The sequence below is a fragment of the Campylobacter sp. TJR-1 genome (assembly GCF_032840035.1).
Lineage (GTDB): Bacteria > Campylobacterota > Campylobacteria > Campylobacterales > Campylobacteraceae > Campylobacter > Campylobacter fetus.
The window spans coordinates 1-57671 of sequence record NZ_JAWIZX010000004.1; the positions used below are offsets into that span (position 1 = coordinate 1).

A 57671-nucleotide genomic window follows, 5' to 3' on the forward strand; every position below is an offset into this window, starting at 1 on the left:
GTATATAGATAACTATATATATGGTTGGTTGCTTTTGCTGGTGATTTTATTTTATTTTATTAAGGAGTCCTTAAATGTTAAACAAAACAGATGTTTCAATGCTTTATATCACTATTATGGGTATGGCAAGTGAGGGTGATGGTAATAAGTATTGGTTAGATTATGCCAATAATAATAGTTTAGGAGTTTCAAGTTTAGCTAATATTATGCTTGATAGTCCAGGGGCGGCTAAATTCTTTGGTGATTCTCTTTTAGCAGGTAATGAAAAAGATTTTGTTACTAAGATATATAGTATAGCTTTAGGTAATACTAGTGATGTTGATGGCATTAATTATTGGACTAAGGCAATAACTGGCGGTGGAGAATTTACTGATAGTAAGGGTAATGTTATTAGTGTTGCTAGTTTAAGCAAGGGTGATTTAATAGGTGCTATGATTAACTCTATGGTTAATGGCGGTAGTGCTGAGTCTAAGGCTATATTTGAGGCTAAGGCAGCTGCTAGTGATTACTTTGCTGATGCTACTTTGGGTAAGGATATTAGTGGATTAGATGAGGGTACTACTTCTAAGTTAATTAGCGAGATTAATAGTGCTAGTGATCTTGATAAGGTTAAGAGTGAGATTGATGGGTTAAAAGAGAGTATAGATGAGGCTGGTTTAAATAAGATAGCTCTTACTACTGAGAATGATACTATTACTGGTACTGAGGGTGGAGATCTTATTAGTGGGGTGGTAAGCTCACTTGCTAGTGAAAATACTCTTAATGCAGGAGATGTTATTGATGGTGGAGCAGGAAGTGATATATTAAAAGTGGATCTTAAGAGTAACTTTACTGGTTTAGATAGTAGTGGGGTTATTAAGGGTGTGGAGAAGATATCATTACTTAATAGCGGACTTATATCAAGAACATTCGACGCTAAAGGTATCAAAGACGTACAAACTTTAGCTTTAAATAGCGAAAAAGGTATAGAAGTTAAAAACCTTGCAAACATCGCGGATATTGAATTGACAAATCTTCAAGCTGCTAATTTCAATGTAGATTCTATATATGCGGATAAAGTGCTTGATGGTTCAGCTGATGTGCAAAATTTAAAAGTAAATGGTGTTGGTGCTAAAGGTGCTAGCGTAGCAATAACTGCCGATAAGATAGAAAATTTAAGTTTAAACGCTACAGGAAAAGATAGTTTCTTAAAAGATATTACTTCAAAAGACGTATCTGTAAAAGGAAACGCAAACATTACATTAGAAGTTAAAGCAGGAGTCAATAGTTTAGATGCTAGCGCTTCTAGCGGCAAAGTTAGCGCCGATCTAAAAGCTGCTGATGTAAAAACCGTTAAAGGCGGTAGCGGAGATGATAAATTTGTTGTAGGCACAAAAGTAGCTAATGTTAATGTAGATGGCGGAGCGGGGAATGATGAACTTGAGATAAATGGCGCTGGCACTTTAAAACCTACAGTAGCAAACGTAGAAAAAGTTACGTTAGACGCAACTGGAGCTCTAACTCTAGCTATGAACAACGCAAAAGACGTAAGTGAGCTAAATATCAAAGGAGATACGGGTGGAGTAATTGTATTAAATAGTAACATATCTTCACTTAACTTCTTATCAACTGCTGAAGGTACAAATGCAGTAACTATAGATAGCGAAAACTTAGCTACTATAAATTATAAAGCAGGTACCGATGCAAAAGCTGCAGCTGAAGCAAGCGGTAAAGTAAATGCTAGCGAAGCTACAAATCTTACTATAAATTTAGAAGCCAACACAAAAACAACAAATACGAATGCAGAAGTTATCGCAGAAAAAGCCACAAGTATAACATTAAACGTGGCTGAAGTAAAAGAGGCTCACGATATTAAATTATCAACACCTAAAGCTACTTCTTTAAATGTAGAAAGCAAATCAGTAGGCGGAACTAAAATCACAGCCGTAAACGCTACAGATCTCGATAAGCTTCAAAACTTAAACGTAGTGACGGACGGTAAATTTGATATAGCTACCGCCGCGACTTTAAAAGGTATTTCAACTATAAATCTAAGCGGAGAAAATGCCAAGTCACAAGTGGATTTATCTGCTGTAGCTTTAGGAGACGCCGCAGCCGCTCAAGGTATAGTGCTAAATGCTAGCGGACTAAAAGGCGGATTGTCAACCAAATCTATATCTACTACAGGCGATATCGTAGCTAATCTAAACAACACCACCGGTACTGTTAGCTTAGGTAGTGCTACTACAAAGACCGGTAACGTAACTATAGCAGTAAATGGTGCAACAAATAGTGTTAATACAGGGGATTTACAAGCAACAGCAGGATCAGTTGTGGTAAATGCTGAAGGCTCAAATGGAGCTATAACCGTAGGCAATGTTACGGCTGCATCGGCTTCTATAACTAGCGGTAGCGGAAGTACCACTATAGGTACAGTTGCGGCAGGAAGTGTAGCCATAGATCTATCTAGTACTCTAGGCGATGTAACCGTAGGCAAGATAACATCTGATAATGTACTTTTCAACGGTGCTAAGCTTAAAGATAATGGAACAGCCGGAACTATCACTATAGATGCAAGCACAGGCGCAAACTTTGTAGCTACCGTAAATGGCGGATTAGGTAAAGATGCTCTAACGGTAAAAGGATCGGCTACTACCAAAACTATAAAAATAGCCGGTGATTTAGGTTTGGGCGGCACTACTCCGGCTGATCAAAAACTTACTCTTGATTTAGATGCTTCTACTAAACTAAGTAGCTTAGATATAAGTGGGCTTAAAGGTTTAGGAGCCGCTACTGCAATTGATCTAAAAAATGTAGTTGTAGATAATAAACTAATTGTAGATATCAAAGGTAACGACGCGGCTGAGACTATCACTGTAGCTACTCCAACAGCTACTTTAACAGAGATAAAACTAAGCGGTGACTTAGACGGAGGTGAAAACACATACGATATAACTCCGGTGGACTCTGCAATTGCATTAAAAAATATAGATTTAAGCGGATTAAGTGCTACAGGAGGAACTTTGGAAGGTACAATTACTCTTGATTCAACGCATACAAAAGTTTCTAGTATAAAAGGTAGTGCGGGTAAAGATACAGTAGATATGAGCGCATTGCTAGCAGCTACAGGCAAAGTCGCTATAGATCTTGGCGCGGGCGATGATGAAATTTTAATAGGCAAGCTACAAGAAGGAAACGCTAAACAAATCACTATAACAGGCGGTGAAGGAAACGATACGTTTAACTTAACCGCCGCTGTAGTATCTGCAGCAGCTAAAGCAGATTTTACGACTATAACCGACTTTAGCGCCGGAGATACTATTAAATTAGCAGCAGCTACTACTAAATATGTAAATACAGCTATTACACAACCAAATGGTACGTTACAAGAAGTTATTGTTGCTATGCTAAGTGCTGCTAATGGAGGTAATGGCGGTGAAGTTAAAACAGTGTATGGATTTACATGGAACACTGATAATTACTTATTCTATAATACTACTGCGAATGGTAAAGCAATAGCATCTACCGACGTACTAGTCAAGCTAGCTGGTACAACCGTTGATTTAGATAGCCTTACTGTAATAAATAACGATATAGTATTTACTTCTTAATCGTATTTAGACTAAACCTTAATAAAAATAGTAGATAGTTTTTTGCTAGAGGAGCCTTTAAATAGGCTCCTTGAATTGTTTTTTATAAATTTAATATTTTTAAATTTACTAATCCCCTCTTCTTTTTTCTCTCTTTCTTTTTTCCATCTTACTCACGGTTTAAATTTAATCTTTTATTTTGATTTTTCAATTTTATACTATTAAATTTGTCAGCAATGTGTCAATAAATTGTATTTTTAAATCTGACAAAAGTTCTATATAATTTTAAAATAAAAATTTAATTTACAAACGGAGTTAAAATGAAAAAAATAGTTTATGCGTTAGCCTGTGCTTGTATGATGAGTGGCACGGCTATTGGAGCTGAGCTAAATACACAGATGAAAGCGTACATAGAGAGTTTAAAAGCTGAAATTTTGAAAAATGATAGGAATTTTAAGGATTTTGACGCTGATCGCGGAGAAGCGATATTTAAAACAAAAAGTATAGGGAAAAACGGTCAAAATATATCTTGTGAAAGCTGTCACGGAAGCGATCTTACAAAAAGTGCAAACAACGTATTTACGAATAAAATATTGGAGCCGCTATCGCCTAATGCAAATAGCTCAAGACTTACGGACGTAAAAGACGTGCAAAAATGGCTTAAAAGAAATTTTAAAGACGTATATCAAAGAGAAGGAACTCCGCTAGAAAAAGGTGATGTTCTTTACTATATCTTATCAAAGTAAGGGTTTAAAATGAGAATTTTAATAGTCGTATGTTTGGCTTTTATAATGTTGTATGCGAAAGGTCCTAAGGGTCCCGAGGTAAGACCCGTGGATAATGATCTGTATAAAAAAGAGTGTGCTAGCTGTCATTTTGGCTATCAACCAGGATTAATGTCTAGCAAGTCATGGATATGGATAATGCAAAACTTGGAAAATCACTACGGAAGCGATGCTAGTATAGATGAGCAAAGTAGTAAAGATATACTAGCATATCTTTTATCAAATGCAAGCGAAAAAGCACTTATGTATAAAAGAAGCGTTAAGCTAACAAAATCAATGCAAAACGGAGTTTTATACAAATCTATCACGGAAATTCCATATCACATAAAAAAACATAAAAAGCTGGAAAAATGGATGATAAATCAAAAAGAGGTAAAAACTCTATCAAACTGTAGTGCATATCATAAATACGCCGATAAAGGTATGTATGGAAAAAAAGGGATAGATATACCAAATTACGGACAATGGCGTGAATAAAAGTTATATATGGGGTTTTGGCTCGAGATTTTGTCATATAACACTTATAATAAGTTTTATTTTATCATACCTGTTTATAGAGACGGAAACTTCTTTATACTATCACGCGGTGTTTGGCATTGTGTTTGGCGTGGCAATAGCTTTTCGCGTGATTTGGGGATTTATCGGTACTAAATACTCAAAATTTAGTGATTTTAAATTTAAAGGAATAATGGAATATCTACTACCTACGTATTCACAAAAAAAGCATTATACGGGGCATAATCCGGCATCAAGTATAGCTGCTGTCGTCATTATGGTTTTGGGAACTATCGTTTTGGTATCTGGACTAATGATGTACGGTTTGAGCGAAAATAGCGGAATATTTGCGTTTTTATACACTCATTATAGTAAATTTCGGTTTGTACAAAACATACACTTCATCTCTTCAAATTTACTTTTATGGGTAGTTATAATACATATATGCGGTGCAACTATAGATAAATTTATAGATAAAAACGACGCCGTGGATTCGATGATAAGCGGATATAAAAAAACTTCAATAAACGTAAGTATAAGCATGAACAATACACAAAAAGCATTTTGTGCATTTTGGGTAGCGGCTATAGTTTGCACAGGTGCGTACTTGGCGCTTTACAAATCAAACATAGTTTTACAAAGCAGAGCTTCAAAGATAGACTACACAAATTTAAACAAAAATTTTGCTAAAGAGTGCGGAAGCTGCCATATCATATATCCTCCGTTTTTGCTGCCTCAAAAGCCGTGGGAAATAATGATGTCAAATTTAGAAAATCATTTTGGCGATGACGCGTCTATAGATGATGAAACAAATAGAAATATACTCGAGTTCTTAGTGAAAAATGCGGCTCAAAATACAGACAATAAAATAGCTTTTAATATCTTACAAAATACTCAAGACAATGAAATATCCATAACAAAATATAAATACTGGATAGATAGTCATAAAAATATAAATGAAAAAGTATTTAAATACGTAGATATAAAATCAAAATCAAACTGCGGCGCATGTCATAAAAACATAGAAAATGGTATAATTCAAAAGAGCTTGATAAATTATAAAAAATTATAGCTAAGAAGGTAAAATGAGCAACATAATGCTAATTGAAGACGACCTTGAGATGCAAGAACTCTTAAAAGATTACTTAGAAAATTACGAATTTAAAGTGCATGCTTTTGCAGATCCTAAAATCGCACTTGAAGAGCTGAAAAAAGGCGAATTCGTACTAGTTATACTTGATCTTATGTTACCAAAAATAGATGGATTTGAAGTATGCAAAATGATAAGAGTATTTAGCACCATAGCTATAATAATCTCAAGCGCGAGAGGAAATTTAGGAGATAAGGTTTTAGCTTTTGAGTATGGAGCTGATGACTACTTAGCAAAACCGTATGAGCCAAAAGAGCTAATAATAAGAATAAACGCGGTATTAAGACGAATAGTAAAGAGTGAAGAAGATGCTAAAAAGAGATTTATAGGCGAGTTTTGTATAGATGAAGAAAAGCTTGAAATTCAGATCGACAATCATATTTTAGAACTTACTAAAATAGAGTATGAAATCTTACTTTTAATGCTAAATAGCAAAGGAAAAGTAGTATCAAGAGGCGAGATAGCCACACATATAAAAGCGGATCTAAAAGATAGAAGTATAGATATGCATATAAGCAATCTACGAAATAAAATTTTTGATGATCCAAAATACCCAAAATATATCAAATCCGTTTGGGGAATCGGTTATAAGTTTATAGGTTAAAAATATGTCAATATTTAAAAAACTAGTTATACTTCTTGTCATCAGCTTTGTGTTAATGAGTCTTTTATCATATAAAACAAATGATATAAATGATGAAAAAACCATACTTTTGTACAAAGAACGATATAAAAAAAATGCAAATGACATACTTAGCTTTTTAATGTTAGATGATACAAAAAGCCTCCTAGAAAGACTCAAAATAATGGGATTTTCGATAGTAGATAAACCAAAAGATATAAGCAAATACAAAAATATATATGAACAAAATATTGACTTAGGAGAGATGAAAATATACAAAAAAGGTGGTATTTTGTATTTAGCTTTGGAGTATATGGGTAATGAGATATTTATATGCGACGAAACGCAAATATCGCAAAATAGGGAAAAAAATATATTAAATTTTATGATATATGCCGATATATTTTTACTGTTTGTGATATTTGCAGTATTTATAAAAATACTAATACCTATAAAAAATCTAGCTAAAGGTATAGAAAAATTCGGTATGGGCGACTTTTCATATAGGCTCAAAGAGGGTAAAAACGGAGATGAAATAGCACTAGTCATAAGCAAATTTAATGAAATGGCAAACTCTTTAGAAATGGTAAATAGAGCCAGAATGCAATTTTTAACAGATATAAGTCATGAGCTAAGAACACCTATATCAAAATCTAAAATCGCACTTAGTTTTTTAGAAGACGGAAAATATAAAAATATACTAAAAAACTCTGTAACTGCGATGGATAAACTAACAGATGAGCTACTACATATAGAAAGACTAAACTCGAACAATGTTCAGTTCGAGATAAAAGAGTGGAGCATAGAGAGTATACTCTTAGAAAGCTTATCAAAAATGATAATTTTAGATGAAATTTTAGATGTAGAAATGAAAAGTATATTTAACATAAATGCCGATCTAAACTATATCTCTATTGCTATAAAAAATCTTATAGATAATGCTATAAAATATAACGACTATCAAAAAGACAGTAGAATTTATATAAAATCTACTCCAAATAAACTATGCATAATAAGCAGCGGAGAAAAACTAGATAAGCCGCTTGAATTTTATACTAGCGTATTTACTAGAGATGAAAATGCAAGAAGCGGTTATGGATATGGTTTAAATCTAGTAAAAAGAGTACTTGATAAACATGGTTTTGAGCTTGCTTATGAGCATATCAATGACAAAAATATATTTTGTATAATATTTAGCATATAAAACACGCAATAATCGCAATGAAAATAAGCTAAATTCAAAAAGATAGCCGCCCTATAATACACGAGCAGCTATAAATTTTTATATAAAAATTTAGCTTTTTATATAAAAGTCAATGCTCACACCAAGCGGTTTGTCACCGCTTAAAACTTCTAGTCTATACTCCATGCGAGAGATTACACATAGACTTATAACTATATTTGCAGTGTATGAGCTGCCTTGTTTTGTAAGAGGAGCGCTTATGACTCCCATTTCCATATTTAACCCATAAATGCGAACATTTGGATCTTTTATGTTTTGCGGCAATCCCGAAATCTTTAAAGTAGTAGGAGCCATACCCACAAGAGGGCGCGGATAAAACGAGAATGTAACATTACCCAATTTAGTATCCACATCGCACTCTTCTATGTTTAAATCACACGCTATAGATGCCTCTTTTACCTGCGATTTAGGAACGGAATAATCTTTTCCCATATAATAAAGAAATGCCGCTAGCGTTCCAACTAAAATACCACCAATGAGTAAAAAAAATAAATTTTTCATACTTACTCCTTAGTTTAGATAATCGATTAGCTTTTTAGTTACATCTTTGAATTCTAAAATCTTATGACCGTGGTTGGCACTCATAAATTCTTTAGCATCATCTAAATTCGCAAATGGTATAAGATCATCGCCGCTATTGCTCATTATACCGCTGCCAAATACGTAATATGCGGTTGCGGCGTCTATCAAAGCGTGAGTTTTAAAATCAGTTACAAGCATAGTTTTTAATGGTGAGATATGCTTGCCGGGATTCATATGAAAGTAATGAAACATAGGTTTTACCGAACTAAAAAGTATCTTTTCACCATTAGCATAAACTAAAACAGCTATAAAATCAGGATGGTTAAATACGTCTATAAATTTAATAGGACAAGTAGTATTAACGTCTTTGAAAAATGGATCGGTTTTTAAATTTTCACCGAACAAAAATGTACAAAATAGAGCTAAAAATAGAATTTTTCTCATACTAGATCCTTTTTGGTAAAGAGAATATAGCCTAAAGCTAGGCTTATAATGCCTAAAATTATAGGATAAATTATTGAATATATTATAAAGTTACCTACTCCAAAACTATCTAAAATAAAGTAAGCCGCTGCGCCTATGACAGCTAAGTTTCTATCAAATAAACTTATAGAAGCCACGCGAAATACCTCTATAGGATTTAAAAGAGCTATGGTATAAATTATGTTTTCATTTACTGCATTTTGCATCATAAGCCCGATTAAAGCTAAGTCTATAAATGCTAGTAAAAATAGCCAAAATAAAAATGAAAAGCCAAGAGCAAGCTCGCTACTTTTTATCACGCTTGATATCAAAAATCCAAATGATAAAAACACAAAGCTGAGTGCTAAAAGTAGCAAAGTATAGTAAAAAAATACCACCCATGGTATCTCTACGCCTTTTAAAACAGCTATCACTAAAGAAAATATAAGAGCCAAAACTATAGGCATAAATATAGTAAATGCTCTACCTAAAGCTTTACCGAAGTAATACTCTTTAAGCGAAATAGGAAAGCTCAAAAGATATTCCAAAGCTCCGGCTTCGCGGTCTGTGCTTATGCTTCTAACTGTAGTTATTAGTATAAAAATAGGCAAAATCACAACACAAATTTGAATAAATAAAAGAAGCATTCTAGTAAGTCCGCTAAATCCCGCAACTCTTGAATCCAACACCCCAGTAACAAAAAAAGTTGCTATAAGACCCGCGAAAATAAGCAGATAAAGCAAGAACCATTTGGAACGGAACGACTCTCTCATGTCGATTTTGGCAATTAAAAGTAGGTTCTTCATCTATCTTCCTTTGATAAATCTTTTATAGAGGTTATGCGTCCTAAATCCATCTCTACGACGCATTCTACGATACCTCTTACTTCGCTTAAACGGTGCGATATAAATATTATAGTTTTTTCTTTAAATTTATCACTTAGTAAATTTAAAAAACACTCTCTAGCTTCTGGATCAAGATTTGCAGTAGGTTCATCAAACATCAGTATATCACCATTTCTAGCTAAAGCTATGGCTATTAAGATTTTTTGTTTCATACCTCCTGAGAGTTTATGAAATGGCTTTTTATCCTCTTTATCGAAATCTAAATTTAAAGCTTTTAAATAAGTTTTTATATCATCTAAATTTGATCCGCTTGAGCTTATACTATAGTCGCAAAGCTCACCTACGCTTAGCTTCAAAGGAGGCGGATTTTGCGGTACAAAACTTATATATGACAGAGCTTTTTTACGATTTTTAGCAGGATTTACACCATTTATTAGTACTTCGCCGCTATTTAGCAAAATTTCACCTAAAATAGTCTTCATAAGAGTTGTTTTTCCTGCTCCGTTTTGACCTATAATGAGAACTTTTTTAGCGTCATCTATATCTAAATTTACGCAATCCAAGACACTAACTGCTCCAAATTTTTTAGTAACATTTTTTAAATTTATCAAATTTAGCCCTTTTTATAGTAGTTTTTTAAGCCTATTTTCATATGATAAAGCATCTCCATGACACACATCTATACAGCGTCCGCAAAGTGTACAATCTCCACTAACGACACTAAAGCTTCCGCCGTTTGCATCTGCATTTTTGGCTTTTGTAATCTCAAGCACCTTTGGAACTATACAAACATCCATACATACTCCGCAGTGATCGCATTTATCTTTATTCCAGCTTATTTTTATAGCTCGCATTCTAGATACTAAAGAGTAAAGAGTTCCTATCGGGCAGACGTATCTACACCAAAATCTTCTTGAGAAAAATACTTCAACTAAAAATACCAAAACAGCCCACCATATAGCAGCACTATAACCGTATATAATAAATCTTGAAACTATGCCTACTGGACTAAATATCTCAAATATAAGATATCCGCTAAGAAAACTAAGCAGCCAAAACGCTAGTAAAAACAGATATCGCATATTTGGATCAAAATGTCTAGGTTTGATAATTTTAGCTTTTACTAATTTTGCGTTTAATCTTTCGGCAAATTCTCCAAAAAAGTTGTACGGACATACAAAACTGCAAAACGCTCTACCTGCAAATATAACATAAAATGCTAGTATAGTAAGCGAACCTATCATCAAATTTATCGGAAAACTATCATGTGCTAATACTATCTGAGTAGTGATAAAAGGATCGGCTAAGTGAAATCCCATTATCCGTGATCCGGTGATATCACCTTCTAGTATTTGGATATCGGCTACATATGAAAGTACAAATAAAAGATGGGTAAATATCATTATAAAATAGCGGTAAAAGCGCATGCTTGGGCGCTTTTTACCGTTTTTATCGGTACTTATAAATGTACTTAGAAAACCAGCGTTCGCAACGGTTTGGCGTGATTCGTACTTATTCATAATCTTACTTAAATAAAGAAATTTCTTCTGCTAAAGCGGTTAAATTCTCATCGCTAACATTATCCAAAACGCCCTTCATAAGGGTATTTGGTACAAGGTTGGCTTTATAATCATGCAATCTAGCCAAAATTTCTTCTTTATTTTTTCCTGCTATACTTGGAGCTATAACTCCTTTTCCGTCTTTTGCGTGGCACGGCGCGCAGCTAGTTAAATAGAGTTTGCTTACACCATCATTTGTATTTTCTAAACTCTGTTTTAACTCTAATATCTTATTCAACTCTGCAGCGTCTGTAGCTAAGTCATTATTATTTACCGCTTTTTTCTCAGGCTGATTTTGAGTTTTCTGCGCCGCTACTTTAGCTTCTGGCTGCGCATCGCCGCTCATCAACAAATATCCCATTAAAAAAACAATAACTACACCAAAGCCTAAAGCTATACCCTTGCCTATATTCATTTCTTACTCCTAAATTGCTCATTAAATGTACTTATCTCAATCGCTAAATCCATAATCTCTTTATCGTCCATACGTTTTACAAGTTCTACCATTAAAACATTTACTTTAGTTTTTGTTTTATAAGCTTCTATCATTTTAAATATCTCATCTTGACTCTTTGTAAGAAGAGACGGTCCTATAATGCCGTTTGCATAATCATCATGACAAGCCGAACATTTAGTGATGAAGTTTTTACTTAAAGTTCCTCTTACTAAAGCTTTATTTATGCTTTGAAGAGGAGTTCTAGTCATAGCTAAAGCACCTATTGATTTTGTAGTTTCATTGTTATCATCACCGAGCCCAAATTTGACGCTCTTTTTTCCGTCTATATCATAGGTTATCCAGTTATTTTTCTCATTTACTTGATTTTCACTTTTTTTAACCACTATAGACGCGTTTTGTTCCACTACTTCATTTTTAGTCTCATTTTTATCAAATTTGTTATCTTGCTGGCTACAGCCGACTAATAGTAAAAATGCACTAGCAAATATAAGTGTTTTGTTCATTGTTATTCCTTGTAAATTTCTTCGTAAGTTCTGCCCGGTGCTATATCTATAACTTTAGCAAAGCACACCTCGCTGCATACTCCACACCCAACACAGCTTTTATCTATTTTGGGGGCTGATTTGCCCTCTATATCTATGATGCTTATCGCTCCGCTTACAGGGCATGATGAAACGCATAGATCGCACTTTTTACCAATGCTATTTTGTATAATATTTTTAGCAGCTTCTTCTCTTTCGTTATAAGCTTTTCTATCAAGCAAATGAGCGACATCGCTTTGTTCTACTGTTTTACCGAGATTCGCATAGCAGTTTTTTAAATTTACTACTACGGCTACGCCCATTTTAACGTCTTTTATACTAGTAGTATTGTGATCTAATGCACCGCTTGGACAAGATAATACGCAAGGAAACAAATCACATAGATAACAGCCTCTTTTAGCAGGATCTATGTAAGCTGAAGCTAAATTTATTCCATCATCAATACCCAAAAGCTCTATACTATGATATGGGCAAACCTGCACACACTGTCCGCACTTTATACATAGAGACTCAAAGTGTTTTACGCTTCCGGGAGGTCTTAGGTGATTTCTTGCTTCATATCCTCTTAACAGATATCCAGCTGCAGCACTACAGGCTAAAGTAGCTAAACTAAATATAGTAAAGTTTCGTCTATTCATGATATGCTCTTTTTATTCTTGGATTTTCATCTGTTATGAGAAGCTCCGGACTTGAAAACGGTGCTAAACGAGCTATAAAATTTAAAATACTTATAACAGAACTACCGTAAAAAAATCTTAAATTAGGATGATACTGCCATAGCGAGTCTAAATACGTATAGTTTTGATATGGTAAATCTCCTATACCGTCTTTATTTCTATCAAAACCTTCATAATCGTCAAAATAGTTTTTATTCCACTCGTTTTTGGCTATTTTAGATCCCGGAGTATCATTTATAGCGACTTCCATATTGCCTATAAAGTCATTTTCGAAAAATATACTTTTATGTTGAGTAGCATGAAACTGCACTCCAACCGTGTTGTATAAAATTTTATTATTTTCAAATTTATTTATCGTTCCTGGTTGAAACGGCGACTGATCAAGATATAATCCTCTTGCGTTATAAGATAAAATATTATTTTGTATTACAAAATCGCTCGTATCTTTCATACCAATACCAACTCCAAATGCTCCAGTTGAGTTTAGAACCTGATTATTTCTTACAAGAGATCCAGATGAGAACATAAAAAATATTCCGACTGAATTTAGTTTAAAAATGTTATCTTCAACTAAATTTTTTCCTGCATACATAAAATGAAGAGAATATCTACCCTCTTCTCCTATATTTTTTCTAATTTCGTTGTTGCTTGAGTACCAAATAACCATATCTCTACTTTTTAATATATGGTTGTTCTCTACTATATTGTCATGACTATACCAAAGTCTTATAGCATCGCCTCTAAGTCCTAAATCAACGTTTTTTGAAGTTATAAAATTATCTTTTATCACAGAAGCGTTACACTGCTTAAAGTTTATGCCAAACAAAGAGTCGCTTATGTGATTGCCGATAATGTTTATCTCATTTGCTTGATCACAGCTAATAGCCGAATCTAAAGTCGTATGAGAATCGCCGCTACCTTGGATATTTAAATTTAAAAGAGAGACGTTAGAACTCATAATCTTTATAACATCTCCTTTTTCGTCTCCTTGAATAACTGCTTTATTTTTACCGTCTATCGTTATGGCTTTATTTATTATGATATTTCCGGTGTATTTGGCATCTCCAAGCTCGATTATATCCCCCGGATTTGCGCTATCGATAGCATCTTGTAGAGGATTTGCCAAACTTGCTTGGATAATCAATAAAAATAAGCAGAGTTTTTTCACGAATCAGCCTTAGATTTCAGATATTTTTTCTTTGAAAATATAGCCAATATACAAAATATACTCATAGCCATCATGACCCAAAAACCGATAGTAGGATATGAATGGGTAGTGAATTGAGCTACTTTACCGTCTCCTAAGGCTGTTGGCATAAACGGTTTTATCTTAAATGCGCCCCACTCTTGCATATTGTGCCCATACCAGTAAAGCCAACCTACAAATGCGCTCATAAATAGAACCGGAGCTATGATAGTCGGTATAAGTAAAAGAGAGTTTCCTTTGCCATCGTAATATAAATATAAAAGCATAAATATAGTCGCAACCAACAGATAATACGGAGCTATAGCTCTTTCTGTATTTCCGCCGTGTTCCATAGGATACATTCCGATATAGTGATTTATGGTATTCATCTCATGAACGTCACCGCTATATCCATCTACGTGAAAATACACGGGAATTCCATCCGGAAAAGCCTCTTTTGGATAGTTTGGAGCTTCTAGCGAAACATACCAGATAGGAAGACTTGGAACACCTATTTCTGATCTATTTTCTATCATTTTTCTTAAATCTTTTTTTATATCATCAGGCATAAGATGATTTTTATACTGAAAACTTGAGTAAAAATTATATATAGGATATACATACGAAGGAAGTGCTTTTTCTTCTTTTATCTTAGCCCCCATTCCATGATATGCAATAACTGGAATAGTAAATCCGACAGTCATTAAAATAAGCGCCAGTATAGTATAAATTTGATACCTTTTCATCTCATTTCCTTTAGTTTGTTTTTAAATTTGCTTTTAAATTTAATAATCTATCCTATTAAATTTAAAAGCAAAGACGAGCAAAGCTCGCCTTTGCAAAAATCCGATTTTGGATTACATCAACTAGACTAATTAAGTCCTGCATTCTCATCGATCCATTTTAGGTACTCGATGATATCTTTGATCTCTTGATCGGTCATATGTTGATTTGGCATTCTTAGATTAAAGTAATTAATCATAGCTTTTACGTAGTCTTCTTCGTATTTGCTAGCTGGATTTTTGATGAAATCAAATACCCATTGCTCAGCATTATCATGTCTTAGTAAAACGCCTGTTAGATCCGGGCCTGAACTTACTTGACCGATAACGTGACAACCGTTACATCCGCCTTTTAAGTATGCTTCTTCACCGCGAGCTTGAACTTTACTCATAGGAGTTGCAAGAGCTTTTGTAAGGTTATTTTTAGCCCTTAAACCAACATCGGCTGTTTTTACCATGTATTGCCATACTTGGTATTCCCAAAGGATAGCGCCATTTACATCACCTGCTTTATAAGCAGCATCAGCTTTGGCTTTAACTTCAGGTATTTTTCCGTATTGATCAAGTGCATCTTCAACAAGTTGTTTAACTTTTGGATATTTCTCGAAGTGTTTTTCTTTTAAGAATGTAACAACACTTTGGATAACATCGTCAGTTGCTTTATTTGTTGCTATAACTTTTTTATATTCAGCTTCTAATTGCTCTTTTGTAAGCTCTTTAAGTTTTGCTTTTTTAACTGATTCATACTTCTTGTTTGGATCTTTTACATACATATAACCCATCATCTCAAGGTGAAGAGCTGAACAGAACTCGGTACAATAGTAAGGGAAAACACCTTCCATATCGGCTACAAAGCTAACGCTTGCAGTTTTACCTGGTTCTATAGAAGCATGTACGTTATAAAGATCTATAGCAAATCCGTGAGTCTCATCTTGAGCACGCTCTAAGTTTGTTAGATAGATAGTAACGTTATCGCCTTTATTTAATTCTATATGCTCTGGGTTGATATGGCTTCTTATCATTGTAGCATATACGGTTACGTTTTTACCGTTTCTTTCTATTCTCTCTTGTCCAGCTAGAGTCATACCGACTGATTGCTCACCGGTTCTTGAGTTTGTACCCATTTTGTATGTCATAGCAGGTTTTAGTTTGCTAGCTGCTATAGATACAACATCGTGAGGTTCACCTAGTGGAATCGGCATATCGTATATTAGCTCCATTTTAGGACCTGTTATATCGATAAGTTGGTGATTTTGTGGATGAAGAGGACCAACCGGATTAAATCTGTCTATTGAAAGTTTATCAAGCGCTAAAGCATATTTGCCTATAGGTTTTGCTGATTTACCTTCCATAGTGTCAAGGTGACCTATGTTATAGTGTACATTTACTCTGTCTAGAACTTTTAAATTTTTATAATCCCATTTTACGATTTGACTATCAACATACAATGATGTATAGATGATACCGTCTTTTTCTTCAAATGTATTATGAAGTGGTCCAAGACCAAGTTCTACTTGTCCGTGAAGAGCCTTTTTCATATCAAGAATAGGAATACCAAAAGGATCTTTGCCTGCAAAGTCTTTTTTGTCAATCAAATTTTTGATTTTTCTGAAGTCATAAACACTAGCGTGAGTATCTAGCTTACCGCCGACTACTATATATCTACCATCAGGAGTTACATCTACACCGTGTGGAGATTTTGGCTCAGGAATTAAAAATAGAGCATTGTTTGCAACTGCAACACTAATAGGAATAACTTTATGATCATTTATAATTGTATAATTTTTTGGATCTTGTACAAGTTTTTCTAATGCTTGCCAGTTATAAACGTGCATATAGTCAGTATCATTTCTACTCATACCAGCCTCAAACGGAGGAAGACCTTTTTCGATACCGCCTGTATACATCTCTGAGTTAAAGCTGTTTGTGAAGCCCCAGCCCATAGACTCGCCTTTACCTGCATCGCTTAAGTCTTGCATGTATGGAGGAAGTTCAAGTGAGAATGATTTTTTCTCATCTATTTTACCTTTTGGATAATCAAATTTCCAAAATGTAACAGCACCTCTATAAACCGCCTCATATTCCTCTATCGGGTGATAGTTATTATCAAGCGGAGCTGCATATTGGCTAGCTTCGATAACATACTCGGTATTTGGAGTAACAAAGCTACCGCCGTGCTCACTTTTCATGATAGGATTTACTACGATTTGAGTTGTCTCAAAGTCGTGCAAGCTGATAACAGCCATTCTAGGGTTGGCTTTATCATTTATAAATAGATAATCGCCCACGTATTCGCCGTTTTTCTCAGTGAAATTCGGGTGGTGAGTATCTCCCCAGCTTATCTCTTTGCCTCTGATAGCTCCGCTTTTTAGTATAGCTTTGCTTTCATTGTCATATCCGTATCCTTGCCAAGGCTCTGGAGTAAATACGCCGATATATTTGTAAATCCTCATAGATGGGACACCATAAACTATAACCTGTCCGCTTTGTCCGCCAGATGAAAAAACGATGAACTCATCTTTACGACCACTTGGCTGATAAGTTTTAGCTGCCGCTAGAACATCTTTTTCGCTCAAGTTTCGCTCTTTCATGATAGTTTCAAGCTCACTTGCACCAAAAACAGATGACAAGCTAAGACAGATGCCAGCTGTAAGTACAAACGGAGTTTTCAAAAAACTACTCATAAGGCTCTCCTTTTTAAAAAATTTTGTATCAAATTTGGATACCTAGTTAATTTTGCAGCTATAAACCCTAGAATCCCATAGAAGAACTACTAGACCTAGATTTTTATCTATAAACATATCCCGAATTGTATCGCTGCTGGTTTTCATTTTATTTTTAAACTTAAAGTTTAAATCATAAATATATATATCGCCTTTATCATCACCAAATATCATAGAATCACCACTTACTAATATCTTTGTAAGTGCGCCTTTTGATATCTCGTAAGTCTTGCCTTCAAAATAAGCATTTCCGTTTATCAAACCGACTACTGGTTTGTTATTTATCAGATCAAAAGATGTTATAAGGCTTGGAGTCTTAAAAAGCTTTTTTAATTTTAAATTTAATGTATCTAGCTCGTAAAAGCTCCTATCGTAACAGGCAAAATAAAAAATATCATTCATAAATTTAGAAAACATAACTTTGGAACTATTGTCAATATTAGTTTTTTTATATATTTTATTTATCTTATCATATATAACTACGCTTTCATTGCCGATAACAAACGCCAATTTATCTTTAAATTTAGCGATGGAAGAAACCGGCTTATACAAAGAAGTTTTATTAGGATTTATAATCGCCTCTTCATATCCATTTAAATATATACTATAAGCAAAACCGTTTTTAAACCCTACTATAATCTCATTTTCACTCAAAATAACAGATGTTAAAGAGCGCGGATCGTACTCTTTATCAAGAGTAGTTTTTAAACTCGGCAAACTTTTTAATAGTAGTTTTTTTCCATCGTAATAAACTATTTTATCCTCACTACTAGAAGTAAAGACTATATCATTACTAGTATTTTGAACAATTTTGCACTCGGCAAAAGAAAAAGAAAAAAAGAAACAAATAATAAAAATTATTTTAATCATAATGCAATCTTTATTTAACATAATTTTTATATTATATCATTTTTTGCCTGTTTTGTGGTTGATTTTAGTCATTTAAACTTATAATTTTTAAATTTATTGTAAAAAAATAAGTTAAGTTTATAGTTTAATAAAAAAGTGCCTAAAAGAATACGCACATTAACTAAAAAGCGTATTTAAAAATAAAATTTAATTTCTAACTCTTTTAAATTTAAAGCATAACGCTCTTTTAGAGCAGAAATATATTTCAAATTTTCATCTTTTATGTCTTTAAAATTACCAATTAGTTCATTTATAAATTTAGATATAAAAGTGCTGCTTCCTATAAAGTCATTCTCAAACTCATAATAACTAAGATTTGTAAGCAGACGCTCATTTATCTCACTTAATTGCGGATAATAAAGGCTAAAAGCAATAGGATCGCTCTCATAGTCATCGCTTGCTTTTTGGCACTTTTGCTCTATAAAAGATACGCTTAGCTTAACTGCATTTTGATAATTTTGAGTAACTTTTATAAAAACTCTTTCAAAAAATAGTCCAAGCTTTGCATACTTATCAAAAAGCGACTTCTCAAACTCATTCAAAAACAGCGCATAAACTTCACTGCTAAACTTTCTAATATCTGCAAATAATACATCAGAATGCAAAGAATCACTTTTTCTTAAGCTCTCATATTTTGCTTTATAGACTAAAACCTCATCTTTCAATTCATCAAAAACAGCGGACAAATCGGCAATAATTTTGCTTTGAAATTCACCCAGATCGCGCTTAAATTTTTTAAAAACCTTATTTAGTTTATCATCGTTATAAATGAGTTTAGAAAGAACTTCATCGCCTTGTAACATAACTCTTTCGTATTGTATTTTTTCATAACTATCTTTGTGAAAGATACCGTTTTTAGGTCTAAAATATGACTTTTTTTCACTTTTCAAACAGCCATTTATCTCGCTTGCTATAAGAGCCGCATTTTGTTTAATAGTTTCAAAAAATAGTCCGAATTTATCTAAATACTCTTTTTCAAGGCATCTAAGCTTAGAGTCGCAGCTTATACAAAAATCGTCAAAAATATCTCCCAACTCATCTAAAATAGCTATAAATTTCTCATTTTGCGCCCTGTTTGAATCAAGTATTTTAGAGCATTCAGATATTATAAACTGTTCTTTATTTTCATTTAATCTATCTATAAATTTAAAAACCTGCTCAAAACCGCTATCTTTAGAACCCTCTTTTTGCATCTTCGCAGATACCGGAAGTATATCGCTAAAATAATTTTCATATGTAGTTTTAGAATGGCTAAGTACATTTTGTATCTCGCTTGAGCTAAGTTTATCTTTTTGATTTAGAAGACAAATCGCATTTTGTCTTAGCGAATTTGGTATAAGATTTAGCTCGTCTAACTCACTTTTTCTTGCTGCATTATCTATAAGACTTATCCATATGAGCGCTACTGCTTCTTTTAAAATTTGCTTTGTTTCATACGTATCGGCGTCGCTTCTTGAGTTAAGACCAGGAGTATCTATGAAACTAACTTTTTTTAAAATCTCGTTTGGAGCGTAGATATTAAGACATTTAACATCTTTTAAGCTAACTCTTTGATCCACAAAAGCTCCAAGCTCATCGATACTATGATACTCCTGTCTTCCATCAAAGAAAAGAGCTTTTAGCATAAGATTCGGCGCGTACTTTATATATGTAGGTTTTGCTGTAACAGGAACAACTCCAGTAGGTAGTATATCGCTTCCTAAAAGAGCATTTAAAAAGCTGGATTTTCCACTGCTAAACTGCCCTACTACGGCCACTATAGGCGGTTCATAATTTAATGAGTTTAAAAAATTCAATCTATCAAATAAAAATCCGCTAGGATGAAACTTAGGCTCAGTTAAAAGTTTATAGAATTTTTCAAATTCCCCTTTAAAACCGGGATTAAAACTAGTATCGTATAGTCTTTTATACTCTTTTATAAATTCTTTTAACACGCAATTATCCTATTATGAATTTCTTCTAAATTTAATAACTTTTCTTCTATATCTTTTCTAAGCAACTCTTTAGCGTTACTTTCTTGCATAGTTTCTCCTATAAAACTTTGTAGTTCACTTTTTTTTAACTCTAAAGCCATTTTAATCTGCGTCGTCTGTTTTTCTATGCTATTTATAAACTCATTTGTACAAAGAGATGCTAGCCTATTTAGCTCGTTTTTCAAATTTAACCCGGCTATAAAATCATCAAAAAGTTTAATTAAAGTCGAACTTAGAGTTTCGATATTTTGGCTATTTTTAATGCTATCTTTTACTTGAGTTTTCAGTTTTTCATAAGATATTTTCGGCATATTTGCGTCTAAATACTCTTTGATATTTGGTAAATTTATAATTTCATCTTTGGTATTTAATTTTAGCTTTAAAATCTCGTAAAACGACTCTATATCTTTACTTATTTTATGTTTAAAATCCCTAAAAAAGTCTATAAACATATCTCTAAATCCACTTTCTAATATAACATTCGTTCTATCAAAATTAACTTTTTGCTTTTTGGAGTTTGCATACTTAACATCGCTTACTATTCTATCTTTTAGCCTAGAAGATATACTTTTTAAGGTACTAAACTCGTTTAAGTTACTATAATCAAGATTTTTATTTAAATTATCAAGTTCGCTATTTATCTCGCTTAAATTGAAATTTAATTTTTCTAGCTCATTTTCAAGTAAAGCGAGTTTTTGGCCGAACTCTTTAGCATCGCCGTTTATCACGCTATTACGATATTTTAGATCTTTTGTTATAAAATTAATTATATGAGTTAGCTCTTTTTTATAATTATCTATTATAAGGGTCGCTTTTTTTGAATTTGGGCCAAAGAAGCTCTCATAAAGATAGTTTTTTAATTCGTCTATACCTTCATTTTGCACCGCTGATACCATAAAATACTGTGTATCTCTAGCAAGCTCTTCACTAAATCCATAATCGTTAAGCTCTGTTTTTATGCTATTTTTTGTGTAGTTTAAAACCTCTTTTAAATCATTTTTACTAAGTTTATCAATATGAGTTAGCACTATAATAAGTCCGCCGCTTTTACCGTTTTTAAGAGTATTTATTATAAAACTTATATCTTTTTTTGTAGCGCTTTGAGACGCGTTCATAAGATGCAAAGTAAAATCGCTCTCTTGCATATATGCTTTTGTAAGTTCCTCTCTAAGCACAACGGCATCATCAAGTCCTGGAGTATCTACTATATTTATTCCGTCTTTTAAAATATCTAAATCAATACCTAAAATGACCTCTTTTACATATCTGCTTATCTCGTTTGCTGCGGTAGTATAGTTTTTTAGCTCACCTATATCTACTTTTTTTGAAATAAGTTTTTTTGGCTCCAGTCCCATTTTAATCAGCTCATCTTCGCTCCAAAATACAACCTTTGCAAACTCATCTTTACTGTATGTAATGATGCTTAAATTTGCGGTTTCTGGAATATTCGAAGCGCCAAGCAGCTGTTTTTTCATAAGAGCGTTAAGAGTACTTGACTTTCCTGCATTTATAACTCCGGTAACAGCTAGGTAAAATTTCGAATTATTTGCACTATCGTAAGCCAAATTTATGCGTTTTTCAAGCTCTTTGTAGCCGTATTTTTTCAAATCTAAACAAATTTCGTTTAATGTTTCTAAGTTCTTGTGAAAAGCTGAGCCTTGTTTATCTAAAGATCGCTTTTTAGCTAATCTCAAAGAGTCTAGAAACTGGGTTATGCGTTTAAAATCACTAAAAGATATAATATCGTTTTTAGCCAACTCTTCTAAAGATTTTTTTGTACTATCAAAATCTATCTCAAGGCTAGAAATACCGTTTAAAACCGCAATTTGCATAAGCTGAACGCTATACTCGTTAAGATCTAGCTCAAGTCTTTTAAATATCTCTTTAAAACTAACAAGAGTTAAGTATCTATCATAATTTTTCGGCGAAACACAGAGCAAAATAGCAGCTTCATCGCTAGAAACTACTCTTTTATAATCGTTCTTTATATAGAGTTTAGATATACCCCAAATTTGACTTAAAAAATCATTCACAAAACGACCTTTTGATTTAATTTATACTAATTTTATCATATTTAAATTTAAAAAATGTAGAAAATATGTTTTTAAGGTATAAATTTAAAAAATAGATTAAACATCTTAGATGAACAAGCTCTTCTAAGATGTTTTTTGTAAGTAAATAGCTATTTGCTAAAAGCTTCTTTCGTACTGATAGGAAGCGCTCTATAGCCTATGGTTAAGCCCATATTCGTAAATTTCATCTCTACACCGACTTTTTGCGTACCGTAATCTATCTCATTTATGATAGGCTCTGTTTTTCCTATTTTTTGTAGCATTTTTCCAAGTCCTGCAGTAGCAGAATACACAAACATAGAATCTTTATCTTTTTGATACTCTACAACTGAAGTTATCGGGCTGTACCAGTCAAATCACGGTCTTTACCGTATTCCCATACTTGTTTGACGGTCATTTTTTTCTCATCTATAGCGTACTCGACTGCGCGGCTATACTTCATAGTAGGAATGGCTGGTTGTTCGTTATGTCTTGCATCGCCGTTATCAAACACACTTAGAGCATACTTGCTTTTATCACTTTTTTCGTTTATTTTATAAGCGGTATGTTGAGTCCAAGTAAAGTCAAAATCGCTGTTTTCGCAAACTCCGTTGTCGTCACAATCTAACTTTTTACCGCTCTTATCTACAGGAGTTAAAAGCTTAGTAGCAAGCTCTTTGTTCCAGCCTGCTTTTGGAGCTAGTATCCATTTTACTTTTTTATCGCGAGTGATTTTTACAACCGCACTTTGGTGACGTACTGAAACTACTATGCTATCATCGTTTGGATCGTAATTTACACTATTTACGTGAGCCCAGTTTCTACCTGCGCCGACTCCTGCTATATCGCCAAAAGCCGCATTTGGATCTTCAAGAGCTTCTTTATCGGTTGTAGTTCCTGCTTTGCTCGCATCTACGTTTAAGCAAACCGCGCCTTGATCAAGAGCTAAGATATTGACGTCTCTATAAGGATCAAGTATTTTATAAAGTTTCCACTCATCTATTACGTTGCCACTCTCATCTACTTCTATGATCACGTCTCTTACTGTTCTTACGTTTTTACCGTCGCTTCTTTTTTGATCGCTACTTGCAACGCGCATAAGTATATGACCGTTTGGCATCTCTTCTATATGGTGAGAAAAATCTATATAACCAGCAGGAAGTTTTCTATCATAAATTTGTCTTCCTAAAAGATCATACTTCATATATCTTTGACCCATTCCCCAAAGAAGCGAGCCGTCTTTGGTTTGGCTAAAGCCCATCATATTACCTTTTTTATAGATATTATCAGGATCTCTTATCTCGTCTGCTTTCATATACCATCTCACATCACCATTTGCATCCACTATCCAGTTGTACGGCTCATTATCCCATTCCATAGCGCCGCCTACCGGATGATTCCAAACTGCTTGTCCGCTATCAGGAGTGCTGGCTCTGACGATATGATTTATAAAATAAAGCCTATCTTTAAATTTAGGATCCATCTTTACTACTTCTGCTTTAGGAAGTACGCTTGTTTGATTTGTTCCTGTTACGTTCATAAAAACAGGAGGCGCGTATATGCTATAAGTCTCGCTCATAGCCTCACCGTTTCTTTTATATGAAACCTCTACTTTATTTACATAATCTGCGTAAAGTCCAAATACCGGAATTCCACCGTGAGTTAGAAGCTGTGAATTTGAAACGTCGTAGCTTATATCTATACCTTTTTCGCCTTTTGCTTTTACCGTAACTTTAGCGTCGCTCAAGTCATATCCGCCATTTAAAATTACCGCAGTAAGAGGAGCCATTTTATACGGATTCATTTTTACCGCGCCTATCTTTCCTACTGATTTATAAGTGACCGGACCGCTAGCTCCGCCAACGCCTAAAGCATTCGTAGCGCCAACGCCTAAAAGTAGTCCGGCTACTAAAATCGAACTTAATATTTTTGTTTTCATCTCTTCTCCTTTAAAGATTTTAAAGTATTTTATCTACGTGTTGTCACATATCTCTTACATCAAAATTAAAATAAATTAAATTTAAAAACTAGCGTTAAAACTCATAAAAACAGTTCTACCTGGTGCTTTTATAGCAAAACTCGGAGTTATGACGTCTAAATGATTTGGATTTATAAACTCACTGTAGTCTTCATCGAAAATATTTGCTATGCCAAATCTCACGCCGAATCTGTTTTTTATGTTGATTCCGCTATACAGATCAACGGTCGCAAAAGCTTTTGCGCTATCTTTTAGATCGCTTCCAAGTCCTATGCTTTTATCCCAATCGCCTCTGCTTTGAGCTCCGACCCATCTTAAAGCCGAACCTACGCTCCACTGCCCAAAATGCGTATTTTGCTTATAATCCAAATTTGTATTAAACTCTATAGGGCGAATTTGATAAAGCGGTCTATCGTCTGATCTATTTTGACCATAGTGATAAGTCAGGCTTGATTTTATACTAAGATTATCGATGACGTCAAACTTTACCCAACCTTTTGCATTTAGATAATCAGCATTAACATTTCTTCTAATGATCGTTCCATCAAGAGTTGCATCACTTGAGCGTAGCCTATCGTAGATCACGAGATCTTCTATGCTATCATAAGTAAAGCTAAAGCCTGCGTTATCATTATAACTGCTACTGATCTGAGCTAGGTTGTGCCTTGATGATTTTAAATTTGGCGCTCCTATATTGTATAAATAAGGAGATGAGTTTGGAATATAGTTATAAACATTTAGCGAATTATACAAGTACGGAGCAACGTATAAGCTTGCAAGTTGCAAATAAGACTTATATCCGTTATTTTTGTAATCATACCTTAACTTTGCGCTAAGTCCACTATAGTCGTTATCTCTCATTCTTTCACCGTAAATTCTCTCATACTCGTCATTTAGACTTTTACCGTTTGATACTTTGGAGTTTAGCTTACTCGCGTCACTGTAAAACCAGTCGTAATTTAATCCCAAACTAAGTGCGTGAGACTCGCTAAGCTCATAGATAAACGTGTTATAAACTCTATAATTATCTATATCAAGCCCCGGAAATCCCCAGCCCGTTATAGTTCCGTTTGCAAGGCGTCTGTATCCATCTTCGGTTTTAGATTTGTAGCTCACGCCTACAAAGTTTTGCATATCGTTAAGTTTATAAGCGTACTCGCCTAAAAACGAGTAAGTGGCTGTTTTGCTATCGAATTTGACCATATTTGGTAAACGTTTGTATTCGTTACTTCTATAACGCTTGATCTCGCCGTAACTAAAACCTAAATTTAGAGTATTTGAGTTGTCTTGTTCGCCTATTTTTACTTTTAGATTATTTAAATATCTCGTGTTTCTAATCGTTTCTAAAGCGTTTGACGGAAGCAAATCGTCTATGATCTCATCTCTTATAAAAGTGTAGTTTAAACTAAAATTATCTTTTGGTCTAAGTTTTATACCGAAATCTTGAGCATTTCTTTCATATCCTACGCCTTGATATTTGCCGTTTCCGCCTTTATAATCTCCAAGATTATGATAATACGTCCCGATATGTGCGTCCGCGTTGTCTGTTTTTATATCGTAAGTAGCTGCCCCCGAGTAGCTTTTACCTATAAAACCGCCGCTTATATGCAGAGTATCTCTGTTTTTATCGATCACATCATTAGCGTAATAATAGCTTTAGCGCTGAGTAAAATCGAAGTTATTTTCTATCGCCGGATTTAAAATAGACCGGTTTGTAAGCGGCTTTGGAAGTCCAAACGGCTTTATCCTCCAAGCGACGTCCGGATCTGCTAAATTTTTCGCACAAGCTAAGCTAAATCCACAAACAACCGCTATGGCAATGATTTTTTTCATTATTTCTCCTTTTGAATAAATTTATCATATTATAAAGAGAAAGTCTTTCTAAAACATCACTTAGAACTTAAAAAATTATAAAGTAGTATATTTTAAATTTAAAAGGAGAAAAGCCCGAATTTACGGGCTTATAAAATGTAGTAAATGAATTTAGACAGATAAATTTATTATGCTCTTTTTAATTTTAAAATCCAGCAAATAAACATAGCAAAAAGAAGTATGAAAGCAACAGCGTAAGCTATAAAGCAAGCTTGTGCCATGTTCATAAACTTAAGCGAAGGGATAAGATACCAACCCTCGCTATAAAAATCCACAAACCATTGTTGAAGCCATGAAAGGCTCACGTCATCAGGAACTATAGGATTATCATATCCGCAATCCCCGGTCGGTTTAAACCAATCAGGCGCCCACATATCAAGCGGAAGTCCAAAAGGAAAACTAGGCTCGGCTGAGCAGCCTTGTACGCCAAAAGGATCTTCGCTATGAACTGCGTGATGTATAGAGTTTAGCTTTATACAATACATCATTCCTATAATGGCTCCATAAAATCCCAAAACATATCCGATAATTTTTAGGATAATATTTTTAGGATTTATAGCGGCAATCACGCCGCCAAGAGCCATAACAAGCATAGAAAACCTTATATAAACGCACTGTTCGCAAGGCGCCATATAGACATAGTTTTGAAACAAACTATGAGCGACTATAACTAGTCCGCTCATAGCCACGACCATAATTATCCAAATAGCCCTTTCATCTTGCAAAGAGGCTACTTTGCCTATCGGATCACTTTTTAAGTCCTTGAAAAACTCCATTTTAACGACCTTATTTTAATGTATGTAGGTATTTTATAAGTTCAGCCATAGCGTCTATACCTTTGATAGCTTTTGTATAGATAAGATATTTTCCATCTACGACAAACGCAGGAACGCCTTGGATCTTTGCTACACCATACGCATATCCGCTATTTGCGTCCATTCCCCATCTCTCTTTTTTGTAGTGGTAGGCTTTATAGTATGCGAATTTAGCTTTTTTAAATAGTGATTTATCGTCTAATAAATTTGTTCCTGAAGCGTTATCCTTAGCTATCAAAACCGCAAAAAGCTCACTGGCTTGCTTGCCGAATTTACCTTTTGTGGCAAGATGCATAGGCTCGAATTTCATCTCGGGTAGTTTTTGCATAACCGCTTTTGTGACCGCTTTGTCATATTTATAGCAAAACGGACAATCATAACTATAAACTTTCGTAACTAAACCATCGGAGTTTGGAATAGGTGTTTCTAACTTTACAAAATCCACTCCCTCGCTAAACGCAGCTGCATTTATAGCACCGAAAACCGCGGCGGCGGTTATACATTTTTTAATTAATAAATTAACTCTCATTTTGAATCCTTTGTTTTAAATTTAATGAAATTATACATTTGACCTCTAACCAAACTCTTACATTAAATTTAATTTTCACTAAATTTTCTAAGAATATACCCTTTTGCCGATATATTCTCGATATTTATACCATCAAGATGCTTTTTGAGTCTTAAAACCGCCGTATGGATAGAGCCTTTTTTTAACATCAAGACTATCATAAACATACTCTTCTATCATATCATAAGTTACGACCATATTTATATTATAACAAAATAGCCAAAGAAGTTTATTTTCTATATTCGTCAAAAATAGCTGTTTTTCGCCATCAAATATCGTTTCGTTAGATAAATTAACCCTTATGTTTGATGATATTTTAAATATCTTATCCTCTTTTTTAGATATTGCCAAAAGTAGAGCATTTTGCACATCTTCTATGACAAGCGGTTTTCTGATAAACTGCATAGCGCCATCTTTTATAGAGCGAAAAAAATTCTCGTCAGTATCATATGAAGTAATTACTATAAAACTCTGTTGAGGCTTTATCTTTTTTATCTCTTCTATCATCTCAAGTCCATTTAGCAGCGGCATATGAATATCTGTGATAATGATATCGATCTTATGATTTTTAAATATTTCTATACCCTCATATCCGTTACTTGCTTCATAATAGCAACGACAATACGGCTTTAATCCCAGCTTTAAAGCGGTTCTTGCCATATCGCAATCTTCAACAACTAAGATATCAACGCCTTTTAACTTTCATAGTATCATTTTTGCATCCTTAGCTCAAATATAGTAGGATTTCTAGCACTAACTAGCTTTAAGTCTCCTTTTAATCTCTCATTTGCTATCTTTTTAGCAAAATACAAACCTATTCCACTTCCTCCGTCTTTTTGACTAATTTTCAAATTTGAAAATAGTTTTTTGATAATGCCGCTTGATATCCCGCCTGCTTGATCGATAACTCTTATATAGACATTTTTATCATCGCTGCTTATCTCTATTTCGATATGGCGTTTTTTAAATTCGTGCGGATAAAAAGCGATAAGAGCGTCTTTTGCATTTTGCAGCAGCACTAAAAGAACTTGCTGGAACATATTTTGTGAATTTGTTATAGTTATATCATCGCACTCATTTATACTTACGCTTACGTTATGTTTAGTAAAATTTATATGAAGTATTTCCAACAAGTTATTTATGGACTTTTTGATACTAAACTCATTTTGAGACGGATCAAATTTGTAAAAGTTTTTGAAATTCTCTATGGTTTTGTTTAAATACTCCATAGAATCCAAACAGAGTTTTAAACTATTTTTCTCATCTTCTTCGCTAATATTTTTATCTTCTTTTAGTTGTAAAACAGAGCTTATCATTAGTTTAGTCGAGTTTAAAGGCTGCTTTAACTGATGGCTTATAACTCCTATTAACTCGCCTGTTTCTATCATTTTTAGCTGGTGAGTAAGTATAAATTCATACTCTTGTTTTCTCTTTTTAACCTTTTTATACATATAATTATGCAAAGAATTTGCCACTATAATCAGCATTATAAAAAAGCCGAATATCATAATAGACGTCTTTGCAACCACATTTAAACTTTTTGAAATAATGCTGTTTTCATCGATTCCTACGCCTACTGCCCAATCTTGCATAGATGTTTTTAAAACACTTACTTTCATACCGCCGCTTACAAACTCTTTAGAACTAAAGTTGCTATCTATATTTTTCAAACTACTCGCAAATGGATTTGGCTGGTAGTATGAAGTGATTATATCGTGATTTTTATCCATTAAAAAAAGATGTGAAACGATATCTTTATCCGCTCCTTTTATCTGCTGCAAAATATTTTTGGTTCGTATAATGCCGCATAAAACTCCTTTAAATTTACCGTGGGCTATGAGAGGAGAGCAGATATTTATCGTTTTTTCATTTAACGTTTTATGATTCGGCATAACTCTAATAGTAGTTATGTTGTGATCTTTAGTATCTTTATACCATGCAAACTTAGCTATTCTATCAAGGTCTTTTTGATCTATCACAAGATATTTCCCGGCGTGTATAAGAAGTCTGTCGTTTTGCAAATAGAGTTGAAAAGTATCGAACATAGGATTTGTTTTACTTAAAATATCTATAGCATTGTACAATCTATCGGTGGTAATATTGTCTTCTAAAATCAAGCTTGAGAGTATGGCTGAATAGGAATTCACGCTAGAAACTCTTGAGTCCATCCACTCAGTAACATAACTAGCTAGCTCGGTTGTAATAGTGATCCTATAATCTTTAGCTAAAGATACGAACTCATCTTTAACTTTGTTTAAGCTAAATATAGTAATACCCAAAAATATCACTGTAAAAGCAGATATAACGATGTAAATTTTAAACTCTTCAATACGAGTATAAATAGCATCTATAATCTTCAAATTTAGCTCCTTTTTTTAAATTTTATTAAAAACTCATCACTAAATTCTAACATAAAAATTATAGATTGCTTAAAATATTTAAAAAGATACAAGTCGACGCTCACATCTTTTTAAATTTAAGATCATCTCTCTTCTAAAATACCGTCATTTGCATGAGCATAGAGATATCTTAGAATTTGCATTTCTTGATTATCTGTTGGCTGAGCTCTATCTTTCATACTGATATAAAGCCCTTCCCAACTAAGCATATCAAACTCTTTTGGAGCGTGCGTTCCATGACACTTTGTACATTTATCGTAAAATACATCGCCGCTATCTTCCCATGCGATCTGCCAATCACTAGTCAAATTTGAGTTTAAAATTTCAAGTTCGATGCTAGCTTTTTCACCGTCTTTTTTTAAATTTACACTTTCTAAAAGTGGAAGTTTAAAGTTTTTAGTTGCGTAAAGAGTATTTGGATTTGCGTTATCAAAATACCCTTCGAATTTAACTATTTTAGATTTATCACCGTCTTTTATAACGATTCCCGGAGTTCCGAAATACACCTTTGCATCTTTTAGCTGAAGTATATTTTCATCACTTTTTACATATATGCTACTAGCAAAAACAACGGCTGATAGACTTAAGATTAAAACTATTTTTTCATGTTACGCCTCTATGATTTTTGGTGGATTATAAGCCGTGTTTGGCGGAATGACTCCTGTAGCTTTTTTGATACCGACTAAATTCGTATTTACGCTAGTTGCTTGAGCCATACTTGAAGTCGGACGATTACTAGTTAGTACATTTACGTGACCGCTTACGCATCTTGGCTTATCTTCAGAACTATTTTCAGGACTATACCACGCACCTTCGTTTAGCGCCATAACGCCCTCAGATATATTTTTACTTACATAAGCTCCGGCTAAAACTCTGCCTCTGTCGTTATAAATTTCAACTACGTCGCCGTGAGCTATGCCATATTTTTTAGCGTCATTTGGATTTATCATAACTGGTTCTCTATCATTTATCTTATAAAAGCTCCTAAGATAAGTGTTATCGCCTTGAGAATGCACTCTATAGCTTGGGTGCGGACTTAGCAAGTGAAGAGGATATTTGCGATTTTTATCGCCTAGCCACTCATCAGGCTCTATCCACGCGGGATGTCCTTTGAAATCTTTGTATCCTAGATCTGCGAATTTCGGTACTACGATTTGAATTTTACCGCTTATAGTTGCTAATTTATTTGTTACTGGATCATTTCTAAATTTAGAGTGACGAACGAATTTATAAGACTCTTCGTTTCTAGGAAGTTCGATATACCCTTGCTCCCAAAAATTCTCAAAACTCATGAGTTCTGCAGTTGGAGATATATCATACTCGTATTTTATCTTATCCATCTCGTTTGGTTTTTCATCGGTAAATTTGTTATAAACTTTATCTCCAAATTTTTGTGCAAGAAGTGAAAATATCTCTAAATCACTCTTCGACTCATAAAGAGGTTCGATAGCTTTTTTCATAGCACAAACGCCGTTTTTACCATGAACTCCACCCATAGCTATATCATTTCTCTCTAAAGTCGTACAAGCCGGGAAAACGATATCTGCCATCTTAGCAGTCGGCGTCCACCATGGCTCTTGTACGATAAACGTATCTAAAGTGCGAAGAGCTTTTATAATATTATTTGTATCTGGATGATGACCTACTATGCTACATCCTGCCACATAAGCAACTTTTACTGTTGGATATACTCTTTCTTTGCCTTTATACGTATATTTTTTACCCGGATTCAAGATGGCGTCTGCTATTCTTGAAGCAGGAATTCTATCTTCTACTCTATTTCTTCCTTGAGATATTCCTGCTGGAGTTCCTACTATGGCTCTAGCTTGTCCTCCGCCGCCGCCAAGCCCTATTTGACCTATCATACTAGCTAAAACTATCAAACACCAATCCGCCATCTCTCCATGTTGCGCTCTTTGAAGCGCCCAGTTTCCTGCTAAAAACGTTCTATCTTTAACAAATAAATTTGCAAGCTCCATGATGGTTTTTTCATCTATTGTAGTGATTTTACTAGCCCATTTCGGCGTTTTTGCAACTCCGTCCGTTTTTCCTAAAATATAAGGTAAAAACTTATCAAATCCATCAGTGTATTTTGCTATAAATTCTTTATCATATTTACCACTAGTATAAAGATAGTTCATCATGCCTAGCATCAACGCGATATCCGTGTTCGGTCTGATTTTTATCCACCTTGCATTTAGCATTTGAGCAGTTTCGGTGTAGATTGGATCTATCGATATGAAATTTATACTGCTTTTTGCGTATTTTGAATAGTAAAGATCGTTTTCACGGCTTGGAACTTTCGTGTCTATTTTGTTACATTTAAAAAGATCGGCTCCCCATAAAACATAGGTTTTCGTATGTTCTAATATCTGTTCGTGAGTGGTTTGAAGCGAGTATTTTTCAACGTCTCCTATTATATCGACGTTTACCGCTCCTGCGGCGCCGTTACTATACTCTCCGGCCGTGCCTATGGCTCCGCGTTTTGCTACATTAAAAAATCTACCGCAAAGTGAAGGACAAGAGTGAATTCCTCCTGGATGACTCCAGCCGATATATGTTGAGTTATAAATATTTTCTTTTGGAGTTTCTTGAATTTTGTTATAAGCAAGTTCTAACGCTTTATCCCAACTAACGCGCACGAATTCTTCTTTGCCTCTTAGCTTTTCGTGACCGAGTTTACCTTCTAAATACGATTTTCTAACGCAAGGGTATTTAATCCTCGTCGGTGAATAAACGCGATCTAGTCACATTTTTGTCATCGCAGTAGGACGTTTATCCATAGGATGAGGAAGTATATCTATGATTTTTCCGTCTTGAGTTAGAGCATAAAATGGTCCAAAGTTACTTGCGTGAGCAACTTTTTGAACCGGACTTAAAAGCTCGTCAGCTTTCATGGAGGCTACTGCTGCACTACTTAATGCTAAGCCTTTTAAAAAATTTCGCCTAGAGTTTAGCATCTTTTCTCCTTTAATTACAAAATATTTGTTAATTATATATTGAATTAAAATTTATGTATGTGACATAAATCACAGAATTAATTTTAAATTTTAAATATAAATTTATATATTTTAGTGTTAATTTAATATATTAATCTAATTGTTAATATTATTTGTATATTATTGTACAAACAAACCATTATCTAATATAAAGGTTAAAATATGAAAACTTTCCGATTTTATTCATCACTTAGCCCTGAGCATCAAAAGCTTTTAGATGATAATTCTACATTTATTAAACTGGATGTAGGAACCGAGCTTTACAGACAAGGCGATACATGCCCAAATTTGATGTTTCTTACAAAAGGTAAAGTTAGAGTGGTGCGTCAGCATGAGAGCGGACAGAGCATACTGCTCTACTATTTTTCACAAGGTGAACAGTGTAACGTAAATTTTACTAGCACGTTTAACGCTATGCCGGCTATAGGAACAGCTATCGCAGAGAGTGATTTAGAAGGATATACCATACCTACAAGTATAATTGCCCAGATGTTTATAGAAGATAAAGCGTTTCAAACATATGTTTTTGAACAATATGCAAAAAGAATGGAGCATATGGCAGCTCTTATAGAAGATATTAGATTTTTAGGTTTAGATTCAAGAATTTTGCACTTTTTACAGTCTAAAAAAAGCAAAATAATAAATTTATCGCACGAAGAGTTAGCAGATATCATCGGTACTTCAAGAGAAGTTATCAGCAGAATACTAAAAAGTTTTGAGAAAAATGGAATAGTAAAATTATCAAGAAAAAAAATAGAACTTGTTTAGACTAAATTTAAATTCTACCGGTGAGCGAAATACACGCAATCACCGGTAAAAGTTTAAATAATCAATTAAAACTAAACTCATCTGGATGATCTAGAGCGTAACGGAATTTTTCCATATCTATCTTTTTATCCCAAATAGCAACTATTAGACAAGCAACGGAATTTCCACAAAGATTTCCTACGGCTCTCATCTCGCTCATAAATTTATCCACTCCGAGCAACACTGCGACGGTTACGACAGGAATCACGTCGTGCAATGCCCCTAATGTTCCTGCAAGTACGATAAACCCTGAACCTGTTACGCCGACTGCACCCTTAGAAGTAATCATAAGAATGATAAGTATACTAAGAAGATGAGTAAAACTAAGATCTATGTTGAAAGCTTGAGCTAGGAATATGATACTCATCGAAAGATAGATATTCGTACAATCCAAGTTAAACGAATATCCAGTCGGTATGATAAGCCCAACGCAACCTCTTGATATACCAGCGGCTTCTAGCTTTTTCATTAGCGGCCCAAGAGCAGTTTCACTAGAGCTTGTAGCAAATACTACTAAAACTTCTTTTGCTATAAAACGCATAAATTTAAATATATTTACCTTAGCAACGTAACATATGATACCAAGCACGACAAATATAAATATAATACACGCTACAGCCATAACAGCAAGCAACTGAATCATACCTATAAGCGATGATAGACCGAACTTACCTATCAAATATGCCATAGCAGAATACGCAGCAATAGGGCTAAACCACATAAACCATGCTAGGATTTTTAATACGTAATGTTGAGCAAATTCAAGCGGCTTCGTACAAGTTTTTTTGTAGTTATTAGGCATAAAAGATAGAACTATCGCAGTTACGATCGCCATAAAAAGAACTTGCAAAGTATTTGCTTTTATAAAAGGCGTTATAGGATCTGTAGGAATAGCGCTTTTTAAAATAGCAAGCGCAGATCCGACCTCTTTTGGATCTTTCACGTATTTTGCGACACTTGATGGATCAAGAGCATTGACATCAAGATTCATTCCGACTCCAGGCTGAAGTAAATATGCCGCGCTGATACCAACAGCAAGCGCTAAAGTACTAACTACTTCAAAATATACAAAACCTTTAAATCCGATGCTGCCTACTTCTTTTAAACTCTCAAGGCCTATGATACCAGACACGATAGTCAAAAATATAATAGGACCGATCATCCATTTTAGAATTTTAATAAACCAGTCGATTCCCGGTTTTGAAGCTATACCAAGTTCTGGCCATGCAAAACCTACGATGACACCCAATACGATACCAAGTACGACCCAAAATGCAAGATTCGTTATAGTTCTTACAAAAACTGGTCTTTGACTTTTTACAACAGTACTCAAAACATCTCCTTAATAATTTTAACGATGTAAGAATACCACAAAGTAAAAGTAATAAGTATAAAATAACTACAAAAACAGAAATATAAATTATTGATATGTTTAATATTGTAACATAGTCACGAAAAAATAACTCTTTATTAATGTTTTATTTAATTATTAGCCTCTGTAAGAAGCTAATAATTATTTTTAAAATTTAACTATTTTTATAAGCTTTCTTTTATTTCAACTGTTTGAATTTTGTCGCCTTGCCTAATAGAATCCAAAATTTTTTTGCTTGCATCATCAACCAATACTCCAAAAACAGTATGAGCTCCATCAAGATGCGGTTGTGGGCTGTGACACACGAAAAACTGGCTTCCGCCTGTGTCGCGTCCAGCATGCGCCATAGATAGACTTCCTCTTAGATGCCTATGTTTTTGATTTACGCATTCGCATTTTATCCTCCAGCCAGGACCGCCTGTGCCGGTACCTAAAGGGCAACCGCCTTGGATAACGAAATTCGGTATAACTCTATGGAAATTTAATCCGTCATAAAATCCGCTTTTTGCCAAAGTAGCAAAATTTGTTACGGCTTGAGGTGCGTCGTCTCCAAAAAGTTCTGCAACCATATCGCCTTTATCTGTTTTTATCACAGCGTATTTTAGCTTTGCTAACTCATCTTTGTCTATTTCATAAACTTTTAAATCTTCTCTCATATCTTCACCTCTCTTTAAATTTAATTTACTCTATATTAGTATAAACAGCTTGAACATCGTCGTCATCTTCAAGCTTATCAAGCAATCTCTCAAGCTCACCAATCGCAGATTCATCTAAATTTACAGTCGAGTTTGGTATGAACTGCAAACTACCTTTTTTAACTTCAAGTCCCATTTTTTCTATGCCTTCACTAAGCGTACCAAAACTAGTATAATCTCCGTATATGGTTAGAGTTCCATCATTTTCTTCTATATCGGTAAGTCCGGCGTCGATGAGCTCAAGCTCAAGCTCTTCTATATCGCCGCTTGGTTTAACTACTTCAAAAATAGCTTTCCTAGAAAACATAAAATTCAAACTTCCGCTAGGCAGCATCTCTCCGCCGTTTTTACTAAATATCGACTTTACGTTTGCTACGGTGCGAGTTGGATTATCGGTTGCCGTTTCTACTATAATCTGAACTCCATGAGCTGCTTTTCCGTCATAAAATATAGTTTTTATATCGCTGCTATCTTTTCCGTTTGCTCTTTTTATAGCCGCGTCTATGTTGTCTTTTGGCATATTTTGAGCTTTTGCCGTTGCTATCGCGGTGCGAAGTTTAGGGTTCATATCAGGGTCGATTCCACCTTCTTTTGCCGCTACTGTAATTGCTTTTGATAGCTTTGGAAAAAGCTTACTCATTTTATCCCAACGAGCTTCTTTTGAAGCGCGTCTATATTCAAATGCTCGTCCCATTATAATCCTTAGAAATCTATTTTTTAAGCTTAAAATTATATCCAATAAAATTTAAAATATTTTGAACAAAACAGTTAGCACAGTCGCGCTTCCAAAAAGCACTATAAACAGATCCGCAAATTTGCTTCTATATTTTTTAAGAGCAGGCACGTTATATATACCGATCATAGGCAGTAAAAACAGAACCGCCGCGATCACCGGACCTGCTAAAGTATCTATAATACCCAAAATGCTAGGATTTAAATACGATAAAACAAACATAACTATATAAAAAGATATGGCAGTTATCTTGGCGATCTTTTTCTTATTGGGTTCTTTTTTACCGAATTTAACGCAAGTTTTATGTACAAGCCCGTTTAATCCCTCTCTAGCGCCGAAATAATGTCCGAAAAAACTCGTAGCGATAGCTAAAATAGCGATAATAGGACCAAAATAGCTAATTACTGGTTCGTTTAGTTTATTTGCAAAATAACTTACTATAGGTATATTTTGCTGGGCAGCTAATAAGAAATCATTTCTATCTAGGCTCATCACGCAAGAAATCACGAAAAACATTACGAAAAATAACAAAAGTCCGGCGTTGTAAAATAAAATTTGATTGCATTTATAATCTTTATGACTATCTCCGTAATGCCTTTGCATACTAAGAGCAAACGTTGAAATAGCCGGCGTATGCTCAAAAGCAAAAGCTAAAACAGGAAGCGCAAACCATATAGTTATGCCAAAATCCGTTATGCTAGGAACATACGAAAAAACTTCAAATTTCCAGTGTGGTATAAGATACAAAGAAAACATAAGAAGCAAAGCACAAAGTGGATAAACCAGCCATTCGCAAACTTTTATAACCAAATCTTCATTAAAAATCATAACAAACATCATCAAAGTTATGACTACAAAACAGACTAAAAAACGGTTAATCTCACCAAATCCAAGCTGATAAGTCATAAAGCTCATAACCGTATTTGTTATACCCACTCCATACATTATACAAGCCGGAAAAAACGCAAAAAAATATAAAAAAGTGATGATATAACCCCACTTAAAACCAAAATACTCCTCGCAAACATCTGTTATATCACTCTGTTTTTTAGCAGAAGCATTACAAAATCTAGCCAAAGCCCTATGGCTTAAAAAAGTCATGGGAAAAGCCAAAATAGCCATGATAAAAACAGGCCATATGCCGCCTACTCCGGCTTTTATAGGCAAAAATAAAATTCCAGCTCCGACCGCAGTACCAAAAAGCGACATCGTCCATCTAAGATCATATTTATTAAATTTATCAAACTTATACAAAATTTACCTTTTTAATTAAAAATTGCGCTATTGTATCAAAACAAAACTTTTAAAAATCAAAAATATCTATATGCTAAATTTAGTATCTGTTATATCGTCGTAGAACTCTTATAAAATTATCTTTATATATTTAATATTTTAACCAAACATAAAGCAAGTTTGTATAATTTTAATAAAAATAGCCCAAAAATCGCCTATTTGATGCGATATTAAACTATATTAAATTTAGTAATGTTTTATATTAATCATTAATTTAATCAAAAAAAATATAATACCGAATCAAGGATGAAGAATGATACGAAATGCTACGAAAAATGATGCGAAAAGAGTTATAGAACTACTAAATTTAGCAATGGACAATATAGCATTTACTCTTAGCGGAGCTACAGATATTAAAATTTCAAATACTATTTTAGAAGAGTTTTTTAGATCAACAAATAATCGTTTAAGTTATGAAAATATTTTAGTTTTTGAGTTTAAAAATGAAGTTATAGGAGCTATTTGTATATATGAGTCAAAAATGGCAAAAGAACTTGATATCGCATTTATAAATAGATTAAAAAGTCTGGGAATTGAGCCAAATATTAAGGTTGAATGCGATACCCAAAACAATGAGCTGTATATAGATAGTATAGCAGTAGATGAAAATCATAGAGGAAAAGGAGTGGCGAAACAACTTATAGAAGCTAGTTTTTTACGAGCAAAAGAACTTGGCATAAATCTGTCTCTTTTAGTAGATGAAGCCAAATCAGATGTCAAAAGCTATTATAAAAGAGTTGGATTTAAACCTTGCGGAAATAAAGAAATTCTAAACCACAAATATATCTATATGATTAAGGAGATAAAATGAAATTTGTAGTGGATAATATAAATTGCGAAAAGTGTGCACAAACAATAAAAAATTCATTAGAAGACGATTTTGGCAAAATAGAAATAGATCTTAGCGTAAATCCGCGAATACTAAGTTGTGATTTGCAAAATAGCGATAAGCAAAAATTTAAATCCGAATTAGAAGACTTAGGATATAAAGTCATCAAAGAAATAGACTAGGAGTTATTTTGGCAAATAGTGTTAAATTAAACATTACTGGAATGACGTGTGTAAATTGTGCTAACGCCATAGAAAAAAGTACAAAAAAATTGGATGGAGTTATAAGTTCTAAAGTTAGCTTTGCAGAATCTAGCGCCGTATTTGAAATAGATGATAATAGCAGATTAGAGACTATAAAATCAAAAATAAAAAAGCTAGGATACGGGATCGTCGCAAATTATGACGAGCTTGAAGCCGTAAAACAAAAAGAAGTTCTAAATTTAAAAAATAAGTTAATTATAGCCGCGATTTTCAGCACAGTTACTATGGCTCTTGAAATGACCGGACAAGATAATTTTTTTAAATCTCTATTTTTGCTACTTTTAACAAGTATTGTTATATTTTACTGCGGAGTTGGCTTTTATAAACATGCGATCTCTTCACTGAAAAATAGAAACTACGATATGAACGTACTTATATTTTTAGGTACTTTAATGGCTTATTTATACTCTATTTTTACATTTATAATACCCGAGGCAATACCGCAAAATATGAGATATTTATATTTTAGCGGAGCATCAATGATAATAACATTTGTACTGCTCGGTAAATTTTTAGAAGAAAGATCAAAAATCAAAGCCGGAAATTATCTAAAAACACTTATGGATCTTAGCCCAAAAACAGCTCTTATTCTAACAAAAGACGGAAGCAGCGTATCTATACCGACTAGCGAGCTAAAAATAGGAGATATAGTAGTAGTAAAAAACGGATACAATATACCTTGTGATGGAATCATAGTAAGCGGAGGTGCAGAGATCGACACGGGAGCGCTAACAGGAGAGAGTTTGCCTGTCTATAAAAGTGTCGGAGATAACGTAAATGCTGGTACTCTCAACACAAACGGTTATATAAATATCAAAGTTGCAAAACGAGATAGCGACTCTTTGTTATCGCAAATTTTAAATCTATTAGCAAATGCAAGTAGCCAAAAAATGCCTATATCAAGACTGGCTGATAGAGTAGCAAATATATTTGTTCCTTCGGTTATAAGCATAAGTATAGCGACTTTTTTGATATGGACGATGCTAGATACTCCTACTAGAGGAATTTTAGCCGCTATAAGCGTACTTATCATATCGTGCCCGTGCGCGCTTGGTTTAGCAACGCCTATAGCTATCATTTCTGGAATATCAGTAGGTGCAAAAAATGGAATTTTAATCAAAAATCCAGAAGTTATGGAAGTAATGAAAGATATAAAATACGCAGTATTTGATAAAACAGGAACTCTTACAAAAGGTGAGATTTCAGTGATAAATACAAATTTAAATAGCGATGATCTAAAAATAGCTATAAACGCCGAAGCTTTAAGTGAACATCCTATTTCAAAAGCTATAGTCAGATACGATCCTGATAAGGTAGATAAAAGCTTAAGTTTTGAATTTAAAAATATTCCGGGAATGGGAATAGACGCAAACAATGGGGAAATTTTAATAGGAAATATAAAGCTTTTAAACTCATTTGATATAGATATCAGCAGCGAACATCTAAATGAGATTAACAAGATTTTAGATAGCGGTTTTGGAATAGTATTAGTAGCGATAAACAAACAATACAAAGGTTATATAACTCTTAGCGATACCATAAAAGACGATGCGAAACAGAGTATAAAAGAGATAAAAGATCTTGGCATAATCCCAGTTATGCTAACAGGAGACAATGAAAAAACAGCGCTTGTCGTAGCAAAAGAACTTGAGATAGACAAAGTCATGGCGGGAGTTTTACCAGATGGTAAATTTGAGATTATAAACTCTCTAAAACAAGATGGCTCAAAAGTTATTTTTATAGGAGACGGTATAAACGACGCACCTCCTCTAAAAGCTGCAGATATAGGTATAGCTATGAGTAGCGGAAGCGATATAGCAAAAGACGTAGGCGATATCATACTTATAAAAAACGACTTGAAATCGGTTTTATTTTCTATAAATTTAGCCACAAATACGATGAAAGTAATAAAAGAAAATCTAGCATGGGCGTCTATTTACAACATACTTTGTATCCCAGTAGCCGCAGGAGTTTTATATCCGTTTTTTGGACTACTTTTAACTCCTATGTATGCGGCACTTGCTATGAGTATAAGCTCGGTTAGTGTAGTTTTAAATTCGCTTAGACTAAGAATTATGAAATTCTAATTATGTTTTTACATATAGATTTAGACTGTTTTTTTGTTTCCGCCTCCAGGACTGTAAATCCTGATTTAAACGGTAAAGTCGTAGCAGTAGCAGGAGGAAACAAAACAGATATATTTGGTGATTTTATAGAAAGCGGAGTTATAGTAAGTGCTAGTTATGAAGCTAGAAGACTTGGTATTGGTTGTACTATGCACTCAAGCATAGCTAGAAAAATATACCCAAATATAATTATACTACCTACAAATTTTAATCTATACAAAACTCTTTCAAATAACCTTTTTAAGTTACTTTTAGACTATACGGACGAGATTGAAAAATATAGCATAGACGAATTTTTTCTAAATTTGAAAGGAACTAAATTTGAAAACGATCCATTAAATTTCGCAAAAATTCTACAAAACAGAATAAAAAACGAGCTCAAACTTCCATCTAGCATAGGTATAAGTGAAACTAAATTTATAGCTAAATTTGCAACAAATTTAGCAAAACCGTCTAAAATCAAAATTATCAACGATATTTCTGAGATACAAAACTACGAGATAAAAATGTTTCCGGGAGTTGGCGCAAGTGCTGAAAATTTCTTAAAATCTCACGGCGTCATCTATATAAAAGATGTATTTAACGCCCAAAAAATATTTGCAAAACTAGGCAAAAACGGTTTGATATTATATAGTAGAATTTGCGGAAAAAGCAGAGATCAAATTCATAAAAACCGACCGCGAAAATCACTTTGCATAGCAAGAACTTTTAAAGAGATAAGAGATAGAAATATCATAGAAAAAAGACTAATGGTGCTTTGCAGATATGTTAGTTTTGAAGTATTTATGCTAGGTGTAAATCCGACTAAATTTGAACTCAAAATCAAATATAAAAACAACCGAAACATAAATGCAAGCGTTACAAAGCACTCTATTTTCACGCAAAAACTCTTAGAAACAAGTATAAAAGAGTTATTTCTCAAGCATGATAAAACAAGTGATTTTGCTATAACATATCTTAGTGTCGGGGTAGGAGGTTTAAACGAAAAAGCGCAAATGTCTCTTTTTGATATTCAAAATAAAAAAGATAAAGCCATAAGCGATACTCTAGCAAAAATTCGGCTAAAGTACGGAGTAAATGCGATCAAAAGCGGTGGTGAGATTTAAGCAAGGTTTTGTATAATTTCATAAATAGAGTTTTAAATTTATAAAAAGGTGGCAAAAATGAAAGTATCACAAGCTTACTCTATCATAGCTCTTATCTTCGCAAATAATTTCGCAAAAGCTATGAATGAAGAAAATTTAAAAAAACTCACAAATAGCTGGGTTATAAAAACAGAAAATATCGAAAATGAAAAAGGTCTGGAACTTTGGCAAAAAGCACTGCAAACAGATGATGCTAATAGTATAGAAAGTGACCTTGCGTCATTTGGCGGAGCGTGTGTGCTAAAGTTTTTCAAACAAGTTAGCGAAGAAAAAGTAGATGAGTTTTACAAATCCATAAACTTCAACAAACCTTTTAAAGAGCTAAAATCATCTCATATATCAAATATGCTGGCCTTACTAAGCGCTATCTTAAAAAACGATACGAATGACAAATCTCACGCACTTTTAGGACTTTATTTAAGCGAATATCTATTGCCAAGTACTGTTTTATTTGCTAAATTTATAAGATACAACGCAAAAACATATTATTATAAGGCTCTTGGGGAATTTTTGATAGACTATTGCAAAATTTTAAAATCTACATTAGGCTTAAGGATGGAAATTGAATAATTTAAGTAGCTGGAATTTAATCTATCAAAATATGAATCCAGTGGCATTTGAGATATTTGGTCTAAGTGTTCATTGGTATGGCATAATGTACGTTTTAGCTCTAATGGCAGCTCTAATGGCAGCCAAATATTTTGCAAAAAAAGATAAATTAAATATATCAGACTCGCTTCTTGATAATTACTTCTTCTGGGTGGAAATAGGCGTGATACTAGGCGCGAGAATCGGATATATCTTAATTTATGATCCAAACAGCAGCTACTATCTATTTAAACCGTGGGAAATTTTTAATCCATTTCATAATGGCGAGTTTGTAGGAATTCGCGGTATGAGTTATCATGGAGCAGTTGTCGGATTTATCATAGCTACGCTATTATTTTGTAAAAAAAAGAGACAAAACATTTGGATGCTGCTAGATCTTGTGGCTATTTCTGTACCTTTAGGATATGTTTTTGGTCGAATAGGCAACTTTTTAAATCAAGAGTTATTCGGAAGAGTTACGGATGAACCGTGGGGGATAATGGTAGCTGGACAGTTAAGACATCCAAGCCAACTTTATGAAGCATTTTTAGAAGGCGCCATAGTATTTGCTATACTCTATTTTTATAGAAAATTTAAGAAATTTGACGGTGAATTGATAGCTATGTATGCGATGCTTTACACTGTTGCTAGATTTATTAGCGAATTTTATAGAGAACCGGATTTTGGTATAGGATTTGTTGCTTTTGGTATGAGTATGGGTCAAATTTTATCGATTTTTATGTTTGTATTTGGTCTTGCGGTATATTTAAATTTGAAATTAAAAAGAGTAAAAACTGAAAAATAAATTTTAGTTTATAAAATTTATTTTATTATGATACCGATTTTTTAATCTGAATTAATTATTTTCAACATTAAATAATTCTTTAAAATAAAATTAATTAAAATATATTATATTACGGTTTTTAAGCTCAATATAAAATTCAACTAAAAATACTATATAGCGGTAACTTTTAATAGATAAATTAAATAAATATTTAATTTTACTTCAAGTTTGCATAGAGTATAATTATCGCGATTAGATAATTTTTTCCAAAAGGGGAGCTTATGAGTAAGCAAATCGAAGGGTTTCTTGGTATAAGCGAGAGTGGCAAAAAAAGTAGAATTCCTGCCAGACTCGACCTTATCCAAAGTGGCACGGGATTATTTCTTGGGCTTTTTATGTGGTTACATATGCTTTTTGTATCTACAATACTGATTAGTGATAATGCGTTTAACACTATCGTTCACTTATTAGAGCTAAGATTTATCTCTGATTCTCCAAATATGAGCTATGTTACTAGCTTCATAGCAGCTGGTGTATTTGTTATATTTTTTATACACGCTGCACTTGGTATGAGAAAAATGCCGATAAACTTTAGACAGTGGCAAATTTATCGTGCTCATACTGTACGTATGAAACATGAAGATACGACGCTTTGGTGGATACAAGCCTGTACAGGTTTTATAATGTTCTTCCTAGCATCTGCCCACCTTATCATAATCATTACAAACTCTGACAAACTCAGTGCGGATCTTAGCTCACAAAGAGTGTTTAGTCACTTTATGTGGTTGTTTTATTTAGTACTGCTTTTTGCTGTTGAACTTCATGGAAGCATAGGTCTATATAGACTATGTGTAAAATGGGGTTGGTTTGAAGGAAACAACGCAAAAGAGTCTAGAAAAAAACTTAAAAAAGCAAAATGGATCTTAAGCGTATTTTTCATAGTCCTTGGGCTACTTAGTTTAGCAGCTTTCTTAAAAATAGGCTATAACAACTACACAACTGGAAATTGGAAAACAGCGCAAGTTTTTCAAATACCTAGCAACGGAGTAAGAGTATGAATGTAAAATATTATGATGCACTAGTAATCGGCGGCGGTTTAGCTGGTCTTAGAGCTGCTGTTGCAGCCGGAGAAAAAGGACTTAGTACGGTAGTTTTAAGTCTTTGTCCTGTAAAAAGAAGTCACTCGGCAGCCGCTCAAGGCGGTATGCAAGCGAGTCTTGGCAACTCAAAAATGAGTGAGGGGGACAACGAGGATGTTCACTTTGCAGATACCGTAAAAGGTAGCGACTGGGGCTGCGATCAAGAAGTTGCTAGAATGTTTGTTCAAACAGCTCCAAAAGCTATACGTGAACTTGCTAGCTGGGGAGTGCCGTGGACTAGAATCACAAAAGGCAAAAGAAGTGCTATTATAAACGCACAAAAAACAACTATTGATGAAAAAGATGAAGTTCATGGGCTTATCCATAGTCGTGATTTCGGTGGTACTAAAAAATGGAGAACATGTTTTACTGCTGACGCTACCGGACATACAATGTTATTTGGCGTTGCAAATGAAGCTTTAAAACATAATGTTGAAGTTCATGATAGAAAAGAAGCTATAGCTCTGATCCATGAAAACAACCGTTGTTATGGTGCTATAGTTCGCGATCTTGTGACAGGAGAGATAACTGCTTATGTTGCAAAAGGAACTCTTATAGCAACCGGTGGCTACGGCAGAATTTATAAACACACTACAAACGCGGTTATATGCGAAGGTATCGGTGCTGCTATCGCTCTTGAAACAGGTGTTGCAAAACTAGGAAATATGGAAGCAGTTCAGTTCCACCCGACTCCTATCGTCCCATCTGGTATCCTTTTGACTGAAGGTTGTAGAGGCGATGGCGGACTATTAAGAGATGTCGATGGATATCGCTTTATGCCTGATTACGAGCCTGAGAAAAAAGAACTTGCTAGCCGTGACGTTGTTAGCCGCCGTATAATGGAGCACATCAGAAACGGTAAAGGCGTAAAAAGCCCTTATGGTGAACACGTATGGCTAGATATCAGCATACTTGGACGTGAGCATATCGAGAAAAACTTACGTGACGTTCAAGAAATTTGCCAAATTTTCAACGGTATAGATCCTGCCGATGAAGGTCCAAAAGGCTGGGCTCCGATCCTTCCTATGCAACACTACTCTATGGGCGGTATCCGAGTAAAACCAAATGGTGAGAGTCAAACTCTAAAAGGTCTATTTAGTTGCGGTGAAGCGGCTTGCTGGGATATGCACGGATTTAACAGACTTGGCGGAAACAGCGTTGCTGAAACCGTAGTTAGCGGTATGATAGTCGGGGATTATTTTGCTCAGTATTGCGATGAAAATGAGATAGATATACAAACTCAAACATTAGAAAAATTTGTAAACAAAACAGAAAGCTACTTAAAAGAGCTTTTAAATAAAGACGGAAAATACAACGTATTTGAAATCAAAAATAAAATGAAAGATATAATGTGGGAACACGTTGCTATCTTTAGAACAGGCGACGGACTTGCAAAAGCTGTAAAAGAGCTTGAAGAGCTTTACAAAGAATCAACAAACGTAAAACTAAGCAACAAAGAGTTATTTGGCAATCCTGAGCTTGAAGAAGCTTACCGTGTTCCTATGATGCTTAAACTTGCGCTTTGCGTTGCGTACGGCGCACTTCTTAGAACTGAAAGTCGTGGTGCTCATTATAGAGAAGACTATCCAAAACGTGATGATCTTAATTGGTGTAAAAGAACTCTAACTAGTTGGAAAGAAGGCGATACTATGCCTACGGTCGAGTACGAAGAGCTTGATATCATGAAAATGGAGATGCCACCTGCATTCCGTGGATACGGTGCAAAAGGCAATATCATAGAAAATCCGTTATCGGCAAAACGTCAAGAAGAAGTAGATAGCCTAAGAGCAAAACTAGAAGCTGAGGGAAAATCAAGACATGAGATTCAAGAGGCTCTTATGCATTATGAGCTTCAACCAAAATATAAAGCATTAAATGAAAGAGCAGGAATTGGCTATGAGTAGGAAAATAAAAATAAGAGCATTTAAGTATAATCCGCTAAGCAAAGTCAGCAAACCGCACTTTGCTGAGTATGAGCTAGAAGAAACAGACGGTATGACGCTTTTTATCGCGCTAAACCAAATCAGAGAAAAATTTGATCCGGGTCTTAGCTTTGACTTCGTATGTCGTGCAGGTATCTGCGGAAGCTGCGGTATGGTCGTAAACGGTCGACCTCAACTTGCTTGTAGAACTCTTACAAAAGACTATCCAAGCGGCGTTATAGAGCTTATGCCTATGCCGGCATTTAAACTACTAAAAGATCTTAGCGTCGATACTGGAAACTGGATGAATGCTATGAGTAAAAAAGTAGAAAGCTGGATACACACAAACAAAGAAACCGATATCAGCAAAATGGAAGAGAAGGTTGATCCAGAAGCTGCTCAAGAAACTTTTGAACTTGATCGCTGTATAGAGTGCGGTATATGTGTAGCGAGCTGCGGAACTGCACTTATGAGACCTGATTTTATCGGTGCAGTGGGGCTTAACCGCGTAGCTAGATTTAAAGTTGATCCGCTAGACAACAGAAGCGATGATGACTTCTATGAGCTAGTAGGTGATGATAATGGCGTGTTTGGTTGTATGAGCTTACTAGGTTGTGAAGACAACTGTCCTAAGCACCTTCCACTTCAAAGCAAAATAGCATATATGAGACGCAAACTTGCAACTGTAAAATAATTTTCATTTATAAGGCTGGAGTTTCCAGCCTTATCGTATAAAGCTTTTTTAAATTTCCGTTAAATTTAAAAATCTTCACTAAACAAAGGTTTATTTAAGATTCTAAACTTAAACGATACTCTTCATAAGTCCCTTTAAAATCAACTATATCGCCATTGCCTTTTATATGCAAAATTCTATTTGCAAATGCATCTATAAGCTCTCTATCATGGCTTACACAGATACAAGCTCCACTAAAATTATAAAGTGATTCGCCAAGAGCGATAATGGCTTCAAGATCAAGATGGTTATTTGGTTCATCAAGTACTAATACATTTGCCCTTTGCAACATAAGCTTAGAAAGCATGAGTCTGTGTTTTTCGCCACCGCTTAAACTACCGACTTCCTTTTCTTGTTCTAAACCGCTAAAAAGCATTCTGCCAAGACATTTTCTAATCTCATCAAGATCTTTGTTTTTCGCATCTTGCAGCCACTCGTATAGTTTTAAATTTCCGGTGATCTTATTTGAACTATCTTGAGCAAAATACCCAAGCTCTATAGTAGCGCCAATATGCACTTTGCCGCTTTGGGCAGCAAGTTCTCCCATTATAATTTTACAAAGAGTGGATTTTCCCACACCGTTGCTTCCGATAATGGCTACTTTATCACCTTTATTCATTTTAAAATTAAAATCTTTTAAGATTATCTTATCTTCAAAACTTTTATTTAAATTTGAAAGCTCTATCAGCTCATTTCCTATTTCGCGATTTGTACGAAACAGTATACTAGGGTCTCTTCTACTTGACGTTTTTATCTCGCCTATCTGAAGCTTTTCTAGCTGTTTAGAACGACTAGTTGCTTGTTTTGCCTTGCTGGCATTCGCACTAAAACGAGCGATAAATTTTTCCAACTCTTCTTTTTCTTTAAGCAACTTAGAACGCTCCATCTCTGCTTGTCGACTCATCAAATTTGCAGCAATATACCAATCGTCGTAATTACCTACAAACTCACGAATTTGTTTGAAATCGACATCTAAAATATGTGTACAAACTCTATTTAAAAAGTGTCTATCATGACTAATAACTACAAGTGTTCCTTCATGGTTTATAAGCTCTCGCTCCAACCATGAAATAGCATCCAAATCAAGGTTATTTGTCGGTTCATCAAGAAACAAAATATCTGGCTTAGGAAATAAAACTTGAGCCAAAAGCACTTTAAATTTATCCGAGCTTTCCACTTCACTCATAAGCTTATCACAATTATACAGTCCTAATGAACTCAAAATCTTTTCTATCCTCGTTTCATACTCATAAGTAGGATCTTCCTCAGCTGAGATAATTTCAAGTTCACTTAAACGTTCATTTACCTCATCGCTAAATTCCTCGCTCATATAGAGTTTTTCTTTTTCCTTCACTGCATCATAAAGTCTTTTATTGCCATATAGTACGGCATCTTTTAGAGTAAAACTCTCAAAAGCAAACTGATCTTGGCCCAGTACGCCTACTTTTTTACCGTTTTCTATAACAATTTCACCGCTTGTATAATCAGTTTCGCCACTTAAAATTTTAAGAAATGTTGATTTTCCGGCACCGTTTGCACCGATAAGTCCGTAACGGTTGTGCGCATTGAACTTTAAATTTACATCTTCAAAAAGTAGTTGTTGACCAAATCTCTGAGTCAAACTTTTAACTTCCAACATATTCGCCTCGCTTTAATGCAAGTCAGCATTTAGCTTGATAGCTCTTTTGCTGATACTTGCTGTGATCTGACCGTTTTGGCTATTTTGACGATAATGAAGCCCATTTAAACCGGATAACTCTAACGCTTTATAAATTTCTTTTTCAAATTTAAAATCAGGGTTTATTTTAGCCAACTCGTATCTGTTTTTCTCGTCTATAAATACCTTAGTTCCTTCTAAAATAGCAACTCCGGCGTCCACTATACAATCATCGCCAAGTGGTACTCCAGTAACTGAATTTGCACCGAGCAGACATTTTTTACCGACGCTTATAGCATTTCCGTTTGTTCCGCTTAACACGCCTAAAATAGACGCGCCGCCGCCGACATCGCTTCCCTCACCTACGCTAACGCAGCTACTAACCCTGCCTTCAACCATAACTGCTCCAGTCGTTCCTGAGTTAAAATTTATATACGCAGCTCCTGGCATAACCGTTGTTCCTGGTGCTAACTGAGCTCCCATACGTACTTTTGCACTATCTAAAATCCTAGTGTTATCCGCCGGGATAATATGGCTTAAGTAGCGAGGAAATTTATCTACGCTTATTATATTTGGATACCAACCTTTCATCTTTAACCAAATTTCATTTTCTCTTAAATAGTCTAATTCATAAGGCTGAGAATGCGCGTCCCATGCTAAATTTGGAAGTATTCCAAATGCACCGTTTAAATTTATACTTCTAATTTCAACCTTGTTTAGAGATAAAAGATACAGTTTTAAATATACACTTTCTACGCTTTTTGGCGCTGCATCCTCATATATAAACGTTACTACAAACTCGCTTTCTGAGCCGTTTTCTTCATTTAAAATTTCATCTAAAACTAGTAAATTTTGGATATTTCTATGTTTATCGCCCTCGCTCTGCGGCACTAAAAAGTCAAAAACTTCTAATGCATCGCTGATAGCAGGAGCTGTAAGTGGCACAGTAAACTCGGTATCGCTAAAGTCTATTTTAAGACCATTTTTTTCTATAGCCCATGTTAAAACTGCGGCACTTCCGTAATTTTCTTTGAAATTTACAACAGAGTAATTTACGCTTATTGTCTTGCCGCCCTTGCCTTTTTGTACTCTACCGATGGCAAAAGCAAACGGATCTTTATAGCCACTTTTAGAGCGAATCTCATCTGTAAATTTTTTAAGCTCATCTTGATTTTTGATACTCATAATGCCCCTTTAAATTTGTAATTTTTGGCTGATTATAGCTAAAAGTATATTAGAACTAAATTTAATAAATTATTTTGATTTTTTAACTGTCGTGGTCGGTATTTACAATATAAATAAATTTGAATAGTACTTTCAAAGTATCATTATAGGTAATTTTAAGGATTTTGAACCAAATTTATAATTTACAATTTCCTTAAAATTACTCAAAATAAAATGCCGTTTAATGACAAGCTGCTTTACCGCTATTATCTGGTTGAATAGCAGAATTATCGGCTCCACCATCTGCATTTATGGACTCGATTTTTTTCCAAAGTTTTGCGGCTGCTTCTTCATATCTTTTTGCGCAAACTGAGTTTGGCTCATAAAAACTTACCGGTTTTCCGCTATCTCCGCCTACTCTTATCGATGGCTCTATAGGTATCTGAGCTAAAATCTCAGTATCATACTGACTAGCCAACTCACTAGTTCCGCCTTTACCAAATATATCATACTCTTTACCGTTATCAGGGCAGATAAATCCGCTCATATTTTCAACAATTCCCGCTACTGGTATATGAAGCTTTTCAAACATATCAAGACTTCTTGCTGAGTCGTCAAGAGCAACGGTTTGCGGAGTACTTACGCATATTCCAGCAGTTACAGGAACACTTTGAGCTAAAGTTATCTGCGCATCTCCCGTTCCTGGAGGCATATCCAAAAACAAAACATCAAGATCGCTCCACATAACTTCATTTAGAAGCTGAGTTATAGCTTTCATTATCATAGCTCCACGCCACATAAGTCCTTGCCCAGCCTCAATAAGAATTCCCATACTCATCATCTCTATACCGTGAGTCAGTATAGGTTTTAATCTTTGGCCAACTACACTTGGCTGTTCATTTTGACATCCAAGCATTCTAGGTATATTTGGACCATAAATATCTGCATCTAAAAGTCCTACTTTTTTACCTTGTTTAGCTAAAGAGATAGCTAAATTTAAAGTTGTTGTTGATTTACCTACACCGCCCTTACCGCTGCTTACCATAACAAAATTTTTAATCTGAGGCGCTATATTTTTACCGCTTCTAGAATTACTTTTTTCTTCTTCTAGTTTTGGTGTTTGAATAATAATTTTTCTATCTAAATTTAAAGATTCTATATCTTGCTTTACTTTAGTTGCGATTTCTGGCTTAGCAGAAACTATCTCAACTACGATATCCGGATCAACTTCTTTTACAAAGCCAAACTCAACTATACTTTTTTTAAATCCAGGATATATTACTTTTTTTAACTCTTCTAAAATTTGTTCATTTGTCATTTTTTCTCCTTTGGATAGTCACTGCACTCTATTTTTGCTATTTCTTGACTAATTTTATAAGCACAAAACTTAGGTCCACACATAGAGCAAAACTCAGCTTCTTTAAATACGTCTTGAGGCAAACTCTCATCATGAAGTTCTCTTGCTTTATCAGGATCAAGAGCAAGCTCAAACTGCTTGTTCCAATCAAATTTATATCTAGCATCACTCATAGCATGATCTCGCTCTATAGCTCCTACTCTACCAAGAGCAATATCTGCTGCGTGAGCTGCTATTTTATGTGATATTATACCATCTCTTACATCTTTTGCATTCGGCAATCCAAGATGCTCTTTTGGAGTAACATAACAAAGCATACTAGCTCCATGAAATGCAGCCATCGTTCCGCCTATCGCACTCGTGATATGATCATAACCTGCTCCGATATCAGTAGGAAGCGGTCCAAGTATATAAAACGGCGCGTCGTGACAAAGGCGTTTCTCTTCTTTCATATTAAACTCGATCTGATTAAATGGAACATGACCTGGGCCTTCTACCATAACTTGAACGTTTTTCTCCCATGCTCGTTTAGTAAGTTCACCTAAAACAGCAAGCTCACTCATCTGAGCTTCATCGCTAGCATCATGCAAACAGCCGGGTCTTAAACTATCTCCAAGACTTAGCGAAGCGTCATATTTAGCACAAATATCGCATATCTCATCGAAAGCTTCGTAAAATGGGTTTTCTTTATGATGCTTCATCATCCAACTAGCCATAAGACTTCCACCGCGACTAACTATCCCCATTTTTCTTTTTGCTACTAAAGGCATAAATTTAAGTAAAAATCCGGCATGGATAGTAAAATAACTAACGCCTTGCTTAGCTTGTTTTTCTATACATTCAAGCATAATTTGAGGAGTTAGATTATCAAGATCTTTTATATCATGAATTATCTGATATATAGGCACAGTTCCGATAGGCACGGTTGAGTTTGCTATAATAGCGCGTCTTATCTCATCTAAATCTCCGCCGGTGCTTAGATCCATAACAGTATCCGCTCCGTATTTTAAACATACTTTAAGCTTTTCTATCTCCTCGTTTATATCGCTAGCAAGTGCGCTTGAGCCGATATTTGCATTAATTTTACATTTTACGGCTCTACCTATTGCCATTGGAATTTGATTTGTATGATTTATATTAGCAGGGATAATGAGTTTTCCTTCTGCAACTAATTGTCTAATATACTCAGGTTTTAGCATCTCTACTTTTGCTACATACTCCATCTCAGGAGTTATAACTCCATTTTTAGCATAATACATTTGAGTTGGCGTAGGGTCGTTTTTACGGGCTTCGCACCAATCTTTTCTCATATTTTTTCCTTGCTTATTTTTAGATTTTGCTATTGTACTGAAATATAATTGAAAAGCAATTTAACTTACAATTTTAAATTTGAAAATAAAATAATTGAAATGTAAGATAAAAAAGTGTATAATTTCGTAACACTTTACTAAAGGAAAAGCTTTGCTTGATCTCTCTTTGATTATGCTTGGCGCCGGAAATTCCACTCGTTTTGGTTTGCAATCAAAAAAACAGTGGCTAAGAACCGGCGATGATCCACTTTGGCTTTATGCCACAAAAAATATTAGTTCAAACTACTTATTTAAAGATGTCATAGTTGTCTCAAATGAATGTGAATATATGTGCAAATTCGGTAGTCATTTTAAATTTATAAAAGGCGGGGAAACAAGGCAAGATAGCCTTAGAAATGCTATTTCCAATATAAATAGCGAGTTCGTAATGGTAAGCGATATAGCAAGAGCGGATATACCAAAAGAGCTTATAACTAAACTTATAGAATCGGCTCATAATGCAGATTGCATAGTTCCAGCCCTTAAAATTTCTGATAGCGTAATATATCAAAACGAATACATAAACAGAGATGAATTAAAACTGATTCAGACTCCTCAACTATCACGCACAAATATGCTTAAAAAAGCATTAAAAACAGATAATATTTTTACAGATGACAGCTCTGCTATAAAAGCTATAGGGGGAACAGTCTGGTATATAGAAGGTGATGAAAGAGCAAAAAAACTTACTTATAAAGATGACTTAAAACGCCTAAACTTGAATTCTCCATCAAATGACATATTTTGCGGAAACGGTTTTGACGTGCATGCTTTTAAAGAAGGTGATTTTATAACTCTTTGCGGTGTCAAAATACCGTATTCAAAAGCTTTTATAGCTCACAGCGATGGAGACGTTGCTTTACACGCGCTTTGTGATGCGCTTCTTGGAGCTGCTAGCGCTCCTGATATAGGTGAGCTTTATCCAGATAACGACTCTAAATTTAAAGACATAGATTCAAAAATACTTTTGCAAAATAGCGTAAATTTAATAAGAAGCATAGGTTTTGATATCATAAACGCAGATATCACCATAATAGCACAAAGTCCGAAAATATCACCATACAAAGATGCTATGGCAAAAATAGTTGCCGATATATTAGGCATTCCTTTGCATAAAGTAAATATAAAAGCTACAACAACAGAACATCTTGGATTTATAGGAAGAAACGAGGGAATAGCTGCAAATGCGATTGTAAATTTAAAATACTTTAACTGGCGGAACGTTTTATGAAAGTTTTAATCATAGAAAACGAAATATACCTAGCTCAAAGCATATCTAGCAAACTAGCCGACTTTGGATATAGCTGTGAGATTGCGTCTTGCACAACAGATGCGCTAAAAGACGATAAATTCGATGTTGTGTTACTCTCTACGGGACTTATCGGACAAGATTTTTATCAAGTTATTAAAAAACACTCAAGATCTATAATAATACTTCTTATAAGTTACATTAGCAACGATACAGTATCTAATCCGATAAAAGCCGGGGCTGATGATTATATACAAAAACCATTTATGATAGAAGAGTTAGTAAGAAAAATAAAGCTATTTGAATCATACAAAAAATATGAAATACTAAACAAAACATATCAAAGTCTTATAGAGTCGTTTGTTAAAACATACAAAACACCAAAATACGACTTCAAAAAGCTAAGAATGCCGTTTTTGATAGTAACGGACAAAAATCAATATGCGGATAGCTTTGTTTTTAATTATGCAAAAGAGTTAAATTTGGCTTATGAAATCATAGACTTAGATAGTGAAAATACTGCAGATATAATAAAAAATTTAAAACCGAACTCATTTATATATATAACGGAATTTGATAAATTAAAAGCAGATAGTAGAGACGAGTTTTTAAACTTAATATCAAATCAAAATGTAGTCATATCTTCAAACGTGGATCTGAATATTTTAAATTTAGATAAAGTTATCATAAATACAAACGATAAAGGTTTGCAAGCCGATGAGATTTTGACAATAGATGAATATGTAAAACATATGATACTTTGCTATCAAGACACATTTCCAGATACCGAACTTTCTAAAAGACTTGGTATTTCTAGAAAATCACTCTGGGAGAAGAGAAAAAAGCATGATCTCACAAAGAAAAAATAGTACGATTTTAATAAATCAAGAAGCGTATGGAACGCTGGTATTAATCCAAAATCAAATTCTAAGTAAATTTACAAGACTTATGAATGAAAAAGAAGCAAAAATATCTGAAGAAAGCGGATACTTTGAAGGCGAACCGATGCCTTACGCATATACGTTTGCGCCATATGGAAAAAGAAATCAAGAAACCATAAAAAATGCCAAAAAAGGCGATAGAATAGATATTTTAAAAGATAACCAAATAATAGGCCATATCATTGTTTCATCGATATTTAAACTGAGCAATATTACTCACAGCATATTTAGAGCAAGAGATATCGAACTACCAGAAAACCAAAGAGCCGGTGAGTTTGCGGTAAGTGGCGAGTTTGTGATATACGAAGATGATTTAAGACAGATAAAACAGAACATTCATAATATAATCAAACAAAAAAATATCAAAAAAGTAACCGCTCTTATGCTCACAGCAGATCCATTTCACAGACTTCATGAAAGACTTGTGAGGATGACCATAGACAAAGCAGATATCACAATTTTATTTCTTATACGAACATTTGGAAGCGATAGACGACTCAGTTTCGATCTTAGAAAAAGAACACTTGAACTATTTAGAGATAATTTTTTACCCAGAGAAAGAGTTATTATAGTTCCTTTTGAAAATACATATCTGTTTAGTGATCATATAAATCCTGTTTTAGAGTGCTTGGCTGCACATAATTTCGGTGCTACAAAACTTGTAGTAGGACAAAATCACGGCGGAATAGGAATGTTTTATAATGATAATCAAGCAAACACGGTATTAGACAAATATGCAAAAGATCTAAATATCGATATTATCATTATGCCTGAGCTAGTTTATTGTAATCAGTGCCGCACTATAGTGAGCATTAAAACCTGCCCTCACGGACAGCATCATCATATAAAATATCATCCTCAAACCCTTAAAGAACTACTATTTGAAGGTATCATACCTCCTGCTATTCTTATGAGAAAAGAGATTTCATCTATGATTTTAAGCGAACTTTTTCCAAATAAATTTAAAAACCTACAAAAAATTTATGATGATCTGTTTCCAAATTCCGGTATATTAGAGAGTCATAGCCAAAGAGAGTTTTATGAAGAGCTTATGAGGCTCTATCAAACAACATCTTTAACTTAAATTAAAATAAGGATATTTTAGTGCAAAAGCTATTTTTAACATTTTTTTACGTTGGACTTATGAAGCCGGCTCCAGGAACTTGGGGAAGTATAGCAGGCGCGGTTATTGCAGTTTTAATACTGAAATATTTAGGCGCACAAACTCTATTTTTAGCTTCTATTTTACTATTTTTAGCTTCTATAAATATAATAAATAAATACGAAGAAACAACCAAAGAGCACGATCAAAGCCATATAGTTATAGATGAAGTAGCAGGTGTTTGGTTAGCTATCAGCATAAGTTCTGCTAGTTGGTTGGCCATAATTTTATCGGTTATATTTTTTAGAATACTTGACATAACAAAGCCTAGCATAATAGGAAGAGTCGATAAAAACGTAAAAGGCGGTCTTGGCGTTATGGGTGATGATATGATAGCAGGAGCGTTTGCCGGATTAATGAGCGCCATTTGCTACTGGGTATTACTTAAAATCTAGTTCGCCTTGCTATACCGTTTCTTTCATATTTATCAATCTCATTTCCGTATTTAGAGTTTGATTTTTTAATCTCGTTGTCTATATATGCTATTATTTTAGCATCTGAGTTTTTATGTGCTGCAACAAGTGCTATAAAACGCAGATATATCTTTGATTCTGGAGGAGCTTTGCCGTCTAGCTTAGGAGGTATTTTAAAGTTTTTAATGAAGTATTGAGACGCTTTGAAAATATCCTCTTTTGTAGATTTTTTATCTGAAACAATAGATATAAGATCTTCTATATCAAGACCTTTGCTATCTTTATTTATAGCTATATGTACAGTTTTTGCTTTTGGTTTGTTTTTTGCAACCATAACTATAACTAATATAAAAATAATAATTAAAGCAATGATAATTAAAGCTATAATTCCAGATATCAATTTTTCATTCAAGCTAATACCTTTTTTGTAAAATTTTAAAAAAGCCCAAAATGGGCTTCAAGTAAGATAGTAAGAACTTTATAAATTCTTACTATACTTTTTATTTCTATAAGCTAATAAACTTATAACTATCATTACAGCAAATGCTACCCAAACAAAATTTGGAACTGGAACTGGATCTCCTGCAGCATAACTATGCATACCAGACAAATAGAAATTTACGCCAAAATAAGTCATAATAATAGACAAATATCCAAACATAGATGCCACTGCAAATGCATACTGAGAGTTTACTTTAGGGACAAATCTCATATGAACGATGGCAGCGTAAACTAATATACTAACCAAAGCCCAAGTCTCTTTACTA

General features: G+C 34.2%; 51 protein-coding genes and 2 pseudogenes (1 of these 53 running past the window's edge). 20 read left to right on the forward strand and 33 right to left on the reverse strand.

Going from position 1 to position 57671, the window contains the following annotated elements; translation table 11 throughout:
* The first annotated feature begins 74 nt into the window (after window positions 1-74).
* The 6 genes from RVY88_RS04785 (at window position 75) to RVY88_RS04810 (ending at window position 7825) form a co-directional block, all read left to right on the forward strand.
* On the forward strand, window positions 75-3590 hold the full coding sequence (locus tag RVY88_RS04785; RefSeq protein ID WP_317051265.1) for a cell surface protein: 3516 nt from the start codon (window positions 75-77) through the stop codon (window positions 3588-3590).
* A gap of 299 nt (window positions 3591-3889) precedes the next feature.
* Window positions 3890-4315, forward strand: coding sequence for a DUF1924 domain-containing protein (locus RVY88_RS04790; RefSeq protein WP_144685747.1), 426 nt, complete (start codon window positions 3890-3892; stop codon window positions 4313-4315).
* A gap of 9 nt (window positions 4316-4324) precedes the next feature.
* Window positions 4325-4831: a cytochrome C gene (locus RVY88_RS04795; RefSeq protein ID WP_162167132.1), complete on the forward strand. Its 507-nt coding sequence runs from the start codon at window positions 4325-4327 to the stop codon at window positions 4829-4831.
* Window positions 4824-5921 (forward strand): cytochrome b/b6 domain-containing protein, encoded by a 1098-nt coding sequence (locus RVY88_RS04800; protein WP_162167131.1) that lies wholly within the window; start codon window positions 4824-4826, stop codon window positions 5919-5921. The genes RVY88_RS04795 and RVY88_RS04800 overlap by 8 nt, the downstream gene beginning before the upstream one ends.
* Before the next feature lie 13 nt (window positions 5922-5934).
* The gene (locus RVY88_RS04805; RefSeq protein WP_162167130.1) at window positions 5935-6603 is read left to right on the forward strand and encodes a response regulator transcription factor; all 669 of its coding nucleotides are present in this window, start codon (window positions 5935-5937) and stop codon (window positions 6601-6603) included.
* 4 nt (window positions 6604-6607) lie between these two features.
* Window positions 6608-7825, forward strand: a complete 1218-nt coding sequence (locus RVY88_RS04810) for a histidine kinase dimerization/phospho-acceptor domain-containing protein (RefSeq protein ID WP_002848677.1) — start codon at window positions 6608-6610, stop codon at window positions 7823-7825.
* Window positions 7826-7915: 90 nt separating this feature from the next.
* Here the strand turns inward: RVY88_RS04810 and RVY88_RS04815 are convergent, their stop codons facing one another.
* The 23 genes and pseudogenes from RVY88_RS04815 to RVY88_RS04925 all read right to left on the reverse strand — a co-directional run bounded on the left by RVY88_RS04815 (window position 7916) and on the right by RVY88_RS04925 (window position 33144).
* Entirely contained in the window at window positions 7916-8365 is a 450-nt protein-coding gene (locus RVY88_RS04815) for a hypothetical protein (RefSeq protein ID WP_052040223.1), read from the reverse strand.
* A gap of 9 nt (window positions 8366-8374) precedes the next feature.
* A complete protein-coding gene (locus tag RVY88_RS04820; protein ID WP_002848673.1) occupies window positions 8375-8830 on the reverse strand; it encodes a nitrous oxide reductase accessory protein NosL in 456 nt (151 codons plus the stop codon).
* Window positions 8827-9654, reverse strand: a complete 828-nt coding sequence (locus RVY88_RS04825) for an ABC transporter permease (protein ID WP_024305276.1) — start codon at window positions 9652-9654, stop codon at window positions 8827-8829. Before RVY88_RS04825 ends, RVY88_RS04820 begins: the two co-directional genes overlap by 4 nt.
* Window positions 9651-10304 (reverse strand): ATP-binding cassette domain-containing protein, encoded by a 654-nt coding sequence (locus tag RVY88_RS04830; protein WP_002848671.1) that lies wholly within the window; start codon window positions 10302-10304, stop codon window positions 9651-9653. The genes RVY88_RS04825 and RVY88_RS04830 overlap by 4 nt, the downstream gene beginning before the upstream one ends.
* 12 nt (window positions 10305-10316) lie before the next feature.
* A complete protein-coding gene (locus RVY88_RS04835; RefSeq protein ID WP_002848670.1) occupies window positions 10317-11213 on the reverse strand; it encodes a NapH/MauN family ferredoxin-type protein in 897 nt (298 codons plus the stop codon).
* A 4-nt stretch (window positions 11214-11217) separates the two neighbouring features.
* Complete coding sequence (locus RVY88_RS04840) at window positions 11218-11667, reverse strand: c-type cytochrome (RefSeq protein ID WP_011731822.1); 450 nt, start codon at window positions 11665-11667, stop codon at window positions 11218-11220.
* Window positions 11664-12212 carry a c-type cytochrome gene (locus RVY88_RS04845; RefSeq protein WP_162167128.1) on the reverse strand — a complete coding sequence of 183 codons (549 nt, stop codon included), beginning with the start codon at window positions 12210-12212 and terminating at the stop codon, window positions 11664-11666. Before RVY88_RS04845 ends, RVY88_RS04840 begins: the two co-directional genes overlap by 4 nt.
* 2 nt (window positions 12213-12214) lie before the next feature.
* A complete protein-coding gene (locus RVY88_RS04850) occupies window positions 12215-12889 on the reverse strand; it encodes a 4Fe-4S dicluster domain-containing protein (protein WP_002848667.1) in 675 nt (224 codons plus the stop codon).
* Window positions 12882-14096 carry a nitrous oxide reductase family maturation protein NosD gene (locus tag RVY88_RS04855; protein ID WP_147542854.1) on the reverse strand — a complete coding sequence of 405 codons (1215 nt, stop codon included), beginning with the start codon at window positions 14094-14096 and terminating at the stop codon, window positions 12882-12884. The genes RVY88_RS04850 and RVY88_RS04855 overlap by 8 nt, the downstream gene beginning before the upstream one ends.
* Window positions 14093-14860, reverse strand: coding sequence for a hypothetical protein (locus tag RVY88_RS04860; protein ID WP_038452948.1), 768 nt, complete (start codon window positions 14858-14860; stop codon window positions 14093-14095). Before RVY88_RS04860 ends, RVY88_RS04855 begins: the two co-directional genes overlap by 4 nt.
* 125 nt (window positions 14861-14985) lie before the next feature.
* The gene (gene nosZ, locus RVY88_RS04865; protein ID WP_002848664.1) at window positions 14986-17580 is read right to left on the reverse strand and encodes a Sec-dependent nitrous-oxide reductase; all 2595 of its coding nucleotides are present in this window, start codon (window positions 17578-17580) and stop codon (window positions 14986-14988) included.
* 42 nt (window positions 17581-17622) lie between these two features.
* Complete coding sequence (locus RVY88_RS04870; RefSeq protein WP_162167127.1) at window positions 17623-18489, reverse strand: hypothetical protein; 867 nt, start codon at window positions 18487-18489, stop codon at window positions 17623-17625.
* Between the two features lie 173 nt (window positions 18490-18662).
* Window positions 18663-20462, reverse strand: a complete 1800-nt coding sequence (locus RVY88_RS04875; protein WP_065843855.1) for a dynamin family protein — start codon at window positions 20460-20462, stop codon at window positions 18663-18665.
* A complete protein-coding gene (locus tag RVY88_RS04880; protein ID WP_162167126.1) occupies window positions 20456-22534 on the reverse strand; it encodes a dynamin family protein in 2079 nt (692 codons plus the stop codon). Before RVY88_RS04880 ends, RVY88_RS04875 begins: the two co-directional genes overlap by 7 nt.
* 149 nt (window positions 22535-22683) lie before the next feature.
* Window positions 22684-24491: pseudogene (locus RVY88_RS04885) on the reverse strand (aryl-sulfate sulfotransferase).
* 81 nt (window positions 24492-24572) lie between these two features.
* Window positions 24573-26165, reverse strand: a complete 1593-nt coding sequence (locus RVY88_RS04890; protein WP_202930964.1) for a TonB-dependent receptor domain-containing protein — start codon at window positions 26163-26165, stop codon at window positions 24573-24575.
* Between the two features lie 21 nt (window positions 26166-26186).
* Window positions 26187-26363, reverse strand: a complete 177-nt coding sequence (locus tag RVY88_RS04895) for a hypothetical protein (protein ID WP_202930963.1) — start codon at window positions 26361-26363, stop codon at window positions 26187-26189.
* Between the two features lie 167 nt (window positions 26364-26530).
* The gene (gene dsbI, locus RVY88_RS04900; protein ID WP_002848655.1) at window positions 26531-27178 is read right to left on the reverse strand and encodes a protein-disulfide oxidoreductase DsbI; all 648 of its coding nucleotides are present in this window, start codon (window positions 27176-27178) and stop codon (window positions 26531-26533) included.
* A gap of 10 nt (window positions 27179-27188) precedes the next feature.
* Window positions 27189-27746, reverse strand: a complete 558-nt coding sequence (locus tag RVY88_RS04905; protein ID WP_317051266.1) for a thiol:disulfide interchange protein — start codon at window positions 27744-27746, stop codon at window positions 27189-27191.
* A 132-nt stretch (window positions 27747-27878) separates the two neighbouring features.
* Complete coding sequence (locus RVY88_RS04910) at window positions 27879-28445, reverse strand: response regulator (protein ID WP_238389004.1); 567 nt, start codon at window positions 28443-28445, stop codon at window positions 27879-27881.
* Window positions 28446-28495: 50 nt separating this feature from the next.
* On the reverse strand, window positions 28496-30145 hold the full coding sequence (locus tag RVY88_RS04915) for a sensor histidine kinase (RefSeq protein ID WP_162167124.1): 1650 nt from the start codon (window positions 30143-30145) through the stop codon (window positions 28496-28498).
* 122 nt (window positions 30146-30267) lie between these two features.
* Window positions 30268-30690 (reverse strand): hypothetical protein, encoded by a 423-nt coding sequence (locus RVY88_RS04920; protein ID WP_317051267.1) that lies wholly within the window; start codon window positions 30688-30690, stop codon window positions 30268-30270.
* A 102-nt stretch (window positions 30691-30792) separates the two neighbouring features.
* A pseudogene (locus tag RVY88_RS04925) lies at window positions 30793-33144 on the reverse strand (molybdopterin-dependent oxidoreductase).
* Between the two features lie 201 nt (window positions 33145-33345).
* Here RVY88_RS04925 and RVY88_RS04930 point away from each other — a divergent pair.
* Window positions 33346-33951, forward strand: coding sequence for a Crp/Fnr family transcriptional regulator (locus RVY88_RS04930; protein ID WP_002848643.1), 606 nt, complete (start codon window positions 33346-33348; stop codon window positions 33949-33951).
* A 61-nt stretch (window positions 33952-34012) separates the two neighbouring features.
* Here RVY88_RS04930 and RVY88_RS04935 read toward each other — a convergent pair whose 3' ends face one another.
* The 4 genes from RVY88_RS04935 to RVY88_RS04950 form a co-directional block, all read right to left on the reverse strand.
* Window positions 34013-35323 carry a cation:dicarboxylate symporter family transporter gene (locus RVY88_RS04935; protein ID WP_162167122.1) on the reverse strand — a complete coding sequence of 437 codons (1311 nt, stop codon included), beginning with the start codon at window positions 35321-35323 and terminating at the stop codon, window positions 34013-34015.
* Window positions 35324-35526: 203 nt separating this feature from the next.
* Complete coding sequence (locus RVY88_RS04940; RefSeq protein WP_002848638.1) at window positions 35527-36018, reverse strand: peptidylprolyl isomerase; 492 nt, start codon at window positions 36016-36018, stop codon at window positions 35527-35529.
* A gap of 25 nt (window positions 36019-36043) precedes the next feature.
* The gene (locus RVY88_RS04945; RefSeq protein ID WP_002848636.1) at window positions 36044-36751 is read right to left on the reverse strand and encodes a YebC/PmpR family DNA-binding transcriptional regulator; all 708 of its coding nucleotides are present in this window, start codon (window positions 36749-36751) and stop codon (window positions 36044-36046) included.
* Window positions 36752-36802: 51 nt separating this feature from the next.
* A complete protein-coding gene (locus RVY88_RS04950) occupies window positions 36803-37999 on the reverse strand; it encodes an aromatic amino acid transport family protein (protein WP_065439535.1) in 1197 nt (398 codons plus the stop codon).
* Between the two features lie 337 nt (window positions 38000-38336).
* Between RVY88_RS04950 and RVY88_RS04955 the strand changes: the two genes are divergently transcribed.
* From RVY88_RS04955 to RVY88_RS04995, 9 genes are all read left to right on the forward strand, one after another.
* Window positions 38337-38894 (forward strand): GNAT family N-acetyltransferase, encoded by a 558-nt coding sequence (locus RVY88_RS04955; protein WP_011731811.1) that lies wholly within the window; start codon window positions 38337-38339, stop codon window positions 38892-38894.
* On the forward strand, window positions 38891-39094 hold the full coding sequence (locus tag RVY88_RS04960; protein ID WP_011731810.1) for a heavy metal transport/detoxification protein: 204 nt from the start codon (window positions 38891-38893) through the stop codon (window positions 39092-39094). Before RVY88_RS04955 ends, RVY88_RS04960 begins: the two co-directional genes overlap by 4 nt.
* 8 nt (window positions 39095-39102) lie before the next feature.
* Window positions 39103-41262: a heavy metal translocating P-type ATPase gene (locus RVY88_RS04965; RefSeq protein ID WP_162167121.1), complete on the forward strand. Its 2160-nt coding sequence runs from the start codon at window positions 39103-39105 to the stop codon at window positions 41260-41262.
* A gap of 2 nt (window positions 41263-41264) precedes the next feature.
* Complete coding sequence (locus RVY88_RS04970) at window positions 41265-42407, forward strand: Y-family DNA polymerase (protein WP_002848624.1); 1143 nt, start codon at window positions 41265-41267, stop codon at window positions 42405-42407.
* Between the two features lie 57 nt (window positions 42408-42464).
* The gene (locus RVY88_RS04975) at window positions 42465-43016 is read left to right on the forward strand and encodes a hypothetical protein (RefSeq protein ID WP_011731808.1); all 552 of its coding nucleotides are present in this window, start codon (window positions 42465-42467) and stop codon (window positions 43014-43016) included.
* On the forward strand, window positions 43009-43839 hold the full coding sequence (gene lgt, locus RVY88_RS04980) for a prolipoprotein diacylglyceryl transferase (RefSeq protein WP_162167120.1): 831 nt from the start codon (window positions 43009-43011) through the stop codon (window positions 43837-43839). The genes RVY88_RS04975 and lgt overlap by 8 nt, the downstream gene beginning before the upstream one ends.
* 260 nt (window positions 43840-44099) lie before the next feature.
* Entirely contained in the window at window positions 44100-44876 is a 777-nt protein-coding gene (locus RVY88_RS04985) for a fumarate reductase cytochrome b subunit (protein WP_011731807.1), read from the forward strand.
* The gene (locus RVY88_RS04990; protein ID WP_002848620.1) at window positions 44873-46861 is read left to right on the forward strand and encodes a fumarate reductase flavoprotein subunit; all 1989 of its coding nucleotides are present in this window, start codon (window positions 44873-44875) and stop codon (window positions 46859-46861) included. The genes RVY88_RS04985 and RVY88_RS04990 overlap by 4 nt, the downstream gene beginning before the upstream one ends.
* A complete protein-coding gene (locus tag RVY88_RS04995) occupies window positions 46854-47573 on the forward strand; it encodes a fumarate reductase iron-sulfur subunit (protein ID WP_024305382.1) in 720 nt (239 codons plus the stop codon). The genes RVY88_RS04990 and RVY88_RS04995 overlap by 8 nt, the downstream gene beginning before the upstream one ends.
* Before the next feature lie 94 nt (window positions 47574-47667).
* On the opposite strand, the gene RVY88_RS05000 is transcribed toward RVY88_RS04995, so the two are convergent.
* The 4 genes from RVY88_RS05000 to thiC all read right to left on the reverse strand — a co-directional run bounded on the left by RVY88_RS05000 (window position 47668) and on the right by thiC (window position 53100).
* Window positions 47668-49251, reverse strand: coding sequence for an ABC-F family ATP-binding cassette domain-containing protein (locus RVY88_RS05000; protein WP_162167119.1), 1584 nt, complete (start codon window positions 49249-49251; stop codon window positions 47668-47670).
* 12 nt (window positions 49252-49263) lie between these two features.
* Window positions 49264-50454 (reverse strand): 2,3,4,5-tetrahydropyridine-2,6-carboxylate N-succinyltransferase, encoded by a 1191-nt coding sequence (locus tag RVY88_RS05005; RefSeq protein ID WP_002848614.1) that lies wholly within the window; start codon window positions 50452-50454, stop codon window positions 49264-49266.
* A gap of 220 nt (window positions 50455-50674) precedes the next feature.
* Complete coding sequence (locus RVY88_RS05010) at window positions 50675-51751, reverse strand: Mrp/NBP35 family ATP-binding protein (protein WP_162167118.1); 1077 nt, start codon at window positions 51749-51751, stop codon at window positions 50675-50677.
* Complete coding sequence (gene thiC / locus RVY88_RS05015) at window positions 51748-53100, reverse strand: phosphomethylpyrimidine synthase ThiC (RefSeq protein WP_011731805.1); 1353 nt, start codon at window positions 53098-53100, stop codon at window positions 51748-51750. Before thiC ends, RVY88_RS05010 begins: the two co-directional genes overlap by 4 nt.
* A gap of 151 nt (window positions 53101-53251) precedes the next feature.
* Here thiC and RVY88_RS05020 point away from each other — a divergent pair, with 151 nt between their 5' ends.
* The 4 genes from RVY88_RS05020 to RVY88_RS05035 are packed head-to-tail and all read left to right on the forward strand — an operon-like array spanning window position 53252 to window position 56886.
* Window positions 53252-54370, forward strand: a complete 1119-nt coding sequence (locus RVY88_RS05020; RefSeq protein WP_162167117.1) for a bifunctional 2-C-methyl-D-erythritol 4-phosphate cytidylyltransferase/2-C-methyl-D-erythritol 2,4-cyclodiphosphate synthase — start codon at window positions 53252-53254, stop codon at window positions 54368-54370.
* Complete coding sequence (locus RVY88_RS05025) at window positions 54367-55257, forward strand: response regulator (RefSeq protein WP_002848607.1); 891 nt, start codon at window positions 54367-54369, stop codon at window positions 55255-55257. The genes RVY88_RS05020 and RVY88_RS05025 overlap by 4 nt, the downstream gene beginning before the upstream one ends.
* Window positions 55235-56413 carry a sulfate adenylyltransferase gene (locus tag RVY88_RS05030; protein WP_024305380.1) on the forward strand — a complete coding sequence of 393 codons (1179 nt, stop codon included), beginning with the start codon at window positions 55235-55237 and terminating at the stop codon, window positions 56411-56413. Before RVY88_RS05025 ends, RVY88_RS05030 begins: the two co-directional genes overlap by 23 nt.
* Before the next feature lie 20 nt (window positions 56414-56433).
* The gene (locus RVY88_RS05035; RefSeq protein ID WP_002848603.1) at window positions 56434-56886 is read left to right on the forward strand and encodes a phosphatidylglycerophosphatase A; all 453 of its coding nucleotides are present in this window, start codon (window positions 56434-56436) and stop codon (window positions 56884-56886) included.
* Here the strand turns inward: RVY88_RS05035 and RVY88_RS05040 are convergent.
* Together RVY88_RS05040 and ccsA are read right to left on the reverse strand one after the other, a co-directional pair.
* On the reverse strand, window positions 56876-57316 hold the full coding sequence (locus RVY88_RS05040) for a hypothetical protein (RefSeq protein WP_002848601.1): 441 nt from the start codon (window positions 57314-57316) through the stop codon (window positions 56876-56878). The genes RVY88_RS05035 and RVY88_RS05040 overlap by 11 nt on opposite strands.
* A 66-nt stretch (window positions 57317-57382) precedes the next feature.
* Window positions 57383-57671, reverse strand: partial view of a cytochrome c biogenesis protein CcsA gene (gene ccsA / locus RVY88_RS05045; protein WP_162167116.1) — the 3' portion only. Its footprint extends 2786 nt past the window's final position; the window shows 289 of its 3075 coding nt (coding positions 2787-3075); the start codon falls outside the window, past its right edge; the stop codon is at window positions 57383-57385.

Bases quoted from the DNA above. Each gene is read 5' to 3' on its own strand.
- RVY88_RS04785 (WP_317051265.1), top strand. From the start codon at position 75: ATGTTAAACAAAACAGATGTTTCAATGCTTTATATCACTATTATGGGT.
- RVY88_RS04790 (WP_144685747.1), top strand. From the start codon at position 3,890: ATGAAAAAAATAGTTTATGCGTTAGCCTGTGCTTGTATGATGAGTGGC.
- RVY88_RS04795 (WP_162167132.1), top strand. From the start codon at position 4,325: ATGAGAATTTTAATAGTCGTATGTTTGGCTTTTATAATGTTGTATGCG.
- RVY88_RS04805 (WP_162167130.1), top strand. From the start codon at position 5,935: ATGAGCAACATAATGCTAATTGAAGACGACCTTGAGATGCAAGAACTC.
- RVY88_RS04810 (WP_002848677.1), top strand. From the start codon at position 6,608: ATGTCAATATTTAAAAAACTAGTTATACTTCTTGTCATCAGCTTTGTG.
- RVY88_RS04815 (WP_052040223.1), bottom strand. From the start codon at position 8,365: ATGAAAAATTTATTTTTTTTACTCATTGGTGGTATTTTAGTTGGAACG.
- RVY88_RS04820 (WP_002848673.1), bottom strand. From the start codon at position 8,830: ATGAGAAAAATTCTATTTTTAGCTCTATTTTGTACATTTTTGTTCGGT.
- RVY88_RS04825 (WP_024305276.1), bottom strand. From the start codon at position 9,654: ATGAAGAACCTACTTTTAATTGCCAAAATCGACATGAGAGAGTCGTTC.
- RVY88_RS04835 (WP_002848670.1), bottom strand. From the start codon at position 11,213: ATGAATAAGTACGAATCACGCCAAACCGTTGCGAACGCTGGTTTTCTA.
- RVY88_RS04840 (WP_011731822.1), bottom strand. From the start codon at position 11,667: ATGAATATAGGCAAGGGTATAGCTTTAGGCTTTGGTGTAGTTATTGTT.
- RVY88_RS04845 (WP_162167128.1), bottom strand. From the start codon at position 12,212: ATGAACAAAACACTTATATTTGCTAGTGCATTTTTACTATTAGTCGGC.
- RVY88_RS04850 (WP_002848667.1), bottom strand. From the start codon at position 12,889: ATGAATAGACGAAACTTTACTATATTTAGTTTAGCTACTTTAGCCTGT.
- RVY88_RS04860 (WP_038452948.1), bottom strand. From the start codon at position 14,860: ATGAAAAGGTATCAAATTTATACTATACTGGCGCTTATTTTAATGACT.
- nosZ (WP_002848664.1), bottom strand. From the start codon at position 17,580: ATGAGTAGTTTTTTGAAAACTCCGTTTGTACTTACAGCTGGCATCTGT.
- RVY88_RS04870 (WP_162167127.1), bottom strand. From the start codon at position 18,489: ATGATTAAAATAATTTTTATTATTTGTTTCTTTTTTTCTTTTTCTTTT.
- RVY88_RS04895 (WP_202930963.1), bottom strand. From the start codon at position 26,363: ATGAAAAAAATCATTGCCATAGCGGTTGTTTGTGGATTTAGCTTAGCT.
- dsbI (WP_002848655.1), bottom strand. From the start codon at position 27,178: ATGGAGTTTTTCAAGGACTTAAAAAGTGATCCGATAGGCAAAGTAGCC.
- RVY88_RS04905 (WP_317051266.1), bottom strand. From the start codon at position 27,746: ATGAGAGTTAATTTATTAATTAAAAAATGTATAACCGCCGCCGCGGTT.
- RVY88_RS04910 (WP_238389004.1), bottom strand. From the start codon at position 28,445: ATGGCAAGAACCGCTTTAAAGCTGGGATTAAAGCCGTATTGTCGTTGC.
- RVY88_RS04930 (WP_002848643.1), top strand. From the start codon at position 33,346: ATGAAAACTTTCCGATTTTATTCATCACTTAGCCCTGAGCATCAAAAG.
- RVY88_RS04940 (WP_002848638.1), bottom strand. From the start codon at position 36,018: ATGAGAGAAGATTTAAAAGTTTATGAAATAGACAAAGATGAGTTAGCA.
- RVY88_RS04945 (WP_002848636.1), bottom strand. From the start codon at position 36,751: ATGGGACGAGCATTTGAATATAGACGCGCTTCAAAAGAAGCTCGTTGG.
- RVY88_RS04950 (WP_065439535.1), bottom strand. From the start codon at position 37,999: ATGTCGCTTTTTGGTACTGCGGTCGGAGCTGGAATTTTATTTTTGCCT.
- RVY88_RS04955 (WP_011731811.1), top strand. From the start codon at position 38,337: ATGATACGAAATGCTACGAAAAATGATGCGAAAAGAGTTATAGAACTA.
- RVY88_RS04960 (WP_011731810.1), top strand. From the start codon at position 38,891: ATGAAATTTGTAGTGGATAATATAAATTGCGAAAAGTGTGCACAAACA.
- RVY88_RS04970 (WP_002848624.1), top strand. From the start codon at position 41,265: ATGTTTTTACATATAGATTTAGACTGTTTTTTTGTTTCCGCCTCCAGG.
- RVY88_RS04975 (WP_011731808.1), top strand. From the start codon at position 42,465: ATGAAAGTATCACAAGCTTACTCTATCATAGCTCTTATCTTCGCAAAT.
- RVY88_RS04985 (WP_011731807.1), top strand. From the start codon at position 44,100: ATGAGTAAGCAAATCGAAGGGTTTCTTGGTATAAGCGAGAGTGGCAAA.
- RVY88_RS04990 (WP_002848620.1), top strand. From the start codon at position 44,873: ATGAATGTAAAATATTATGATGCACTAGTAATCGGCGGCGGTTTAGCT.
- RVY88_RS04995 (WP_024305382.1), top strand. From the start codon at position 46,854: ATGAGTAGGAAAATAAAAATAAGAGCATTTAAGTATAATCCGCTAAGC.
- RVY88_RS05000 (WP_162167119.1), bottom strand. From the start codon at position 49,251: ATGTTGGAAGTTAAAAGTTTGACTCAGAGATTTGGTCAACAACTACTT.
- RVY88_RS05005 (WP_002848614.1), bottom strand. From the start codon at position 50,454: ATGAGTATCAAAAATCAAGATGAGCTTAAAAAATTTACAGATGAGATT.
- RVY88_RS05010 (WP_162167118.1), bottom strand. From the start codon at position 51,751: ATGACAAATGAACAAATTTTAGAAGAGTTAAAAAAAGTAATATATCCT.
- thiC (WP_011731805.1), bottom strand. From the start codon at position 53,100: ATGAGAAAAGATTGGTGCGAAGCCCGTAAAAACGACCCTACGCCAACT.
- RVY88_RS05025 (WP_002848607.1), top strand. From the start codon at position 54,367: ATGAAAGTTTTAATCATAGAAAACGAAATATACCTAGCTCAAAGCATA.
- RVY88_RS05030 (WP_024305380.1), top strand. From the start codon at position 55,235: ATGATCTCACAAAGAAAAAATAGTACGATTTTAATAAATCAAGAAGCG.